This is a genomic window from Pseudoalteromonas sp. M58, from assembly GCF_042604605.1.
GTDB classification, from domain to species: domain Bacteria; phylum Pseudomonadota; class Gammaproteobacteria; order Enterobacterales; family Alteromonadaceae; genus Pseudoalteromonas; species Pseudoalteromonas tetraodonis.
In genome coordinates this window covers 461374-519044 of record NZ_CP152391.1, presented here as the reverse complement: position 1 = coordinate 519044, position 57671 = coordinate 461374, and the positions used below count along the sequence as shown (strand labels likewise).

At 39.5% G+C, this 57671-nt stretch carries 51 protein-coding genes (2 of these 51 only partly in view); 19 read left to right on the top strand and 32 right to left on the bottom strand.

Going from position 1 to position 57671, the window contains the following annotated elements; all coding sequences use genetic code 11:
* Positions 1-903 carry the 5' portion of a M61 family metallopeptidase gene (locus AAGD16_RS17590; RefSeq protein WP_377115497.1) on the bottom strand. 888 nt of this gene lie to the left of the window's left edge, so only the first 903 of its 1791 coding nucleotides appear in the window; the start codon lies at positions 901-903; its stop codon lies beyond the left edge, outside the window.
* 225 nt (positions 904-1128) lie between these two features.
* Here AAGD16_RS17590 and AAGD16_RS17585 point away from each other — a divergent pair, with 225 nt between their 5' ends.
* From AAGD16_RS17585 to ilvN, 8 genes are all read left to right on the top strand, one after another.
* Entirely contained in the window at positions 1129-2637 is a 1509-nt protein-coding gene (locus AAGD16_RS17585; protein ID WP_013463272.1) for a GGDEF domain-containing protein, read from the top strand.
* 77 nt (positions 2638-2714) lie between these two features.
* On the top strand, positions 2715-4058 hold the full coding sequence (ppnN, locus tag AAGD16_RS17580; protein ID WP_013463271.1) for a nucleotide 5'-monophosphate nucleosidase PpnN: 1344 nt from the start codon (positions 2715-2717) through the stop codon (positions 4056-4058).
* A gap of 8 nt (positions 4059-4066) precedes the next feature.
* On the top strand, positions 4067-4840 hold the full coding sequence (gene xni / locus AAGD16_RS17575) for a flap endonuclease Xni (protein WP_013463270.1): 774 nt from the start codon (positions 4067-4069) through the stop codon (positions 4838-4840).
* A 69-nt stretch (positions 4841-4909) separates the two neighbouring features.
* Positions 4910-5305 carry a DUF3192 domain-containing protein gene (locus AAGD16_RS17570; RefSeq protein ID WP_024600863.1) on the top strand — a complete coding sequence of 132 codons (396 nt, stop codon included), beginning with the start codon at positions 4910-4912 and terminating at the stop codon, positions 5303-5305.
* Positions 5305-6987, top strand: a complete 1683-nt coding sequence (locus AAGD16_RS17565) for a hypothetical protein (protein WP_064663384.1) — start codon at positions 5305-5307, stop codon at positions 6985-6987. The genes AAGD16_RS17570 and AAGD16_RS17565 overlap by 1 nt, the downstream gene beginning before the upstream one ends.
* A 179-nt stretch (positions 6988-7166) precedes the next feature.
* A complete protein-coding gene (locus AAGD16_RS17560) occupies positions 7167-8174 on the top strand; it encodes an isocitrate dehydrogenase (RefSeq protein ID WP_013463267.1) in 1008 nt (335 codons plus the stop codon).
* Positions 8175-8635: 461 nt separating this feature from the next.
* Entirely contained in the window at positions 8636-10360 is a 1725-nt protein-coding gene (locus AAGD16_RS17555; RefSeq protein ID WP_377115490.1) for an acetolactate synthase 3 large subunit, read from the top strand.
* Positions 10360-10860, top strand: a complete 501-nt coding sequence (ilvN, locus tag AAGD16_RS17550) for an acetolactate synthase small subunit (protein ID WP_013463265.1) — start codon at positions 10360-10362, stop codon at positions 10858-10860. The genes AAGD16_RS17555 and ilvN overlap by 1 nt, the downstream gene beginning before the upstream one ends.
* A gap of 64 nt (positions 10861-10924) precedes the next feature.
* On the opposite strand, the gene AAGD16_RS17545 is transcribed toward ilvN, so the two are convergent.
* From AAGD16_RS17545 to AAGD16_RS17475, 15 genes are all read right to left on the bottom strand, one after another.
* The gene (locus AAGD16_RS17545) at positions 10925-11200 is read right to left on the bottom strand and encodes an HU family DNA-binding protein (RefSeq protein WP_008112559.1); all 276 of its coding nucleotides are present in this window, start codon (positions 11198-11200) and stop codon (positions 10925-10927) included.
* 208 nt (positions 11201-11408) lie between these two features.
* Complete coding sequence (locus AAGD16_RS17540; RefSeq protein WP_013463264.1) at positions 11409-11948, bottom strand: DUF3833 domain-containing protein; 540 nt, start codon at positions 11946-11948, stop codon at positions 11409-11411.
* 1 nt (position 11949) lies between these two features.
* Positions 11950-12438 carry a chalcone isomerase family protein gene (locus AAGD16_RS17535; protein WP_377115485.1) on the bottom strand — a complete coding sequence of 163 codons (489 nt, stop codon included), beginning with the start codon at positions 12436-12438 and terminating at the stop codon, positions 11950-11952.
* Between the two features lie 30 nt (positions 12439-12468).
* Positions 12469-12969, bottom strand: a complete 501-nt coding sequence (locus AAGD16_RS17530) for a DUF2878 domain-containing protein (protein WP_013463262.1) — start codon at positions 12967-12969, stop codon at positions 12469-12471.
* Positions 12947-14209: a class I SAM-dependent methyltransferase gene (locus AAGD16_RS17525; protein WP_377115482.1), complete on the bottom strand. Its 1263-nt coding sequence runs from the start codon at positions 14207-14209 to the stop codon at positions 12947-12949. Before AAGD16_RS17525 ends, AAGD16_RS17530 begins: the two co-directional genes overlap by 23 nt.
* A gap of 54 nt (positions 14210-14263) precedes the next feature.
* Positions 14264-15001, bottom strand: a complete 738-nt coding sequence (locus AAGD16_RS17520; RefSeq protein WP_036954815.1) for a DUF1365 domain-containing protein — start codon at positions 14999-15001, stop codon at positions 14264-14266.
* Positions 14994-16247: an NAD(P)/FAD-dependent oxidoreductase gene (locus AAGD16_RS17515; protein ID WP_138765366.1), complete on the bottom strand. Its 1254-nt coding sequence runs from the start codon at positions 16245-16247 to the stop codon at positions 14994-14996. Before AAGD16_RS17515 ends, AAGD16_RS17520 begins: the two co-directional genes overlap by 8 nt.
* Entirely contained in the window at positions 16244-16954 is a 711-nt protein-coding gene (locus tag AAGD16_RS17510; RefSeq protein ID WP_377115477.1) for an SDR family NAD(P)-dependent oxidoreductase, read from the bottom strand. The genes AAGD16_RS17515 and AAGD16_RS17510 overlap by 4 nt, the downstream gene beginning before the upstream one ends.
* A gap of 2 nt (positions 16955-16956) precedes the next feature.
* Positions 16957-17385, bottom strand: a complete 429-nt coding sequence (locus tag AAGD16_RS17505; protein WP_013463257.1) for a nuclear transport factor 2 family protein — start codon at positions 17383-17385, stop codon at positions 16957-16959.
* 1 nt (position 17386) lies between these two features.
* Positions 17387-18781: a deoxyribodipyrimidine photo-lyase gene (gene phrB, locus AAGD16_RS17500; protein ID WP_036954823.1), complete on the bottom strand. Its 1395-nt coding sequence runs from the start codon at positions 18779-18781 to the stop codon at positions 17387-17389.
* Positions 18781-19734: a DUF523 and DUF1722 domain-containing protein gene (locus AAGD16_RS17495; protein WP_013463255.1), complete on the bottom strand. Its 954-nt coding sequence runs from the start codon at positions 19732-19734 to the stop codon at positions 18781-18783. Before AAGD16_RS17495 ends, phrB begins: the two co-directional genes overlap by 1 nt.
* 8 nt (positions 19735-19742) lie before the next feature.
* Positions 19743-20408: a ChrR family anti-sigma-E factor gene (locus AAGD16_RS17490; RefSeq protein WP_013463254.1), complete on the bottom strand. Its 666-nt coding sequence runs from the start codon at positions 20406-20408 to the stop codon at positions 19743-19745.
* Complete coding sequence (locus tag AAGD16_RS17485; RefSeq protein ID WP_013463253.1) at positions 20401-21024, bottom strand: sigma-70 family RNA polymerase sigma factor; 624 nt, start codon at positions 21022-21024, stop codon at positions 20401-20403. Before AAGD16_RS17485 ends, AAGD16_RS17490 begins: the two co-directional genes overlap by 8 nt.
* Positions 21025-21094: 70 nt before the next feature.
* Positions 21095-21673, bottom strand: coding sequence for an LON peptidase substrate-binding domain-containing protein (locus AAGD16_RS17480; RefSeq protein ID WP_377115471.1), 579 nt, complete (start codon positions 21671-21673; stop codon positions 21095-21097).
* A gap of 228 nt (positions 21674-21901) precedes the next feature.
* Positions 21902-22180 (bottom strand): hypothetical protein, encoded by a 279-nt coding sequence (locus AAGD16_RS17475; RefSeq protein ID WP_013463251.1) that lies wholly within the window; start codon positions 22178-22180, stop codon positions 21902-21904.
* A gap of 297 nt (positions 22181-22477) precedes the next feature.
* Here AAGD16_RS17475 and AAGD16_RS17470 point away from each other — a divergent pair, with 297 nt between their 5' ends.
* Positions 22478-23107, top strand: coding sequence for a hemolysin III family protein (locus tag AAGD16_RS17470; protein ID WP_036954828.1), 630 nt, complete (start codon positions 22478-22480; stop codon positions 23105-23107).
* Positions 23108-23310: 203 nt separating this feature from the next.
* Positions 23311-26340, top strand: a complete 3030-nt coding sequence (locus AAGD16_RS17465) for an EAL domain-containing protein (RefSeq protein WP_377115467.1) — start codon at positions 23311-23313, stop codon at positions 26338-26340.
* 1 nt (position 26341) lies between these two features.
* On the opposite strand, the gene AAGD16_RS17460 is transcribed toward AAGD16_RS17465, so the two are convergent.
* Both AAGD16_RS17460 and AAGD16_RS17455 read right to left on the bottom strand, forming a co-directional pair.
* A complete protein-coding gene (locus AAGD16_RS17460) occupies positions 26342-26647 on the bottom strand; it encodes an MGMT family protein (protein WP_058156002.1) in 306 nt (101 codons plus the stop codon).
* On the bottom strand, positions 26637-27539 hold the full coding sequence (locus AAGD16_RS17455; RefSeq protein WP_013463247.1) for a LysR family transcriptional regulator: 903 nt from the start codon (positions 27537-27539) through the stop codon (positions 26637-26639). Before AAGD16_RS17455 ends, AAGD16_RS17460 begins: the two co-directional genes overlap by 11 nt.
* A 122-nt stretch (positions 27540-27661) precedes the next feature.
* Here AAGD16_RS17455 and AAGD16_RS17450 point away from each other — a divergent pair, with 122 nt between their 5' ends.
* The gene (locus tag AAGD16_RS17450; RefSeq protein WP_013463246.1) at positions 27662-28744 is read left to right on the top strand and encodes an efflux RND transporter periplasmic adaptor subunit; all 1083 of its coding nucleotides are present in this window, start codon (positions 27662-27664) and stop codon (positions 28742-28744) included.
* Positions 28745-28746: 2 nt separating this feature from the next.
* A complete protein-coding gene (locus AAGD16_RS17445) occupies positions 28747-31812 on the top strand; it encodes an efflux RND transporter permease subunit (protein WP_013463245.1) in 3066 nt (1021 codons plus the stop codon).
* A 57-nt stretch (positions 31813-31869) separates the two neighbouring features.
* Here the strand turns inward: AAGD16_RS17445 and rluF are convergent, their stop codons facing one another.
* The 10 genes from rluF to AAGD16_RS17395 form a co-directional block, all read right to left on the bottom strand.
* On the bottom strand, positions 31870-32859 hold the full coding sequence (gene rluF, locus AAGD16_RS17440) for a 23S rRNA pseudouridine(2604) synthase RluF (protein ID WP_024600878.1): 990 nt from the start codon (positions 32857-32859) through the stop codon (positions 31870-31872).
* Positions 32860-32902: 43 nt separating this feature from the next.
* On the bottom strand, positions 32903-33988 hold the full coding sequence (locus AAGD16_RS17435; RefSeq protein ID WP_024600879.1) for a DUF418 domain-containing protein: 1086 nt from the start codon (positions 33986-33988) through the stop codon (positions 32903-32905).
* A gap of 27 nt (positions 33989-34015) precedes the next feature.
* A complete protein-coding gene (locus AAGD16_RS17430) occupies positions 34016-35230 on the bottom strand; it encodes an EAL and HDOD domain-containing protein (RefSeq protein WP_024600880.1) in 1215 nt (404 codons plus the stop codon).
* An 83-nt stretch (positions 35231-35313) separates the two neighbouring features.
* Complete coding sequence (locus AAGD16_RS17425; RefSeq protein WP_377115459.1) at positions 35314-36846, bottom strand: glycogen synthase; 1533 nt, start codon at positions 36844-36846, stop codon at positions 35314-35316.
* 58 nt (positions 36847-36904) lie between these two features.
* Positions 36905-38179 (bottom strand): glucose-1-phosphate adenylyltransferase, encoded by a 1275-nt coding sequence (glgC, locus tag AAGD16_RS17420; protein WP_013463240.1) that lies wholly within the window; start codon positions 38177-38179, stop codon positions 36905-36907.
* Between the two features lie 20 nt (positions 38180-38199).
* Positions 38200-40725, bottom strand: coding sequence for a glycogen/starch/alpha-glucan phosphorylase (locus tag AAGD16_RS17415; RefSeq protein ID WP_377115454.1), 2526 nt, complete (start codon positions 40723-40725; stop codon positions 38200-38202).
* Complete coding sequence (gene glgX, locus AAGD16_RS17410) at positions 40718-42781, bottom strand: glycogen debranching protein GlgX (RefSeq protein WP_377115451.1); 2064 nt, start codon at positions 42779-42781, stop codon at positions 40718-40720. The genes AAGD16_RS17415 and glgX overlap by 8 nt, the downstream gene beginning before the upstream one ends.
* Positions 42774-44996: a 1,4-alpha-glucan branching protein GlgB gene (glgB, locus tag AAGD16_RS17405; protein WP_058155994.1), complete on the bottom strand. Its 2223-nt coding sequence runs from the start codon at positions 44994-44996 to the stop codon at positions 42774-42776. Before glgB ends, glgX begins: the two co-directional genes overlap by 8 nt.
* The gene (gene malQ / locus AAGD16_RS17400; protein ID WP_377115447.1) at positions 44997-46985 is read right to left on the bottom strand and encodes a 4-alpha-glucanotransferase; all 1989 of its coding nucleotides are present in this window, start codon (positions 46983-46985) and stop codon (positions 44997-44999) included.
* A 9-nt stretch (positions 46986-46994) separates the two neighbouring features.
* Positions 46995-47297 carry an isoamylase early set domain-containing protein gene (locus AAGD16_RS17395; RefSeq protein WP_377115444.1) on the bottom strand — a complete coding sequence of 101 codons (303 nt, stop codon included), beginning with the start codon at positions 47295-47297 and terminating at the stop codon, positions 46995-46997.
* A gap of 384 nt (positions 47298-47681) precedes the next feature.
* On the opposite strand from AAGD16_RS17395, the gene AAGD16_RS17390 reads away from it, so the two are divergent.
* A complete protein-coding gene (locus AAGD16_RS17390) occupies positions 47682-48605 on the top strand; it encodes a hypothetical protein (protein ID WP_058155990.1) in 924 nt (307 codons plus the stop codon).
* A gap of 1 nt (position 48606) precedes the next feature.
* Here the strand turns inward: AAGD16_RS17390 and AAGD16_RS17385 are convergent, their stop codons facing one another.
* From AAGD16_RS17385 to AAGD16_RS17375, 3 genes are all read right to left on the bottom strand, one after another.
* A complete protein-coding gene (locus AAGD16_RS17385) occupies positions 48607-49632 on the bottom strand; it encodes a GGDEF domain-containing protein (protein WP_013463232.1) in 1026 nt (341 codons plus the stop codon).
* Between the two features lie 149 nt (positions 49633-49781).
* Positions 49782-50156: a hypothetical protein gene (locus tag AAGD16_RS17380; protein WP_008112502.1), complete on the bottom strand. Its 375-nt coding sequence runs from the start codon at positions 50154-50156 to the stop codon at positions 49782-49784.
* A gap of 256 nt (positions 50157-50412) precedes the next feature.
* Positions 50413-50841 (bottom strand): Lrp/AsnC family transcriptional regulator, encoded by a 429-nt coding sequence (locus AAGD16_RS17375; RefSeq protein WP_013463231.1) that lies wholly within the window; start codon positions 50839-50841, stop codon positions 50413-50415.
* Positions 50842-51032: 191 nt separating this feature from the next.
* Between AAGD16_RS17375 and AAGD16_RS17370 the strand changes: the two genes are divergently transcribed.
* The 4 genes from AAGD16_RS17370 to AAGD16_RS17355 all read left to right on the top strand — a co-directional run bounded on the left by AAGD16_RS17370 (position 51033) and on the right by AAGD16_RS17355 (position 55660).
* Complete coding sequence (locus AAGD16_RS17370; RefSeq protein ID WP_033104201.1) at positions 51033-52238, top strand: aspartate aminotransferase family protein; 1206 nt, start codon at positions 51033-51035, stop codon at positions 52236-52238.
* Positions 52239-52319: 81 nt separating this feature from the next.
* Positions 52320-53354 carry an arginine N-succinyltransferase gene (gene astA / locus AAGD16_RS17365; protein ID WP_013463229.1) on the top strand — a complete coding sequence of 345 codons (1035 nt, stop codon included), beginning with the start codon at positions 52320-52322 and terminating at the stop codon, positions 53352-53354.
* An 8-nt stretch (positions 53355-53362) separates the two neighbouring features.
* Positions 53363-54829: a succinylglutamate-semialdehyde dehydrogenase gene (gene astD / locus AAGD16_RS17360; RefSeq protein WP_377115437.1), complete on the top strand. Its 1467-nt coding sequence runs from the start codon at positions 53363-53365 to the stop codon at positions 54827-54829.
* A gap of 27 nt (positions 54830-54856) precedes the next feature.
* The gene (locus tag AAGD16_RS17355) at positions 54857-55660 is read left to right on the top strand and encodes a DUF1338 domain-containing protein (RefSeq protein WP_013463227.1); all 804 of its coding nucleotides are present in this window, start codon (positions 54857-54859) and stop codon (positions 55658-55660) included.
* Between the two features lie 213 nt (positions 55661-55873).
* Here the strand turns inward: AAGD16_RS17355 and AAGD16_RS17350 are convergent, their stop codons facing one another.
* Positions 55874-57154 (bottom strand): flavohemoglobin expression-modulating QEGLA motif protein, encoded by a 1281-nt coding sequence (locus AAGD16_RS17350; protein WP_064663025.1) that lies wholly within the window; start codon positions 57152-57154, stop codon positions 55874-55876.
* 146 nt (positions 57155-57300) lie between these two features.
* On the opposite strand from AAGD16_RS17350, the gene AAGD16_RS17345 reads away from it, so the two are divergent.
* Together AAGD16_RS17345 and AAGD16_RS17340 are read left to right on the top strand one after the other, a co-directional pair.
* On the top strand, positions 57301-57558 hold the full coding sequence (locus AAGD16_RS17345) for a DUF3081 domain-containing protein (RefSeq protein WP_013463225.1): 258 nt from the start codon (positions 57301-57303) through the stop codon (positions 57556-57558).
* Positions 57558-57671, top strand: the beginning of a protein-coding gene (locus AAGD16_RS17340; protein ID WP_024600891.1) for a hypothetical protein. The gene runs 189 nt beyond the window's last position; the window shows 114 of its 303 coding nt (coding positions 1-114); its start codon is at positions 57558-57560; its stop codon lies beyond the right edge, outside the window. Before AAGD16_RS17345 ends, AAGD16_RS17340 begins: the two co-directional genes overlap by 1 nt.

Sequence of the window (57671 nt, the reverse complement as noted above, 5' to 3'; positions counted from 1 at the left end):
ATATGGCGCAAGCCCTTTAGGACGGTACGCTTTTACATTCCAAGTATGAATAAACTCATGAGCTGCAGTACTTATAAAACCTAAATAGTCTTCACGTTTAGCAAAGCGGTCGCGTGGGCGCTGAATAATCGTTGAGTTTAAGTGCTCAGTTGCCCCGCTTGCGCCTGATGTAGCATGTACCATAAATACATAACGTTCATAAGGGTAGCTGTCCCAAATCACATTGCCGGTAGCCACTAGCTTTTTCAAATCGGTTAGCATCAGTTCAATATCGTAATTGCCCTCACCCCATACCACCAGTTCGTACTCACGACCATCAACTTCAAAAGTGCGTAGCTCGTTAATACCGGTTTCGATTGGCGAATCAACTAATACATCGTAGTCACTGGCTTTAAAGCTGTGCTTATTTTTATAATTTTCCATGCCTGACACAGAGCGCCATGCTTTAGGGACGTTTAATTCAACCGTTACTGGCTCTTGGCGAAATGATTCGCTAAACATAAAAAAGCCTGACGCATCAATAAAGGCATGGCTGTCGTCAATATGGCGGGCGCGCTTACCTAGCTCATTGGCATACACTTGGTAATCTATATTTACTTCAGTGGGTTCATTTAAATGAACGCGCCATGTGCTGTGGTCAATCTTTTCCCACTTTAATGCATTACCTTCATCATCACTGGCTTTAAAGTAGCGAACGCCATTGGCAAGATTTAAAATTTCATAACGACCAGTGCGCCATGCTGGAAGTTTCACATCTAAGAAAGACTGCGCCGTTTTAGGAAATTCTACGTTCACATCACCTAAATGATGCTCTGGCTGAGAAATGTTTAAAGCGTAATTAACGTCGGCAAATACCGGTGCTGAACAGGCAGCTAAAATTGATAAGGCAAGTAGCTTTTTCATAAAGGCTCTTTTTTATATAACGTATTGTTGTGCCAAGGTTAACAAGACCCATTTTAAAAGTGAATTAAAAGCGATAAATACACTTATATTTAAGATCGTTCGTATTTTGTTGCTAAAAACATTAAGTTTTTGATCTCATACCTACTATTAATATGTTTTTGTTGTAAACTAAACCAATAAAGGTATTAAAATAATGGTGTGTAGGTGTCTAGGAGCTCCAATACGGTGGAACAAAAACTAAAACAAGCAATTGACAGTAGAAAAGTAATAGAAAGCGCTCGTAAACATCAAGTTGACACCCTTTCTAACTTTGCGGCTAAGTTATCTTTAAGCTGTAAAGGACTTGATATTGAGCTTGATAACCGCCTAGCAAAGTTCCGTAGCGCATTAAACAAAGGAATGGATTTTGAAGACTTCTCTCCTTTGGTAGATGATATTTTGGCCTTGCTAAAAAATCAGGAAGCGATTCAACTAGCGCATCAACGTGATCTTCTCACCAGCGTACAAAATGCAGGAAAACAGTTACAACAAACGAAAGGCCTGCCTGACGAAACCCGCAGAACGCTGCGTCATTTATTAGATAACCAACTTGACGATATACAATCGGTGCATGGGTTTATCCCAATATTAAACCAATTGATCACCTTTTATCATCAAGCTTTAATTGCTAAAAGCAATAATACCTTTGAACCACCCAATCTAAGTGTGCTCACTGAAAAGCTGTTTAAATTAGTTAGTGAGCTCGTACTAGAAGAAGAAGCCAACGAATCACTGTATTTAATAAAAAAACGCATTGCTAAAAATAAAGCCGTTGACCAGCTACTTGATGCCGCAATAGATGTGATTACTTTAATTGTTAAAAGTATTCACGTTGAACGTGAATCAGCGCAAAGCTTTTTAGCTTCATTAAACCAAACACTTGAAGAGCTGCATCGGTCATTGGTATCAACCAGTGAACACTCTGAATCAATGAATGTTGAATTTGACTCAATAAATCAACGCATTGGTGAAAAGCTAGAAAGTTTAAATACACAAACAAAAAATGCGACCTCAATCACAGCGTTAAAGCAGCTAGTTGAAAACGAGTTACGCTCACTCAGTGCAGATATTTTAGAAAAAGAGCAACTCGAACAAAAAGATCGCAGAATTTTAGTTGCCAGCTTTACGCAAATAAATGAAAGAATTAATAGCTTAGAAAACAAAGTCAGTAACTATAAAAAACGTTTAAATGAGCAACGATTTAAAAGCTTACTCGACAGCCTGACAAAACTGCCTAATCGCGCGGCATTTGATGAGCGTTACAACCACGAAATTAATTTATTTAACGAACAACCGTCAGACATAACGCTAGTTGTTATAGACGTCGACCATTTTAAATCAATCAACGATCGATTTGGCCATACTGCGGGCGATATTACTTTACAAGTTATTGCCAAAGCGCTGCAAAAGTCGATTAGGCAATCAGATTTTATTGCACGCTATGGCGGCGAAGAGTTTGTGCTATTAATGCCACGCACTTCACTTGAAAACGCGACAGCGCACCTCAATAAATTAAGACAGTCTATTAAAAAGATACCGTTTAAATTTAAAGACAAACAAATTGAAATTACTGTTTCGCTAGGCGCAACCCAATTTAAAGAGGGTGATACCCCTCTAAAAGCATTTGATAGAGCCGATCAAGCTTTATACGATGCTAAAAATTCAGGCCGGGATCGTCTGTGCATTAGTAAATAGTGTTATGCATTTCTACCTTTGAGTACAAGGCATAATTACGCAGTAAATTTACCCAAGAAGTATCAAGGAGAATGCCGATGCTAATACAGTTAAACCCAACAGGGGTATTAGATTTATTATCGCAGCTAGAAGTAGACCTACTAGAACAGTCATCAACAAGCGAACGCTACAGGTTATTCAGAAATTGTGTTTTAGCTGTGCTTAATGTAGGCAGCCATACCGATGTAAGTAACGATATATACGAAAAACATAAAGACTTTGATATTCGTTTAGTAAGCCGTGAACGCGGTATTAAAATTGAATTAGAGAACCCGCCGCAAACGGCCTTCGTTGACGGCCACATAGTCACCGGCATACATGAGCACATATTTTCGGTTATTCGCGATATCTTATTTATTTGCCAAAAGTATGAAAAAAATCTCCAAGAAACTAAAGCCATTACCCACATGGTTTTTGACATGCTTAGAAATGCCGACGCTCTTAAAGTAAATAGTGAACCTAACATGATTGTATGTTGGGGCGGCCACTCTATTAACGAAATAGAATATAAATACACTAAACAAGTAGGTTACGAATTAGGCTTACGCGGGTTAAATATTTGTACTGGCTGTGGGCCTGGTGCAATGAAAGGCCCGATGAAAGGCGCCACTATTGGTCATGCCAAACAACGTATAACTAACAACCGTTATTTAGGTTTAACTGAGCCCAGCATTATTGCAGCTGAGCCACCTAACCCGATTGTGAATGAACTGGTTATTTTACCCGATATTGAAAAGCGACTTGAGGCCTTTGTTCGCACCGCTCATGCCATTATTATTTTTCCTGGTGGTGCAGGCACAGCTGAAGAACTATTGTATCTATTAGGCATTTTGTTGCACCCTGAAAACGAAAAGCAATGTTTACCTGTTATTCTTACCGGTCCAAAACAAAGTGAAGCTTACTTTGAGGAGCTGTGTCAATTCATTCAAATGACTTTAGGCGATGCAGCCCTAGATAAATTTGAAGTGATTATTGATGATCCTCAATTAGTAAGCCAAAAGTTAAAGTCGGCAATGAATGGTGTACGCGAATACCGTAAAAGCCAAGGGGATGCATATTACTTTAACTGGACCTTGAAAATAGACAGTGATTTTCAGCAACCTTTTTACCCCTCTCATGAGGCCATGGCTTCGCTTGATTTACACCTTGATCAACCCAAACAACAGTTAGCGGCTAATTTACGCCGTGCGTTTTCGGGAATAGTGGCGGGAAATGTAAAAGAAGAAGGTTTAAATGCGATTAAAAAAGACGGCCCATATGTCCTCAGTGGCGAGCCTGATTTAATGAAAGCAATGGACACACTTTTACAAGCGTTTGTAGAACAAGGTAGAATGAAGCTCCCTGGCAGTAAGTATATTCCTTGTTATACAATAAAAGCGTGAGTTTATAATTGAATCCCCATTTACTTCTTATTGATGCGCTTAATTTAATTAGGCGCATCTATGCTGTTGATGCTAACCAAACGCATCACAGCGACGAACATATGTTAAAAGCATGCTGCGCTCGAGTAGCACATGCCTGCAAAAAACTCATAACAACCACTAATGCAACCCATGCAATTGCTGTATTTGATGGCGATAAAAGTTGGCGCTATCACTTTTACAAAGATTACAAACATTCGCGCGCCCCGATGCCACAAACGTTAAAAGAAGCCTTGCCACATTTTAAAGCGGCCATTGAAGAAACCGGCATTGTGGTATTTGAGCCGACTAACGATGAAGCCGATGATATTATTGCAACATTAGCCCATAAAGCCGCCAACAATCAGATAAATAACACTATTGTCTCTACCGATAAAGGGTTTTTACCGCATTTAAATGAGCAAATTGAAGTTTATGATTACTTTAAAAAACAACAGCTCACACAGCAGCATATCCAAGAACGTTTTGGCGTGGCACAACACAAACTCATAGACTTTTGGGCCCTGGCAGGAGACAAAACCAATGACATTCCAGGTGTTAAAGGCATTGGTGTTAAATCGGCACAACAATTGGTGAATCAGTACAACACTCTCGAAGAGGCATTAAGCGATGAATCATTAAGTGCGCGCTTACAAAAAAAGCTTGCTGATGATATGGATATGTTTGTTATTTCTAAACAACTGGTGAGTTTGCGTACTGATATCCACTTAGGCTTTAGTTTAAAGCAGTTAAGGCTTAATTAGTCGCAAGTTAATGGCACTGAACGATCGCAATACGTATACTAGTAATAGTTATATTGGTCTGGGTAGGCAATGTTTAAAAAGTTTTTTAGGTATTTGATATTGGGATTAGGTTTATATGCACTGATAGCCACGTCGGTTATTATGTTTTATAAAGACGATCCACAAGCAATGATTTGGCAAGACCGCGAAGCATTCAATAAACGCTATATTGAAAAACTGCGCTTAGAAGATGCTTTTACGCTAAACGCTGTGCTTGAATATTTAGGCAGCCCAGATTTAACCTACGCCAAGCGCGATGGTGAACAGGTGTGGCAAGTTATATTTTATCGTACACAACATAAAACCTCGGATGGCATTACCACCATGGATGAATGTACCGGGTTATTATTTAAAAACGGCCAACTAATAATGTGGGGCCCAAGTGCTTATGAAAAATACCTTGAGCAAAATGATGGAACAATTTAATGGAAGCACCACTGTCGGGTAACCTAAAAAAGCTACTCGAAAGCACACAGTTGCTTTTAGGTTCACATAATAATAAAAACCAGTGGCATACTTTTTACCCGATTGTTTGTAAACTTGCAGAACAATACGCAGCGTTATATAAACAAAACCCAGCGGCGTTACAAGCTCAGCTCAATTTGTATAAAACACACTATAGCTTTGCAACCAATTTAGTGGTTAATCAATGTGTTTTAACTTGTGCATTAAGTGCTAGCCAAAATTACGATAAACACTTAACAGAGCTTTATATCAGTGCCTCATTGGTGGAACACCTTTGTGTTGCTAATCAGTTGAATAAACTAGCCCAGCAGCAAGCATTTACTAATACCGACACTAAAATGTGGCAGTTACGCCATAAACTCGCTGCCAAAGTGATATTGACATCACAACAACCAGCACATCAAATTGCCCATATTTTAGCTAAACTAGCCAAATACAAACACGCATTATTAAACACGCCTAAAGTCATGCTTTATGACGGAGCCAGTGTATTGGTTGCTTTGGCAAATATTTTGGCGCTTAACGTAACCTGCAACGCAAAACAGCAGCATATTAGTTTTTATAAAGCAGTAGCTGATTTGTACATAAGAACCCCCAACTCATTTGCACAGGGACTATTAAAAGACTTAGTGGCACACGTTGGACAATATGTACCAGGTAGCCAAGTGGTTTATGCTGACCAAACAATGATTTATTTGGCTACAGATTCGGCAGGCCGTCATATTATCGTTAATAATGCCAATACAAAAATGGCCTGGTATCGAATAAAAGCATCATTAGAGGATGGCTCAAAGGCATGGCCGTGTAATGACGATCGCTTGTTTTTAAAAGTTTGGGACAGTGAATACCTGCATATTGTTCATAAGAGTGACAATACACAGTCCTCTTTGTACGAATTAGTTAAACAAATAAAAAACCAACAAGAGTACAGTTACAAAGCATTAAATACATTACTTACCCCTTATCCTAATGTTATAAAATCAGTGTGCCATGCAGTAAAACAGTATAATAAAGAGCTGCAACCGGCAAAAGATTTAAGGCATAGCTTGTCTATGGTCGGTTACGATAAGGCCCCTGCGATTATTCAAGGCATGGTTTTCGAGCAGTTAGTAAATAGTATTGCCCATCCTTTACATACATTTTTGTGTACCCGCATGGGTTGTTTAGTCAACATTGTAGAGCTGTTAGTAAAACACGATAAAAATTTGCAAAGTGAACGCATTAGTTTGAGCCTATATGCCTATTTATATTATCTATTAATTAATTACAGCCCAGAAGTTTCTAGAAAAATCACCCTAGACCAAACACCGAATAAATCCTTAGATACGCCAATATGCACATTTTTTGGCATAAACAATGTTGATACCCCTCATTTAACTAATGAGCTTAATGAATTACTTAGTAGCGACCCTTGGGCAATAGCGTTATTAAAAGCTGAAACATTGCCTAAAAAGCAGCTCGATGATAGCGCTAAGTTGTGGGCAGCTTTGAAAGTTGTAGCCCAGCGCGTACTTAAACCTAACCAGCCATTAACAGCATGGCAACAGCAGATATTAAATCAACAACTCACCCGCCATGGCTGGAAAAGTGAGGCCATTTTTTATCAATCCCTGCAGCAATTAGGTCTGCACAATAGTATTTAGCTAACTTATTATCACTATAAATTAAAGTTATACCCTGTATTTGCAGTATAAACTGGCAAAATGTTCAATAAATTGGTATAAATGCCGGCTTAAATTTAGCACCCCTGTCATATAAGTAGTCTAAACTCTGTGAGTATTTTTTATTTATGTGTGTATCCAAATCTTTAAAGGAAAAGTTCATGGCCAAACAAACCATAACAGTGATCAAAGGCGACGGCATCGGCCCAAGCATTATCGACTCAGCACTTGAAATACTAAAAGCCGCAGGATGCGATTTTGATTATGAATTTGTTGACGCTGGCCTCGCTGCGCTTGAAAAAACGGGCGAATTGCTTCCACAAGAAACAATTGACACGATTGCTAAAAATAAAATCACTTTAAAAGGTCCATTAACGACCCCTGTAGGCGAAGGCTTTACATCAATCAATGTAACACTTCGTAAGCAGTTTGGTTTATACGCTAATGTTCGTCCTGTGAAGTCGTTCGCAGGTACTAAAGCACGTTACGATGACATTGATATTATTACTGTTCGTGAAAATACCCAAGGTATGTATTCAGGTGCAGGTCAAGTAGTGAGTGCTGATGGCAACGAAGCTGAGGCAATGTCTGTGATCACGCGTGAAGGCGCTGAAAAAATCGTTACTTTTGCATACGAGCTAGCTGTACGCGAAGGCCGCAAAAAAGTAACCGCTGTTCATAAAGCAAATATTTTAAAATCAACATCGGGTTTGTTCTTAAAAGTTGCTCGTGAAGTGGCTGAACGTTACCCTGAGATTGAATCAACTGAAATGATTGTTGATGCAACCTGTATGAAACTAGTAATGACACCGGAAGAGTTTGACGTAATTGTAACGACTAACCTATTCGGCGATATTTTATCTGATTTATGTGCTGGTTTAGTTGGTGGTTTAGGCATGGCGCCTGGTGCTAACATTGGTGAAGATGCGGCTATCTTTGAAGCTGTTCACGGTAGCGCACCTGATATTGCAGGTAAAAACCTAGCAAACCCTACGTCAGTTATTTTAGCGTCTATTCAAATGCTAGAGCATTTAAATATGGGCGATACGGCAGAGCGCATTCGTAGCGCAGTGGCAGATGTAATTAAATCAGGCGACCGTACTACTCGCGATTTAGGCGGCAGCCATGGTACAACTGACTTCACTCAGTCGGTAATCGACCGTCTGTAACAGTATAATTGAATTATAAAGCCAACATCTGTTGGCTTTTTTTATGCCTGCTCAAAACCGCTTGTATCACTTTAATGTAATTAATGTGTATTTAAGCTCCCTACTCCTTAAAATTAAAAATGCATAATTTCTGCTTTTAAAGTGAGAATATTTCATAACAATTAGAATTTAAGATTAAAAAAGATATAAAAGTGAATTTTTAATCCAAAAACTTTAGTTTTGGGTTGACATGAGCGCGCAAAAGCCTTAAAAATAACCACATACAAAAATTGTAATTTAAACAGCATTTTATTTTAAAGAGCAAAACATCATGAACACACAATTTCGTCTTTTAGTCTTACTCGTACTGGTCTTAGTGATAAGCCCAGCGGGGATGTATTAAAAGGTGAAATATGCTTTTTAAAACCCTCGCACTACGCGGGGGTTTTTTTTTGCATAAATCAGTCAACAGAGGAATGAGGATGAGTAAACAAGAATATAATGGCTCTGAATTGGTTGTTAAGTCATTAAAAGAGTTAAACGTTAAGTATATATTCGGTTACCCCGGTGGCTCAGTATTAGACTTATATGATGCGCTATTTCAGCAAGATGATATTGAACATATTTTAGTCCGTCACGAACAGGCCGCCACACACATGGCCGATGGTTACGCAAGAGCAACCGGTGAAGTCGGTGTTGTACTTGCCACTTCTGGACCAGGGGCAACAAACTGTGTAACAGGCATAGCAACTGCGTATATGGATTCTATTCCGATGGTGGTGTTATCAGGTCAAGTGCCAACCAACTTAATTGGCGATGACGCGTTTCAAGAAACGGATATTGTTGGCTGCTCTCGTCCGATTGTAAAGCATAGCTTTAATTGTAGAAGCGCTAGTGAAATTCCCAATATTCTTGCTAAAGCCTTTTATATTGCCAGCTCAGGTCGCCCAGGCCCAGTTGTCGTTGAACTTCCTAAAGACATGCTTAACCCTGAGCTAACCTTTGCTTACAACTTTCCAGCGGCAACAGAACTCAGAACCTACAACCCTAATACCAAGGGTCACTCTAAACAAATTCGTAAGGCCGTTACTACTATTTTAGAAGCGAAAAAGCTGGTTATTTATTCTGGTGGCGGAATTGTGCTTTCAAATACATCAGAGCAACTAACCCACTTAGTCGAATCGCTTAATGCCCCTATTACCAATACCCTAATGGGACTAGGCGGTATATCAGGCATTCACCCTAACTTTATTGGTATGTTGGGTATGCACGGTACATTAGAAGCAAATAAAGCCATGGCCAATGCTGATGTTATTTTAGCCCTTGGCGCACGATTCGATGATCGAGTTACCAATAACGTACAAAAGTTTTGCCCTAATGCCACTATCGTGCATGTAGATGTCGATCCGACTTCAATTTCCAAAACCATAAAAGCACATATTCCGGTTGTTGGCTGTTTAGCCACGGTACTTGAACAGTTACAAACTGCTATAGATAAAAGCCCAGTAAAAATAGACCGCAGTGCACAAGAAGATTGGTGGCGACAAGTGATCAGTTGGCGCGAACAAAAATGCTTAAACTACAATACCGATGGCGATAAAATTAAACCTCAAGCAGTTATAGAGGCTATTTATAAAGCGACTAATGGTGATGCTTATGTCAGTTCAGATGTGGGCCAGCACCAAATGTTTGCGGCGCAGTATTATCCATTTAAGCACCCTCGTCAGTGGATCAACTCAGGCGGCTTAGGCACCATGGGCTTTGGTTTACCGGCTGCAATGGGGGTTAAGCTCGCCTTTCCTGATAAAGAGTCTTTATGTGTGACTGGCGATGGCTCTATTCAAATGAACATTCAAGAGCTTTCTACCTGTTTACAATACAACTTAGCGGTAAAAGTGATCTCGTTAAATAACCGTTCACTAGGTATGGTTAGACAATGGCAAGATATGATTTATGGCGGCAGACACTCCTCTTCCTATATGGAATCACTTCCTGACTTTGTAAAACTTGTAGAAAGCTACGGCCATGTAGGAATACGAGTCAATACACTGGATGAATTACAGCCAGCAATAGATAAAGCCATGTCGATAACCGATAGGTTAGTGTTTTTAGATATTTTAGTAGACGAAAAAGAACATGTTTACCCGATGCAAATTAAGCACGGTGGCATAGATGAAATGTGGTTAAGAAAAGGAGTAAAGGCATAATGCGTCGTATATTATCTATATTATTAGAAAATGAACCCGGTGCGTTATCACGTATAGTGGGGCTTTTTTCTCAACGAGCTTACAACATTGATAGTTTAACTGTTGGAACCACTGATGATGAATCACTCTCGCGTATTACTGTCACCACTAAAGGCGATGATAGAATTGTTGAGCAAATCACCAAACAGGTAAATAAACTGGTCGATGTACTTAAGGTGATTGATTTAACCGAAATGAGCCACATAGAGCGCGAACTGTTACTAGTAAAAGTATTTGCTCAAGATGAAGCTACGCGAGCTGCTGTAACACGGGTTGTAGACGTATTTCAGGGCGCTATTTTAGATATGGGGCGTCAAAGTTACAGCCTACAATTGGTAAGCAGTACCGATAAAATAGAATCGTTTCTAGATACCTTACGTCATGAAACAGACATTATAGAAGTGGTACGCTCTGGCGCGGTCGGTATTGGGCGAGGAGATAAGGCGCTTAAAGCTAAATAAGCGTTAAATTACGGCAAAAAAAAAGGGCTTAATAGCCCTTTTATTATTTTTATAAACCTAAACCTTATAGGTTTACTTGGTCTTTAAGACCTTTACCTGGTTTAAAGCTTGGAATAGTCGCTGCTGAAATTTGGATTTCTGCACCTGTTTGTGGGTTACGACCTGTGCGAGCAGCACGTTCTTTAACTGAAAAAGTACCAAAACCAACTAATGCAACAGAGTTGCCTTCTTTTAGTGAAGAAGTTACAGCGCCTGTGAATGCATCAAGTGCACGTGTAGCGGCTGCTTTAGAGATTTCTGCGTCAGTAGAGATTTTTTCAACTAGTTGAGCTTTGTTCATTATTAGATTCCTATTCGTTATTATTTTGCCTTCGCAAATCCTATCTTTATGCATTTTCGAAGAGTTAGCAACAGCAAATTACGTTTTTTATCTAAAATACTAAAAAATTAGTAAAATTATAATAATTCACTGTAAAATACAGCGAGTTGGGTTAACAAAAACTTAATTTAAGCACAAATATAGTGCAGCTATGCACTGTGATGAGTCGCTATATTTTTTCTATTACTAAGGTCACTTCCCCGACCTCAACACCAAACTTAACAATAGATGTGCGGTTTATCAAGCGCGTGTTGGTGACTAAATACATCCAATCATCAAAGTTAACTTCAAAAGTGCTGCCATCGTAAGGAATTTCTACATTGTAGTTCCAATGAAAAACACTGCCTTCACTTTTGCCTGTGGCCGTGCCTAAAACATCAGAAGCAGTACCGGTTAACGTGTTGTCGTCGTTTAAGGTTATTTTCCAAATACGTTTTTGGGTTTCGCCGTCATCATAAACGAAGTCTTCCTCAATAACGCCTTGGTTGCCATCCCACGTAGCGCTCAAGTCTACAACAAGCTTTCGGGTTAATTCGCCTTTAAAGTCTTGTACAACACCGTAGGCTTTTAAATCGCCGCTAAAAAAAGTCTTAAAATCGAAATTAGGTTCTGAGCCTTTGTAATGCTCTACACTCGGCGCAGAACAACTTGCAATAAAGAAGCTTACTACCAGTAGCAAAGTTACTTTGATACGTTTTAGATTAATCATATTAAATCCCTAAAAGTTGATTTCTAATCGATGGTTCTGAGGTGTTCTCACTTAACCAAATAGCTAAGAAGTCATCTGCAAAAGTGGTGTCTTCTATGCGGCCTATTTCATTGTCATTGTGAAAGAAAATACTGTGTCCTTGCTGATCGGTCAGTAAGGTTAACGATTCACCCTTTTTAATGTCTGGCCATATGGCTAATAATTTATCTGCATAGCGAGCTGATAATTGTGATTTACCTAAATGTTGCCATTGCTCTTTAGTGGCTTTTACAATGTCTTTAGCATCAAAGTCGCGCAGGTAAGTTAAAGTAAATTTAACCGGCGTTTGCTTGGGACTATAAGATCCAGAGGGAGTTAAAAGCGTTGCATCATAAACATCCCAAAAAAGGTATTCCATACGTGCCTCGCCCACTTTGTTAAACTGGGTATCAGCATAAGCAGCATGGTTAAACAGGGCATAAATTAGTACTAAATTTAAAAGCGTTTTCATAATCAGCTCCAAGCAGTAAATACAATTGTTTTATTGCTTAATAAACGCGCCAATTTTACCGTTAATAAATAAAATAACGCTAAACGTTGCAGCCCATAAAGCACCGTATAAAGGCCAAAATTGCCATAACGGCAAGCCGAGTTCTAACACATCGAATCGCGCCCCTGCCCAGTAACTTCCTGGTGCAAACACTAAGCATACAATAAACGCTTGCCAAGGTTTGATGGTTGTTAAAAACGACATAGAGGTGTTAATACATAGCAATAAAGCAGCCCATAAAAACACTAACCAAAGTGGAAATGGCGCTACTTTAAATTCAATCAGACCGAACTTAACCGCGATAAACTCACTTAGTAAGGCTAGTGGTAAGCACTTTAGAAGCAAAAAAGCATCCTGTTTTTTTTGCGCTGACAAATAAAACATTAATGCAATGACTACTGTTGAATAGACAATTGAATGCTGTTCAAGCAGTAGGCATAAAAACCACACTACTTGAAACAGTACAAAATTAATAAGCGAGTGCAATCTCATCATTACTACTCGTAAAACGGGGTTTGCGTGCCATTAAATGCACGGTGCTTGTTGCGCGAGTTCTAAATGCGCCCTCGCAATAAGCAAAATAAAATAGCCAAAGACGATAAAATCGCTCATCAAATTTATTACTATCGAGGTTTGGCCAACTTGCAATGAAACGATCTCGCCAATCAGCAAGGGTTCTTGCGTAGTGAGCACCAATATCGCTAACTGTGTGGATATTCATATCGGTATGATTTTTTATTTGCTCACTCATTTCGTTGAGCGAAGGCAAACACCCACCAGGGAAAATATATTGCTGAATAAAGTCAGAATTTTTTAAATAATGCTGGTAACGCTGGTCGCTAATTGTAATTGCTTGAATAAGCATAGCACCATCGTCTTTTAATAGCTGACCGCACTGAGTGAAAAAACTAGGCAAGTACTCATGACCAACCGCTTCTATCATCTCAATTGATACTAGCTTATCGTATTTACTGGTTAGTAAACGGTAATCTTGTTTGAGTAAAGTTATTTTGTTTTCAAGCCCAAGCTCTTTAATTTTATTTTCAACATAATCGTGCTGTTCATCAGAGATGGTAGTGGTTGTTACATGGCAGTCGTAGTGAGTAGCCGCATATATTGCAAATGCTCCCCAACCTGTACCAATTTCAATGACGGTGTCGCCTTGTTGTAACTCGACTTGTTCACAAATACGCTGAAGTTTGTATTGCTGTGCTTGCTCGAGGGTGGCGTCTTTACTTGGGTATACGCCACTTGAATAAAGCATTTCTTTGCTTAAAAAAGACTCGTATAAGTCATTGCCTAAGTCGTAGTGTGCAACAATATTCTTTTTAGAGCCCGAGTGAGAGTTTTTATTTTTAATGTGGTTTATACGATGAGCAATGTTACTAAAAAAAGCGAATTTCTTTTCAAATGCGTCTAGTTGGTCTTGGTTAATTGCAAAAATTTCTATCAACCGAGTTAAGTTATCACACTGCCACTGCCCTAATATGTAAGATTCTCCCGCGCCAATACTTCCCGAGAGCGCAAATGCTTTATACATAGCAGTATCATTAACGGTTACCGTTACTTTAAGCTCTGATGACGTATCGCCAAATACAGACTGCTGATTATTGTCTACAAGCACTATTTGGCCTGTTTCAATAGACGAGAACGCTTTGAATACTAACTTCTTGTATAAGTTAGTAAACCAACTTGTGCGTTCTTGAACGCGTAAGCTCGATACCTTTTCCATACACTTACCTATATTATTGTTATTACTTGTTAAACAACATAAATTAATAAAAAATTATGATCTACCTGAATGACCTAAAAATGGGACTTTTTTTACAAACAGTTTAAATGCCTGATAGTAAATACCTTTGAAAATAGACCATGTCATTGCTGGAAAACGCTTAAGCAATTTACTCATTTGTGCTGTGCAGAGTGTTTGACGCTGTAACCTTAGTGATGCGTCAAAAAGTAATTCGTCATCGCGCTTATTTTCTATACGTATCAGTATATTGTCTTGCTTTTGTCGAACAGTCCAATGGTAGTTCATATCTAAGTTCATGAAAGGTGATACGGAAAAAACTTTCTTAAAGTTCACTTTTTTTTGTAGTGGAACCAAGTAGTAATGTCGTTCATTCCATGGGGTATTACTCACCTCAGCGACCATGTAGCTAAATTGATTATCATCATGGCCAAAAAAATAAAAATTAACGGGGCTAAAGTAAATACCCAAGCAGCGTAACTGCCCTAACATATAAACATGACTGAACTTTTCTGTAACCCCTAGCGCAGCTAACTGAGCGTGAGCACGCTCTACAATGGGGTTATTGTCAGTATTCGGCAATCCTTTCAAATAATCAGACTGTTTAAATTTTAAAGCCTTAAATCCTGTGGTACCAAGTTGTTTATGTACCCCGTTAAGTGCTTCGATGTTATTTAAGTCAACCCACATCATATAAAGCGGGTAATTAAACGCGTGGTGTTTAACAGCAAAACGGCGATGTTTAACATCGCCTAAATACACTGCATTAGTCAAACTCTACTCCAAGTTGCTTGGCCACATCAACGGCGCTGCGCACACCATCCTCATGAAAACCGTTGTACCAATACGCTCCGCAAAAGTACGTGTTATTTTGTCCATCAACGGTATGTTTTTGCTGTTGGGCGGCAATAGACTCTTGGTTAAATACAGGATGATGATAGGTAAATTCACGTAAAATTTTACTCTGATTAATACCTTCTAAGTGGTTCAAGGTAACGCAGAACTGTGTATCTGATTTGATCCCTTGAAGTATATTCATTTGATACGTAACCACCGCCGCTTTATCGGTATTATTATTGAGCAAATAATTCCAACTTGCCCATGCGGCTTTTCTATCCGGTAATAATGATTCATCAGTGTGAAGTACTACTGAATTTTCTGTGTACGGGATAGCACCCAAAACAGTGGTTTCTTGCTCACAAGGATCGCCAAGCAAAGCTAAAGCTTGATCAGAGTGACAGGCAAAAATGACTTTATCAAACTGTGCTTGCTGATCATCTGCAAAGGTAATTGTTACGCCTTCTGCGTTTCTAGTGACAGACTTAATGTGACTGTTAAGTTTTATGTTGTCGGCAAAACCGGCAATTAAAGGCTTAATGTATTCTCGCGAGCCACCGGGAATAACGTACCATTGAGGTCTATTGGTAATGTCTAGCAAACCATGGTTGAAGAAAAACTTTACAAAAAACTCAACCCCTACATTTTCCATTTCTTTAATGCTAGTAGACCAAATGGCAGCACCCATAGGTAAAATGTAGTGGTATTTAAAGAAATCATTAAAGCGATGTTGTTGTAATAATTGACCTAGTGATTGCTCTGTGTAGTGACCTTTTGCGTGCAAAGCCTTACATAACTTATTAAAACGCACGATGTCATACAATAAACGCCAAAATTTAGGTCTAACTATATTTCTGCGCTGAGCAAATAAACTACTAAATGTATGCCCATTGTATTCAAAGCCGGTTGCTTCGTTATGCACACTAAAACTCATTTGTGTCGGTTTACGTTTTACACCAATGCGTTCAAGCAACTTTTCAAAATAAGGGTACGTTCTATCATTAAATACAATAAACCCCGTATCTACCGCGTAATTAATACCGCTGTGCTCTACATCTACAGTTGCGGTGTGACCACCAATATAATCATTTTTTTCAAATAATGTGACATCGTAATGCTTGTGCAGTAAATGTCCGCAGGTTAAACCTGATACGCCAGTCCCAATTATTGCTATTTTTTTCAACGGGTTAATCCTTTTGCAATTTTAAGCCAAAGCGAAAGTGGCAATATTCGCAATGCTTTAAGTATAAGTGTAAAACGATAGGGGAAATGAACTTCTTTGCGGCGTTTAGCGACGCCTTTTATTATATAGTCAGCTGCTTTTTCGGCTGTAACAGCCATCGGCATAGGGAAATCATTTTTATCAGTTAAAGGGGTTTTTACAAAACCAGGGTGTACTAATGTCACATCAACATCAGTTAAATCTACCGCTAGGCTCTTAGCTAAATAGCTAACGCCTGCCTTTGATGCACCGTAGGCTTCTGAACGTGGTAATGGTAAATAAGTAACACTTGAACTAACCATTACTAATTGCCCGCCAGAGACTATTTTTGGTAAAAGCGCCTCTAAGCAGTAACCCATTGATAACAAATTAACATTAATAACGCGCTCAAATAAGGCGCTATCAAAATTACGTGCATCGTCAACATACTCGCAATTACCAGCATTGAGAATTACACGGTCGAATTGAGTGTGCCCTAACGTTGCCGCTTTTATATCTTGTAAATTAGTGGCGTCAAATTGGCAGGTTTCTATGTTGTTATGTTTGGCAAGTTCAGCGAGCTTTTGCGTATTTCGTCCACACGCAATGACTGTATCACCCTGCTCAGCATACTTAATAGCAAGTTTCTCACCAATACCCGACGTTGCACCTGTAATAAGGGTAATCATAGTTAACCAGCCCTTTTATCAATAAAATTAATGATATTACCTAGTAATGGGATATGCTTGTATAACAGCTCACCAGCATTAAAGTAATCTCGATGTTTTACAATCTTGTCGCCTTCAAATACCAACTTGCTGTGCCCTTGCACTGTGATGGTTTTACCGGCATTCAGTTTTGGGTGAGAGTAATACATTGTCCAATACACAAATGCGTTATTATCGTTGGTAAATGAATCGGTTATGTCAAATCGACAATCCTTAACATTACTGTATAAACCACAAAAATAACGCCTTAAATCTTCTAGACCATTAATTTCGTGCAGCGGATCTATAAATTGTATATTTTTTGCATAAATTTCGGTTAATAACTCAAGGTTATTTTTATCAAGCTTTTGATATATTTCTACAAATTTATCGACTGATAATTGGTTATCCATATCACACCTTAAATGCATCTAAAGCCCTAGCTCGTGCTGCTTTATGATCAACAATTGCCGGCCAGTAACAGTGTTCACTTTGCCCCGTTGCTGCTAAATAGGTATGAGGAAAATGAATGTGTTTATCTGGGACTTTTTCTAATTCAGGCAGATATTTACGAATAAATTGACCACTTGGATCAAAGCGTTCACTTTGAGTAATAGGGTTAAACACTCTAAAATAAGGCTGTGCATCACAGCCTGTACTTGCCGCCCATTGCCAGCCGCCATTATTCGAGGCTAAATCACCATCAATAAGGTGCTGCATAAAAAACTGCTCGCCCTTACGCCAGTCGATTAAAAGATGTTTAGTTAAGAAACTTGCCACTACCATTCGCAAACGGTTGTGCATCCAACCAGTTTGCAATAGCTGTTGCATGGCAGCATCAACAAGTGGATAGCCAGTGCGGCCTTCACACCAAAGCTTAAACTCAGCCTCATTATCACGCCAAACAACACTATCGTACTTTTCGTTGAAATTAGCACCGCGCGATAATTTAGGAAATTCGGCAATGAGGTGTTTATAAAATTCACGCCAAATCAGCTCGTTCACCCACGTAAAGGTTTTACTTTTTGAGGTAGTCAAAATATCTGGATACTGCTGTTGTATGTTGACCATTAACTGCTTACTGCTAACAACCCCTAATGCTAAATATGGGCTTAAACCCGATGTTCCTTTTACACTAGGTATATCGCGTACATCATCATAACTTGCTAATTTATCATGGATAAAATTATCGACCACACTCGCTAAGGTGTCGTCATCAACCGGCCATTTCTTTGAACTGTCATCACTGCTGAGTAATTCACACGATTCAATATCAATAGGGTTTGAAGATAATGGCCACGACACCAAGCTAAAGTGAGTATCTTGATACTGTTTTAACCACGCCCGCTTAAAAGGCGTAAACACTTTATACATTTCATTGTTTTGAGTGCGTACACTGCCAACAGGTGCAATGATGTCACCTTCGTATAAAGTAAATGTTATTTGCTGTTGATCGCATTGCGCTTGAATCGCTTTATCTCTATTAAACTCATTAAGCTCATATTCTTTATTGGCTATTATGTGTTTAATCTCATACTGCTGACAAAAATCGAGAAGCTTAGTTTGGCAGTCTGTGAAATAAGGAGCCTCTATCACGTGTAAATTAATGCCATACTCAGCTAATTTTTCACGTATGTAACTGACTCTGCGTTTTAGTAAATCAATTTGAATTGGGGCAGTGTTATGCTGTGCCCATTGTTTTTCGCACACAAAAAAAATGGTGTGTTTAGCACCATTATTTAACGCTTCAATAAGCGCTTCGTTTGAAAAAAGGCGCAAATCACGCCTAAACCAAAATAGTGTATTCATTACAAACCGTAACGTAACTTTAATTCATTAGGATAAGGGTTAAAGTATATTTGCTTGCTTAAATATTCATTAGGATGAACCTTTAAATGATGCTTAAGTAAGGTTAGTGGTACATAAAGCGGTACCAACCCTTGGCGATATTCGTCTATTGCATCTCGCATTTCTTCTTTTTCGATTTTCGATAAATCTCTTTTGAAGTAACCTTGCAAGTGCATTAAAGTATTTGAATTGTTTTTTCTTGACGCAGGACGTTTCAACGCGGTCATTAAACCGAGAATATACTCATCGGCTAATGCGTTTATATCATCACCTAAATAAGTACCAAGCAAGTGGCCTAAGTCACGGTAAGCTTGATAGTTATGAGCCATCAACAAGTATTTGTATTGCGCGTGAAACTGAGTTAACCGATGAACTGTAATAGGTTCTTTCACCAACTGCTGCCAGTTATATAATGTATAAACACGCATAACAAAATTTTCGCGTAAATGAACGTCGTTCAAGCGACCGTTTTCTTCACAGGGCAGTAATGGGTTGTGTTTCATGATTTGTTCTGCAAAAAAACCAATCCCTTCAGAGGTGTTACCGGTTCCTGCTTCATTGTAAATTTTAACGCGCTCCATGCCGCAACTCGGGCTTTTAGCACAAAAAACAAACCCACTTAAATGACCAGCTTGCTCTGTGGCTATTTTTTTGCCGTATTCTGTTAGCTGAGGGCCAACATCACCTGTACCATCTGGACGACACACTTTAATAGTATCAGCAGTTCTTACTTGACGAATTGTCGGGCGCGGTATAGGTAAGCCAACCGCAACCTCAGGACAATACATTTTATATTCAACATGTTTTGCCAGCTCTTCCATACAAAAGTTAGATTTTTTGTGGCCGCTGTCAAATCTTACCTTTTCGCCTGCTAAGCAGGCGCTAATACCTATTTTTATTGTATCTGTTTGCATAGATTCTCTTAATAAATCAAGCTGCCAATTGGATTAAGCAACTTGCTAAGTCCTTTATTGAAATGTAGCGCACTACTGACTACAGTAAAGCACAAACATCCCTCTTTTGTTAAAGGAGTATGTTGATGACGGCCATCTTGCCAAATAAAATCACCTGGTACATAACTGCCTTCTTCATCTGTAAATTCGCCATCAAGAAGTAGCGTAACTTCAAAACCTGTATGTGTATGCTCAGGAATTTCACCGCCTGCGTCTATGTGCAATAAACTCGAGCGCAAATGCCCATCGTCAAGCGCTATACGTGAACGAGCAAGCTTACCTACTTGTGTAAATTTGCTATGAGAAATACGTGTTAATGCTCTTGGTAAGCTGTAATTATAGTCATTCACTTCAATAGTGACAGGTTCAACGGCATAAACTTCATCAATCGAATCGTCTGACGTGATTAATTCAAGCAACCCTGAGTCCGCTATATCGTCGCTTTGCTCATCGTTATTAACATTCATGTTGTCACTAAACACTGCTTTTGCATTACTTGCCTCGAGTTTTTCAACCTCAGCTTGGCATATTGGGCACATATCTACATGAATAGATACGGCTAAGCTTAGTGATGCGGGAAGTGTTGCTGCACAGTATTGTGTCAGTAGTGTTTCACTCGGGTGATGTTTAATCATGCTGATCTCCCATTTCATTACGTAATTTCTGCAAGGCTAAACGTAATCGTGATTTTACCGTGCCTACTGGAATGTTTAATTGTTGAGCAAGCTGCTCTTGCGACATATCTTGAAAGTAAACACCGCGTACCACTTCTCTTTGTGCTTGTGGCAGTTTATCTAGGTAGCGCTTAATTTGTTTATCTTCAAGGTGGTCACTGTATTCGTGATGTGTATCTTCTGATTCATTCAATAACGGCCAGATGTCTTCACTGATATTTTCTTCTTTGTTGCTTTTCATTTTTCGAAGCATATCAAAGGACGCATTACGCATTACCGTGTAAACCCACGTAGTGGCTGCGCCTTTGTCGCTGTTGTACAAATGCGCTTTTCGCCACACTGAAGTGAGCGTTTCTTGCACCAACTCCATTGCTTGGGCCTCTACACCAAACTGCTTAATGCCAAAGCGTTTGATCTTTGGTGCAAAATATTCAAACAAGTACGCGAAAGATTTTTTATCGCGAGATTGGGCTACATTAACTAATGCTTCCCTGAGTTCCGTACTTGGCGTTTCTGGCATGGCAGTATACTTACCTGTGTTAGGTTCACAACGTAATGTTTGTTGTTGACTTACCATAGTAAAATGTCCCGTTATAGCTTTTGTAAGTACCATTACGAGCTAAGAATGTAAGCGGATCAAAATTATTTTAGGCAAATTCGTTATTAATCACAGTATGGAGGAAATTCAGCAAGTTATCAAAATTAGTTTCAAATGCAAGTTGTTGTTTTTTCTCAATAGAAATAGGGAGAATCTCAAGCCATCTGGCAACAACCCAAGTAAGTTGATTAAACTGGGTATGTTTGTAAAGAGACTGTAGCTGTGGGTTATTAGAGAATACTTCTTCTAGTGCCACTTGAAGTAGTTGATGTTCACCAATGTCATGGTTACTGCTGTTGTACCAATAAGGTGTATTGCACGCAGAGAGCTCGCCATGGCGTAACTCCTGTTCGTCTTGGTACACGTTATCTAGTTGCACACTTTTTGATGCAAAAACATCAATCAACAGCATACCGCTTTCGTCTTGGTCGAAATCAATAATATCCATTAAACACCCTTGGGCGCTTATATTAAATGGTGTGTCGTGTTCGAAGGTGCAAAGTACAAAACCGCTGTTTGTTTTTAATGCGTTTTTAACCATCGTCAAATAACGAGGCTCAAATATACGTAATCGCGTATAGCCTTCAGGTAATATAAAAATCGGTAATGGGAAAATCGCACGTTTCATAAAGTCTACTTCTTTCAAACACTCTGCCTTTATTTACGTGCGCTCTATTGAAGTCGATCAGCTTTAGTTACATCGATTGTTTTACCGTGTAAGTGCATTCGCTAATTAAACCTCGTTCCCACATTTTTTATCATGTAAGCGATGTAATATACACTCAGTACACTTGCCACTGGCGCCAACATCAGGGCTAACAATTCGAACTCGCTGTTCATCACTTATTCCCTATTTTTATTGCTTTTGTTGTGTTTTTACTACAAGTTGCTTTTCATCAATGCCACTATTATCAACAACTGGGTTGGTTTGTAGTAAACCATCTAAAATAGCTTGGGCATCAAAAGAAACGGCTTCTTTTACTGACTGTTCAAGTTCATGGGTTGCTTGTGATACATAAGTTGTCACCGTTTTAGTCAACATATCTGTAATATCTAAATCGACCTCTGTTGCATGTACTTGAGATGAACCTAATAAAAGTAAACTAGCCAGTGTCATGTTAATTGAAGTTTTCATAATGTTATTCCTTGTTTGTTTATTGGTTAATACACCTAGATACAATCAAGGGCTGTGCCATAAAGAAAAAAATCAATAAACCTTTGTTTTATAAGGATATAAAATAAAAATGTTAAGATTTGCAAAATATGTGTTAGTTAATTTAACTAACAATTTAAAAAATATAACCAAATAGTAGTGTATTTTTTAACATGCCGTAATCCATAAACTGGCAGCACCATGTCTATCAATTCTCAATTGATAATTTCAGCGTACACTTGTACACTAAACGTTAAATTGTAAGTGGTAGGATCTGTTATGTCTTTTGAAGCGCCCTATTCTAAAAAAGAAGAGCTATTAAATGTTGTTAGCCATGCTTTAGGTATTTTATTTGCTGCATTTGTAATTTGGGATTTATTTAAACAAGCTAACTCTGTAAAAGGTTACGCCAGCACAGTCGTTTATGGCAGCAGCTTATTTATTTTATTTTTGTCCTCTACACTTTATCACGCCAGTGTTCGTCCTAAATTAAGAGCGTTTTATAAAAAATGTGACCACTGTGCTATTTACATGCTTATTGCTGGCACATATACCCCTTTTTTATTACTCTCTTTATCTGGGATTTGGTCTTGGGCTACCTTGGTATTTATTTGGACAGTAGCTTTAGCCGGTGTTGCTTATAAACTGCTTGTTAAAAATGGCAATAAAAAAGTGTCACTCGCTACCTATTTATTAATGGGCTGGTTTGCACTGGCAATTATATACCCACTTTACTCAAACTTACCTATCAACGCACTATACTGGCTACTTACTGGCGGTTTATTTTATAGCGTGGGTACATTGTTTTACAGCGCTAAAAACACTCAATATAGCCACGCTATTTGGCATCTTTTTGTCATTGGCGGTTGTGTAAGTCATTATATTGCCATTACTCACTATGTGTATTAACTAAATACACATAGTGCCTTCCTAGCTAATCTCACAATGTAGCCTATTATTTTACTCAAGCTTTAGTAAATCACGGTGGTTATTTTAAAGTATAATTAAATCTCCCTAATGCTTTAGATGACTGTTTGCTATACTGTTTCAGGAACTTAAAACGCCATTGTTCTAAATGGACGCGGCTTAAACAACGCTAGGTGTTATTTACATTGTCACCATCTAATACTCGACCACAGATACTGAGCTTGTTTATAAAAGCAAGACTGGTGTTGATCACATTGTTAATCTCAACGCTTGCATCTGTGTATTCAATTTATCTACTCGATCAATACATTTATCAGCAAAAGCAAAACTCTATCAGAAAGGTGGCGGGTAGCTACGTTAACCATATTAGAAATAATCTTAACCAAGCACTTTCTGCAGCCTATCCTATTGCGGCATTAATTCGTACTCAAAATGGCGAGACTAAAGGCTTTGAAGAACTCGCTTCTGAAATGTTAAGTCTTTATCCTGGTCTTGACGCCTTACAACTTCATAAAAACGGTATTCTTACACACGTTGTTCCACTTAAGGGCAATGAAAGTGCTATCGGTAATAATGTTTTAGAGAACCCACTGCGAACGCAAGAGGCATTTTTAGCCAAAAAAACAGGTAAATTAACCCTTGCTGGCCCTTTTGAATTATTTCAAGGTGGTATGGGTGCAGCGGCTAGGCTGCCTGTGTATCTAGATACCTCACAGGGAAACCAGTTTTGGGGATTTGCCACTGCGCTTATTCGTTTTCCTGATATTCTTCAAAGCGTTAATTTAGCTCAACTGCCACAGGCAGGCATTGGTTATGAGCTTTCAAAAGTCATGCCCGATACAAATGATGTGCAAATCATTGCTACCTCAGACAACCAAATAACAAAAAACACGGTCGACTTTAACATACAAGTGCCAAACGGCGTTTGGGTATTTAAAGCCTACCCTATCAGGGGCTGGCAAGACAATAGTATGCTGTTACTTGGTATTGCTATTGCGGTTGTGTTTACTTTCTTAACTTCACTTTCATCTTATCTGATAACCCGATTAAGAGCGAGCCACCTAAAATTAGAAAAAAAAGTAGAGCAACGTACTCATGCATTACAAAATAACATTAAAGCATTAACTGATACCGAAAGACGACTTCTTTTAAGCCAAAAAGTGGGGGGAATTGCGACTTGGGAATGGGACATAAAAACCAATATAATCCGCTTTTCTGAACATGGTATAAGACTAATTACTGGCAATGTTAAACAATTAGAAATGACTAAAAATGAATACCTAGCCAGTATTCACCCAGATGATCGCGCCAATATAGTAAGCGATATAAATCAATGTATTGACGCGGCGAAAGAATATAATGTTGATCACCGTATTATTACTAAACGGGGTAACGTTCGTTGGTTTAATACTAAAGGGACTCTTGTTAGAGACAGCTCTGGCAGCGCAATTACCATGTTGGGTGTCTCGGTTGATATTACTGAACGTAAATTAATTGAAGAAAAACTGCATTTATCCTCTCGGGTTTTTAGAGATACCCATGAAGGGATTATTATTACAAATGCTGATAAAGTTATTGTTGATGTCAATCCTGCCTTTTGTCATATAACCGGTTATAGCCACGATGAAGTTATAGGCCGCAATCCATCATTTTTAAATTCGGGCAAACAAACAGAGTCATTTTATAAAAACATATGGAAACAGCTCAGCCTATATGGTCATTGGCAAGGTGAAGTGTGGAACTGTAAAAAAGACGGTGAACTTTATGCTGAGCTACTTAATATTTCAGTTTTAAAAGACGACAACAACGTTACTTTTTACTTAGGAATATTTACCGATATCACCCAAGCTAAACGCCAACAAGAGCAACTTAGCCGTATTGCACATTATGATTTATTAACTAACTTGCCAAACCGCGTATTGCTTGCCGATAGGCTCAGCCAAACCATGTTGCAATGCCGTCGCCATAACAATTCTCTGGCGGTGGTGTTTCTTGATTTAGATGGATTTAAGCATGTTAATGATTCTCATGGCCATGATATTGGCGATAAGTTATTAATTGCACTTTCAATCCGTTTAAAAGATGCACTTCGTGAAGGTGATAGCTTGGCCCGTATTGGTGGCGATGAATTCGTTGCTGTATTAACTAATTTAGGATCAGTTGCCGATTGCGTACCTGTACTTGAGAGGCTACTGGCTGCAGCAGCAAAACCTGTCACTGTTAACGATATTGTTTTGAATGTCTCTGCCAGTATTGGGGTAACAATATACCCAGAAGATAATTTAGATGCTGAACAACTGATGCGCCATGCCGATCAAGCCATGTATATTGCCAAACAAATGGGCAAAAATCGTTATCATTTATTCGATACAAGTCAAGGAGATACAGTTAAAGCACAGCAAACCGGCATTACACTTATCCGTGAAGCCTTAGCTAATGATTGGTTTGTACTTTATTATCAACCAAAAGTAGATATGCGAACGGGTAGTATGATTGGCGTTGAGGCATTAATACGCTTGCAACACCCAGAGCGCGGGTTGCTTAGCCCTATTGAATTTTTACCTGTAATTGAAAACAATGCGCTAATGATAGACGTTGGCGAATGGGTTATTAACGCTGCATTATCTCAAATTAACCACTGGCAAATTTTAACACCTAGTTTAAACATAAAAGTGAGCGTTAATGTTGCCGCAGTTCAATTACAGCAGCCTGAATTTACAGCGCGGCTAACTGAATTACTATTGGCACATCCACAGGTCGATGCTAGAAACCTAGAGCTAGAAGTACTGGAAACCAGTGCGCTTAACGATGTAGCCCACGTATCTAAAACCATGCAAGATTGTAAAGCTTTGGGCGTTGAGTTTTCATTAGATGACTTTGGTACGGGTTACTCATCACTCACTTATTTGAGGCGTTTACCTGCAAGCCTAATAAAGATAGATCAAAGCTTTGTTAGGGATATGCTTGAAGACTCTAACGATTTAGCAATTGTAAAAGGCGTTATTGCACTGGCCAAATCGTTTAAACGAAGCGTTATAGCTGAAGGCGTAGAAACCCCGGAACATGCAGCAACACTAATGCTACTTGGCTGTTATTTAGCACAGGGCTATGGTATTGCTAAACCAATGAAAGCCGCAGATATTCCTATTTGGCTAGACGAATGGACCGCAGATGAAATTTGGGCTTTAACTGACTTACAAAAAATGGATTATTAATTTATTGCCAGCGGTGTTTTGCCATATTAATTCGTTGATTATTAAAAGTAACGCCCTCAGCAAGTAACTTTTCTCGTTGTATTTGATACTGCGCACAGCCCTGTGCAAACGCTATTTTACCTTGGCTGTTAACCACTCTATGCCATGGGATAGTAGAATCTTTAGGCATCTCTTTTAATAATCGACCAACTAGCCTTGCATTATTAGGATACCCTGCAAGCGCCGCTACTTGGCCATAACTGGCAACACACCCTGAGGGTATACTCGCAATAATAGTGTAAATAACCGTTTCTTTATTAACGTCCATTATTGTTTAAATACTCCTGACTGAGTAATTCAAATTGCTGCCAAATTTTACGGGCAACAGGACCATGGTGCATAGCATGTTGACGAAAAGCACGAATTTGCGCGCTAAACTGATGCTCTCTGTCTGTTACTATTATTTGCTGTAATGAGCCCGCGGTAATTTCTTTTTTACAGTGGCCTAAGCTCATCATTGCCCATCCTGCACCTGACAATAAAAACGACTTTAGGGTAGATATGTCATCTATTTTCATTACCGCAGCCCCTTTAGAATAAGACAACCTGTCGCTGTCTATGCTCAAGCCACTTTCAAACATCGCTAAACACGGGTAAAGTTGTAACTCATCGTAGGTAAGCTGCTTAGGTAAAATCCCTTTTGCGCCAACAATGCCTATATCTAGCTTGCCTATCGGTAAGCTTTCTAAATCGCCGGTGGCATGAAATAAATCAAACCATGGGCCAATCCCAAGCTCGGCTTGGCCGGTATTCACTTGCTCTAAAGATACAAACCGTTTACCACTGGTTAAACGAAATTCTGTACTAGAAAAATGCTTAAAAGTATTACTTATGATCTCGTTATAACTTTGCACATGACAAATTTGCTCATAGCAAACTCTATATTGCGCTTCATTCCCCAGCGCCAGCTCGGTTGCAAGCTGTGTAAGCTGCTCATTCGCGTTTAAAAGCTGTTTAGCTTCACGATGAAAAATACGTCCTTTTTCGGTAAGTTGTAATCGGTATTTAGAACGGTCGAGTAGATCAAAACCTAATTTCGCTTCTAAGTTTTTAATCGCCAGTGTCAATGCAGGCTGAGTTTTATGTAGCTTTAATGCAGCGCCACTTAAGCTCGCACTTTGCACAATAGCATCTAAAATTTGTAATTGATTAAGTTTCATAGTCAGCCCAGCACATTATAAGTAAAACTTATTGAGTTTCTAAAATTTAATGAATTTTATTTTATATGTTTGCAGCGTATGCTGCACTGACTTATTTAGCCTTTTTTTATCATGGAGATATCATGCCACTGTTTCGCTTATGTTTACTATCTGCGACATTACTAAGTTTAATAGGCTGCTCGGAGCCAGAGAAAATAGTTAAAGAAGAGCCGATTCGCCCTGTTAAATTATTTAGTATTGGTCATGATTCGCAAACAAACATACGCAGTTTTCCTGCGGAAGTCGTTGCAAACCAGGGCTCGTACCTGGCTTTTAGGGTCAATGGTGAGTTGGTTGAATTTCCTGTATTAGCCGGTGAGCAGGTAAAAAAAGGGCAACTATTGGCGAAATTAGACCCTGAAGATTTTCAATTACAATATAATGAGCGCAAAGCGCGCTATGAACTGGCTAAGTCGCAGCTAAAACGTATTAAACAACTATTTGATAAAAATATCACCAGTCAATCCGAGCTTGATCAAGCGGTTGCCAATGAACAAGTCGCTGAGTCAGCGTTTAAAATTGCAGAAACAAATTTAGAGTACAGTGAACTTCGTGCTCCTTTTGCTGGCATAGTAGCCAAAGTGTTTGTAAAAAACTTTGAAAGTATTCAAGCAAAACAAAATGTTTTGCGCTTAGAAACCCGTGATTTTATGGATGTAGCAATACAGGTTCCTGAAAAAATCGTGGCACGTATTCAAAAAGATACCCAATATCAACCTATGGTTGAATTTGATGGCTATCACGACAAGCAATACAAACTCACGCTTAAAGAATGGGATACCCAAGCCGATCCTGCAACACTCACCTATAAAGTGGTGTTTTCATTACCGGTGCCAGAAGATTTTAACTTACTTGCGGGTATGTCGGGACAAGTGATGATAGATTTGAGCAAAGTTACACGCTCACAAACCCCCTACACTATTTTACCTATTGAGTCGGTATTTTCAGATCCTAATAAAAGCCTAAGCGATAATGCCTATGTGTGGGTTTTTAATCAGCAAACTGGCACTGTGCATAAACAAGCAGTACAAGTGGGCCAATTGCATCACGACACTATTGAAGTTCTTAGCGGCGTAAAAGAAGGCCAACAAATTGTCTCTGCTGGTGTTCACTCTTTACAAGAGGGCATGTCTGTTCGCCCTTGGAATAAAGAGCGAGGCTTATAATTATGGGCTTTGCGCAACTATCTATTGAGAAAAAGGTCATTAGCTGGATGTTTACGCTGTTGCTGTTAATTGGCGGCAGTGTGTCTTATTTTGATTTAGGCCAGCTGGAAGACCCTGAATTCACTTTAAAAAAAGCCATGGTGATCACTTTATACCCGGGCGCCTCTCCACAGCAAGTAGAAGAAGAAGTCACATTTCCGATTGAAAATGCCATTCAACAGCTCCCTTATGTTGATTATGTCACCTCTATTTCATCCAATGGTAAATCACAAATTACCGTAGAAATGAAAAGCACCTATCGTAAACAAGAGCTTAGACAAATATGGGATGAAATGCGTCGTAAAATTAACGACCTTAGCCCGTCGCTGCCAAGTGGTGTTTACCCCAGTAATGTGATTGATGATTTTGCCGATGTTTACGGCGTTATGTTTGCCGTCACGGGCGATGGCTACTCGTATGATGAATTAAAAGACTATGTTGATTATTTAAAACGAGAACTTGTTTTAGTCAAAGGAGTGAGTAAAGTTACAATTGCGGGACAACAGCAGCCACAAGTAATGGTTGAGGTATCGACGCAAAAGCTTGCCCAACTCGGTATTGCGCCTAGTCATATTTATGATTTACTGCAATCACAAAACACCGTATCTAACGCTGGACGTATTCGCGTGGGTGATGAGTCTATTCGCTTGCACCCTACTGGTGAATTTAAAGATGTAAAAGAACTTGAAACCTTACTAATTTCAAAATCAGGTGCCAGCGAACTCATTTATCTAGGCGATGTTGCAAAGGTTTACCGTGAATATGCTGAAGTACCGACCAATGTGATTCATTACAATCAACAACAGGCTCTGCTTATTGGTGTGTCGTTTATGTCTGGGGTCAATGTTGTTGATGTGGGTAAACACATAGATGAGCACTTAGCATCTCTTGAGTATCAACGCCCGCATGGTATTGATATTAGCTCAGTGTATAACCAACCTAAAGAAGTAGAGCAGTCGGTAGATGGCTTTATTGTTAGTTTAATAGAGGCCATTGCAATAGTTATTGTAGTACTACTTATTTTTATGGGCTTTAAAAGTGGGGTTTTAATCGGCGGTATATTATTACTGACCGTATTAGGCACATTTATATTTATGAAGCTGTTTGCGATTGACTTACAACGTATATCATTAGGTGCGCTAATTATTGCACTAGGTATGCTGGTCGATAACGCCATTGTTGTGACCGAAGGTATTCTCATCAACCTCAAGCGCGGACAAACAAAGCTTAAAGCGGCAGTTAATATTGTCGATCAAACTAAGTGGCCACTACTTGGCGCAACAGTTATTGCCATAACCGCTTTCGCACCGATTGGTTTAAGCTCAGATGCCAGTGGTGAATTTGCTGGTAGCTTATTTTGGGTGCTGTTTATTTCTTTGCTCTTGAGCTGGATCACCGCAATTACGCTCACGCCGTTTTTTGCCCACTTGATGTTTAAAGAAACCGAATTTAAACACGAACATAATCAAGAGCATGAAGACCCTTACCAAGGCATCATATTCAATGGTTATAAAGCGATATTAAATTTAGCTATGCGCTTTAGAAAAACAACCTTAGTCCTTATGGTTGCTCTTTTATGCAGCGCTGTAGTGGGGTTTGGTGCTGTGAAGCAATCATTTTTTCCAGCCTCGAATACCCCGATGTTTTATGTCGATTACTGGCAAGATCAAGGCGCTGATATTCGCGCAACCCTTGAGGGCATTAAGCAGCTAGAAGCTTATTTACAAAAGAATGAACTGGTCACAGAAATCACCAGTACGGTTGGCCAAGGTGCGCCGCGTTTTATGCTGACTTACGCGCCTGAAAAATCCTACCCTGCTTATGGACAGTTAATTATTCGTGTCACCAATCGTGAAGCCGTCGCAAAAGTCATGCAAAAAGTGCGCGATTACGCAAAGCAACATCCACTGTCAGCAAAGTTAAAAGTAAAACCAATGGAGATTGGCCCCTCAACTGATGCCAAAATAGAAGCGCGGTTCTCAGGCCCCGATCCGGTTGTTTTAAGACAGCTTTCATCACAGGCTAAAGAGATTATCGCTAAAGACGACGGTGCCTTTAACATTCGAGATGATTGGCGTGCACGCACTAAAATGATTCGTCCGCAATTTAATGAACAAAAAGCGCGCCGTTTAGGGATCACCAAATTTGATCTTGACCAAGTTCTGTTAACGAGCCTGTCGGGTAAGCAAGTAGGTGTATATCGTGATGGTACGCAATTATTGCCTATTATTGCCCGTTCACCGGCAAGCGAGCGTTTAAATGTAGACAGTGTTCACGATTTACAAATTTATAGCCCTGTTTTACGCGTGTTTGTGCCGGTTACCCAAGTGGTTGATGAATTTATTGTTGAGTGGGAAGACAGCTTAATTATGCGTCGCGATCGTAAACGCACCATTACTGTGATGGCAGATCATGATGTTTTGGGTGATGAAACGCCTGCAAAATTATTTGCTCGGGTTCGCGCTGAGGTTGAAGCAATTGATTTACCCCGTGGCTATGAAATGCAATGGGGCGGCGAGTTCGAATCATCAAGCAAAGCGAAAAAGGCTATTTTTGGCTCGTTACCACTGGGCTATTTAGCAATGTTTGCAGTAACAGTATTACTGTTTAACTCAGTGAAAAAACCTTTGGTTATTTGGGCAACTGTACCGCTGGCTATTATTGGTGTTAGTGCAGGCTTATTAGTGATGAATGCGCCGTTTAGCTTTATGGCGCTACTGGGCTTATTAAGCTTAAGCGGCATGCTAATTAAAAACGGCATTGTACTGGTTGATCAAATAAACTTAGAACTGAGTGAAGGTAAATCGCCATATCAAGCAGTGTTTGACTCAGGCGTAAGCCGTGTGCGCCCTGTAGCCATGGCCGCTATCACGACAATACTTGGCATGATCCCATTACTATTCGATGTATTTTTTCAGTCGATGGCGGTCACCATTATGTTTGGCTTAGGGTTTGCCACCATACTGACGCTAATTGTAGTGCCGGTTTTATACACTGTGGTATTTAGGATTGATTACCCTAAACAGTAGGCTAACAAAAAACGCAGCTAAGGCTGCGTTTTTATTTGCTTTTTTACACAAGCTTAATTACTTTTTTAAGCTTAACGTGCCACTGCTGCGGGTTTTGTTTCCTGTGGCAGTATTTGCTTTGTGAGTATTTGATTTACCCACATAAGTAGTAGAGCGTTTTTGATAAGGCGTATTTCGACTACTTTTTTTAGCTTGCTTTTGTTGCTCGTCATTATTTTCACGACGTAGTTTCCCGCCCTGAAAGTCACGCTTATGAGCAGATTTAGCGCCACTATTTTTAGCTTGTTCAGTGTAATTGCGCTGTTCAGTATCATCATAAAGTGAGTGTTCTTGCGTTTTACCTGAATCAGCAATTGAGTCGTTAATGACCGCCATTTCAGCGTCGCTTAAATGTCGCCACTGCCCTACTTTTAAGCCTTTGAGAGTTACGTTCATAATACGCACACGTTTTAGTGTAACCACTTCGTAACCTAAGTATTCACACATACGGCGAATTTGACGGTTTAAACCTTGGGTTAAAATAATGCTAAATTGCTGCGCACCAGTCTGAGTAACTTTACATTTTTTAGTCACGGTATCTAAAATAGGAATACCGTTCGCCATTTTATTTACAAACTGACGATTAAGTGGTTTGTCTACAGTAACCACATATTCTTTTTCGTGGTTATTGCCAGCTCGTAAGATTTTATTAACGATATCGCCTTCATTGGTTAAAAAAATCAGCCCTTCTGAGGGTCTGTCTAAACGACCAATCGGAAATATACGTTCAGGATAATTAACGGCTTTAACTATATTACTTTGAATTTTACGCTCTGTGGTACAGGTAATGCCCACAGGTTTATTATAAGCAATATACACACGTTTAGGTGGTGCTTTTAATGGTTTACCATCAACCAAAACTACATCTGATTGGGCAACTTTAACACCCATTTCTGGTAATTCGCCATTAACGGTAACACGACCTTGCTCAATATATTTATCGGCTTCGCGGCGAGAGCAAAACCCGGTTTCACTAATAAATTTATTTAAACGCTTCAAGTCTGTCATTAGGCAAATCTTCTTAAATATAAAGGCGCATAGTTTAAACTACTCAAGCTATTTTTTCGCGGTTAATTTTCGCTAATTTACGCCATAGGTATTCAAGCGGGCCTTGCTTAAAATACCGGCAATAAATAGCTGTAAATATAAGCTGTACAATCACTAAGCTAATAGCGACGAGCCAATAATCGAGTCGGTTAAATTTGAGCGTCCACTGCGGAAAAAACACTTTAAACAATAATAACTGCATAATGGTTTGGCTTATGTATAAAGTAAACGCTAAGCGTCCAACTTGTTGGATAAGCCCCCCTATGTGGGCGCTGTTGTCACAAAGTTTAACGATTAAATGAATATAAAGCAGTGCAACACATAAGGCAGCAAGTTCATTAACAGGCTCTTGTAAGGCATAACCAATACCTTGATTGTATGGCACTAACATTAACCTTAAGCTAATAAATAACGCACTTAATAGAATAAGCTTAATAAGCAGCGCCTTACTAAGCCCTTTACTAAACACACCGTATTTGTAAGCCAAAATACCAATTAGCATAAACCCAGCACTAGCCCACAATAATAAAATAGGCACAGCCAACAACATATAGGCGCTCATTGCTATATTTTGGCTAAAGTGAGCACCGATGCTTTGGTAGTAACTAGTGTATATTTCGTAGTACTCGGGGGAATCTCTGTATAATGGCGCCTCATTAAGTCCTAACATAAATATGGCAATAGTCATTAAAGAAATAAAAGTAAAAAGCGCAGCTTTGTTTTTAAGCTCTTCATTCGTGTAATCTAAATAGCGCAATATAAATAAACCTGACACCCCATATAAAAACAAAATGTCGCCCGCCCACAATAAAAAACCATGTATTAAGCCAAACACAATTAGCCAATGTAATCGTTTTTTTAGTGGCTCAGTGCATTGGTATCGCTGATACTGAATATAAAGACCCGCACCAAACAGTAAAGTGAATAAAGTGCGAAACCGCCCTTCAACAAATATAAGGCTTAGTATGTTTAGAAACTGATCACTAGGTGGTGGTGTTGTGAGTGGCGTATAATTAAGCTCGAAAATAGCGAAGGAAAAACAGTTAATAAATACCAGACCAAGTACGGCTATGCCCCTTATAAAGTCCATATTATAATTGCGCAAAGCATGAATTCCCTAAATATTATCTTTATAGCTATCGGCCCATTGTACCGCTTGTTTGTATAATTTTGGTAAAAAAGCACTGTCTAAATTAATCAGTAATACTGCATTCTCAAGCGCCCACCAGCTTCCTGTTTCGTAGGCTTTTACTGTTTCAAGGATATAATATAAGTTATTTTTTTCACCAGTTAACGCTGCTTTTATATCTTCCGGGAATGGAAGTTTATCAACCAGCAAGTCCATTGGCTTGTCTAAAATAGCATCGAGCAGTGAAAAAAGCCCCGTTAAAAATGCTTCACCTTGAACCTGCTTAGCAACTTTAGCGGCTATTAATTCACAAAACCGTGCGCGAATAACGCACATCTGCATGAGCTCTATAGGCTTAGAGCGTGCTGTATGGGCAGTGACAATTAAACTAACAAACTTTTTTAAACGTGCTTGGCCGAGGTAAACTAACGCTTGTTTTAACGACGAAATTTGGCTTTGTAGCGGAAACACACCGCTATTTAATAAACGCAGTAACTTGTAGGCCAATGCCGCATCAAGCTCAAATAAACCGGTGATCACTTTAACATCAGGATCTGGCTTCATTACTTCTGAGTAAATAGCGATCACTAGGCCGTAATTATAGTGAATATCTTTTTGTTCTATCATCACTGGGCGCGCAAAATAATAACCTTGAAAATAATCAAAGCCCATTTTACGGGCCAATTTATATTCTTCATCGGTTTCTATTTTTTCGGCTAGTAGTTTAATATTTTTGTACTTTTTAAGCTTATTAACCACCAGCGGAATTTCAGCAAGTGGAGTAAGGCGAATATCAAATTTAATTAAGTTGACCAGCTTTAAAAAGCGCTCCCACTGCGGCGTATAAACAAAATCATCCAGGGCTAATTTGTAGTTACTGTGAAATAGCTTGCGACATAGCTCGTAGGTATCGTCGGTGGGCTCTATGGTTTCAAGTAATTCAATTACAACATCTTTACAAGGTAAAAAATCACACAAATCAAGTTTTAACGACTCAGGGCCAATATTGATCAATGCTTTTTTACCCGAGGTAATGTGACGAGTACCTAGGTTAAGCTGGTTTTCCATGATAAGCCTCGCCGTTGCTTGACCATCAGATACACCAGGAAAGCAATTTTCAGGACTATCGCGAAATAGCAGTTCATAAGCAACTACATTTTGATTCCGATTTAGTATTGCTTGCCTTGCCACAAATACAGACACATTACCTACTTTATATTATTTCCACCAGACTAAGTAATTAAAGCGTAAATAAGAACGGATGTCACTGAACTTTATAAAATTTTTTAATATAAGTATGTTATATAATCAGTTACCACACTATCCCAACTAAATCGTGCATCAGCAGCTCGCCTTTTTATTGCTTGCCATTGCTTAGGGTTTGTTTGATATAGGCTAAGTGCCTCAGTTAAACTCTGCAAGAGTGCATCAGCTTGTGTACTTAGCGTATCGCCGTTAAAACAAAATCCACTGACATTATGCTCTACGGTATCTTTTAAACCTCCGACACTGTGCACTAAGCAAGGTTGGCCGGCTCGCATTGCGAGCATCTGGCTAATCCCACAGGGCTCAAAAGAACTCGGCATTAAAAATAAATCACCTAATTGATACATTAAATCGCCAACATCTTGCCCATAGCCTTTTAAAAACAAAAAGTTGTTATTACGTGCCATGGCGCAGGTAAAAAGGTGTTCAAGTTTACTATCGCCTGAGCCCAGCACAAGTAAACGCCCCTTAAATTGATTAATGATCTGACACACTGAATCAATAGTCAGGTCTTTGCTTTGTTGCTGGCAAAGTAACAATACTTTTTGCTCAGTGAGCCGCCCTACACTTGTTACAAGTGGCCCTTGCTTATCACACGCCATAAATTGTAAAACACGCTGATGGGCGATGTAGTGGCTGCTGTGTAATTGCGCGCTTTTTGCCATCCAACTAAACAAAGTCGATTCTATTTGCTCTAATAGCTGACTATAGGTTGCTTCATGTTCGTCTTGAATTGCGTAATCACAGCCGTTGAGTATGCCAATTAATTTGCCTTGCTCAGCCGCTTGTTGTAAATCTCGTTCAAGTCCTTCGCCACCAAAGAATCCGTGGGCGTCATTACTTGCTATTTGCACTTCTTGGCTATAACTCGGTGAAACCACATGTACTTTGTCGGCTAAATTAATGGCACTGCGCATAGGGTTAAAGCAATGCGGATAACGAGGGTCGCATAATCGTTGCCCGTCGTAACTTAACGAGGGAAACCATGCTTCTAAGCTGGAATCATCCCCTTTAAAAGGACGAATTCCCTGCAAAGCTAAATTGTGCACCGTATATACCAAGCGCAGCTTAGCAAGCTTGCCATAACGAGGGTTAAATTTAAGTAACACGGCCACACAGGCACTGTGCCAATCATGCAAATGTAAAGTGTTGGGTTGTGTTAATACGCCCTGTATCAGGGCCTCACAAATAGCGGCATTAAACAGTGCAAACTTGGTTGCATCGGTAGCAAATGGTCTATTATCGTTGTCGTTACAATACACACTCAATGATTGACTAAAAAGAGGATGACTTATAACTATTTGCCTCACTCCTTTTTGATTCTGTGTAATTTCAAACAAAGATAAAACGTGGGTCTCTGACTTAAATGCCACACCCACTTCACCAATAAAACAGCGCTCACCTAGTTCAAAACCATAATCAGGAATAACCACATCCACCGTCGGCCCCTGCGCCACTAACGCCTTTGGTACATCACGAATAACATCAGCAACACCACCAACTTTGGCATTAGGTAACGCATCATTCTCTGCAGCAACCATTAATACATGCATTAATTTACTCTTATAGTTTGCTGCAAGGCTTTCGCCTTGCTCTTTTAATTATTATTTATTAACGATGTGACTTATTGTCTAACTTCATCAGCATATCGCGGGTGACCAGTACAATCCCTTTTTTTGATACCCGAAATCCATTGGCTTCATCGGTTTTACGATCAAAACCAATCTCTAATCCAGGTGGGATCTCACAGCTTCTATCTATAATTGCTCGCTTAATTTTACACCCTCGATTTACAATAGCACCGGGTAAAATGACCGATTCCTCAATGGTACAATATGAACGAATATGTACATTAGAAAATAATAATGATTTTCTCACTAAAGAGCCGGAAACAATACACCCACCCGACACCGTTGAGTCAACCGCCATCCCTCGGCGATCATCATCATCAAAAATAAATTTGGCAGGAGGAAGTTGCTCTTGGTAAGTCCAAATTGGCCAAGTAGGATCGTACAAATCCAGTTGAGGCTCCGGCATAACCAGTTCCATATTTGCTTCCCAAAACGAATCTAGAGTTCCCACATCGCGCCAATAGGGTTGTCCTACTTGTGCGGGATCTCTAAACGGGTAGGCAAACACATTATGTTCTTCAATAATGGCAGGAATTATATCATGGCCAAAATCACGCCCTGAGCCCTCTGTTTGCGCATCTTTTTGTAGCTGCTCAAATAAAAACTCAGTATTAAATACATAATTTCCCATTGATGCTAAACAGGTGCCTGGTTTACCAGGCACTGAGCTGGGCTCGGCAGGTTTTTCGTCAAAACGACGTACACGACTTTCTTCATCAACCGTCATCACACCAAAGGTACCCGCAGCTTCTTCAACCGGTACTTCTAAACAGCATACCGTCATGTCAGCGCCATTTTCTACATGCTTTGCCAACAGCCCGCCATAATCCATACGATACACATGGTCGCCAGATAAAATCATCACATATTTAGGTAACTCATGGCGAATAATATCCATATTTTGAAATACCGCATCGGCAGTACCGCAATACCATTCATCACCATGGCGCTGTGACGCAGGTAATATTTCAACTGACTCACCTAATTCCTTTTTAAAATGCCCCCACGCTCGATTTACATGACGAATCAGTGAGTGTGATTTATATTGCGTTGCAATTCCGACACGTCTTACACCTGAGTTAATGCAATTTGATAGTGGAAAATCAATAATACGATGTTTACCACCAAAATAAACGGCGGGTTTAGCACGCCAGTCGGTTAGCTCATGCAAGCGAGAACCGCGACCTCCGGCAAGAATTAAAGCGTAGGTTTCTCTTGTTAAATTACTTATATAACGATTTGCATAACTGGGCATATTACTCTCTCCGTTTAGTGTCAGCTGTTAGTGTCAGTGTTTGTTTTTACTGTTTGGTGTGTGGTATCTAGTGGAGTTAAATGCCATATATCATCACAATATTGACTAATTGTTCTGTCACTAGAAAATGAGCCACTGGCGGCAGTATTTAAAATACTCATTTGAGTCCAGTAGGTTTGATCTGCATAGGCTTTATCAACATCACGTTGCGCAGCTATATAGCTGGCAAAGTCATGGGCGGTTAACCAAGGATCGTTGTTACTTTTAATGCCATTAATCACATCGTCAAATAAGCCAGGTTCAAATAGATTGAAATGGCCACTTTCGAGTAAGTGCATCACACTATTCAAATCAGGGTTATTCGCAATTATTTCACTGGGGTTATAATGTGCTTTTATGTCGTCAATGTGCTCAGCTTGTGCGCCAAATAAGAAGAAGTTCTCAGCCCCAACAGCGTCACGTATTTCGATATTAGCGCCATCTAGGGTGCCTATTGTTAGCGCGCCATTCATCATAAACTTCATGTTGCCGGTACCTGAAGCCTCTTTGCCAGCGGTTGATACTTGCTCCGATAAGTCCGTTGCAGGGCAAATGGTTTCCATGGCGGTGACATTATAATTAGGTAAAAACGCGACTCTTAGAAAAGCAGATACCTGTGGGTCTTTATTGATCACCTCAGCAACATTATTAATGAGTTTAATGATTTTTTTAGCCATCATGTAACCCGGTGCTGCTTTACCACCTAATAAAACGCAACGAGGCACCATGCCTTGTGTGTCGCCACGGCGTATGCGGTCATATAAATGAATAACGTGTAAAATGTTAAGTAACTGGCGCTTATATTCGTGAATACGTTTTACCTGCACATCAAATAGCATATTGATATCAAACTCTACGCCACATCTTTGTTTTACTAAATCAACTAAGCGTTGTTTGTTTTGCTGTTTTGCTTGCTGCCACTTTATATGAAACTGCGGGTCATCGTAGTAACGACGTAATTGGCCAATTTGTGCAAAATCACCTATCCAGTCTTTGCCTATTTTTTCGCTAATGATCTGGCTTAAACTCGGATTGCAGTATGCAAGCCAGCGCCGTGGAGTAACACCATTGGTTTTGTTGTTAAATTTATCAGGCCATAGCGCGTAAAAATCTTTAAACAAACCCGCGGTTAATAACTGCGTATGTAGCGCTGCCACACCATTGACAGAGTAACTGCCGACAATGGCTAAAAAGGCCATACGTATTTGCGGCTCGCCCCCTTCTTCAATTAATGATAAATCCCGTTGTTTTTGCACATCACCTGGCCAATGCATGGCCACCTCGGCTAAAAAGCGGGCATTAATTTCATAAATAATCTCTAAAATACGCGGTAATAATTTAGCAAATAACGATACCGACCACTTCTCTAATGCCTCTGGTAGTAAGGTATGATTTGTGTAAGCCATGGTTTTGGTGGTGATATTCCATGCCTGATCCCAATCCAGTTCATGGTCATCAACTAAAATTCGCATCAGCTCGGCAACCGCAATACTTGGGTGGGTATCGTTAAGCTGAAACACATGATGCTGAGCAAATTCAGTAAAATCATTACCGTATTGTTCAATCCATTGTGTAAGTACATCTTGAATACTTGCCGATGATAAAAAGTATTGTTGACGTAATCTCAGCTCTTTACCATTTTCACTGCTGTCGTTAGGGTACAACACCATGGTTATTTGCTCAGCGAGATTTTTTTGTGCTACTGCTTCAGAATAACTTCCGGCATTAAATTCTGTTAAATTAAATTCGTCCGTTGCTTCAGACTTCCAAAGTCTAAGGGTATTAACAATATTATTTTTATAGCCCGGAATAGGTACATCATAAGGCACTGCTAATACATCTTGAGAACTGATCCATTGGCGATGCTCACGGCCAAATTTATCGGTGTAGCTTTGTACATAACCAGAAAACTTAACCCGTTTAGCTTGCTCCGGTGCGCTTAATTCCCAAGGATGACCTTCTCGTAACCAGTTATCTGGTTGCTCAACCTGATTACCCTCTTTTATTGACTGATTAAACATGCCATATTCATAACGAATACCGTAACCGACTACTGGCAGCGCTAAACTGGCACAGCTATCTAAAAAACAGGCCGCTAGTCGCCCTAAGCCGCCATTGCCTAAACCGGCATCATGCTCAGCTTGTTCAACACTTTCAAGCTCAGTACAGTAAGCTTGCAGTGCCTTTGTAACTTGTGATTCTAAATCTAGATTTAATACTGCATTACCCAGCGCTCTGCCCATTAAAAACTCTAACGATAAATAGGCTGTTTTACGGCGTTTTTGTTGTTTTATTTGTTGATTGGTTTCCCTGCAGCGTGCCACTAACCGGTCTCTGATCGTCAGTGCTAATGCATGATACAAATACAGCTGTGACTCGCCCACCATATCACGCCCTAAGGTGTAATAAAAGTGTCGTGTTAAATCATCACTTAAAGTACTTTCGTCTATCACTGGGCCTGCTTGCCAGCCTTTTACTACACACACTTGCTCGTCTTGCTTAGTCATAATCATCGCCTTCTAAATTGGCACTAAAAACCCAACTACTTTGTGCTGAAATATTCACGGTTGCATCTTCTTGAATAACAGATGATGCGTTATTTACACTTGATAATACTAACGTCCATGGCGCGATAATGGGCGATTGTGGTAATTGGCAGACCACAGGCAGTTTACTAGCATTAAGAATAATTAATAACGCATGCTTATTTTGCTTATCAAGTAAGCTATACATTAAAAATTGCCGTGTATCTTCATGCCAATGTGTTTCATCCATTTTTTTACCTTGCTCGGTAAACCACTTAACGGTGAAGCGCTCATCAATATCATCCAAAAACACACTGTGTTTAAATGCACTGTGACCACGCCTGATTTTTAGCGCATCATCAATAAACTGAATCAATGAATGATTCAGTTGTGAGTCTTTCCAGGCAAGCCAGCTGGTGCGATTATTTTGACAATAAGCGTTATTATTACCGCCTTGCGAGTGCGCCATCTCACTGCCAGCGGCTATCATTGGCACGCCTTTGGAGAGTAATAAGGTGAGTAGAAAGTTTTTTTGTTGTTGTAAGCGCAAACTCATTACTTCTGGGTCGCTGGTAAATCCCTCAACCCCGCAGTTAAACGAATAATTAGCGCTATGGCCATCCTGGTTGTTTTCACCATTGGCCTGGTTATGTTTTTGCTCATAACTGACTAAGTCGGCTAACGTAAACCCATCATGGCTGGTAATAAAGTTAATGCTATTTAGCGGGCCTCGGTTACTGTGTTCAAAAATATCAAACGAGCCATGTAAACGCTTTGCCACATCACTAATAATGCCTTTTTCACTTTGCCAAAAGCGTTTAATCACATCACGATATTGATCGTTCCACTCTCGCCAAGGTGAAGGAAATGCACCAAGCTGATAACCACCAGGGCCTATATCCCACGGCTCACTGATCAGTTTAACTTTATTTAACACAGGATCTTGGGCAATTGCTTGTAAAAAGGTGTGAGACGCACTAAAGCCCGTATTTGAACGCGCTAAAATGGTGGCTAAATCAAATCGAAAGCCATCAACGCCCATAACTTCAACCCAGTAACGTAAGCTGTCGAGTACCAATTGTAAGGTTTTAGGGTGATCGATATTTAACGTATTGCCACACCCTGTATCATTAATATAAACATTGGGTTGCCGCTCAATGGTGCGATAATATGTCAGGTTGTCGAGCCCTCGCAGAGATAAAATAGGGCCATCATTTCCTCCCTCTGCGGTGTGGTTGTATACCACATCCAAAATAACTTCAATATTGGCGCGATGTAACTCACTCACCATTTGTTTAAATTCGTTTATATCGTCATTAACCAAATAGTCTTTATGAGGAGTAAAAAAATTAAGACTATTATAGCCCCAGTAATTTTGCAGTCCTTTAGCGGTTAAAAACTGTTCGCTTATAAAAGCATGCACAGGCAAAAGCTCAATAGCCGTTACCCCTAAACTTTTTAAATGCTCAATAAAACTGGGATGACTCAAACCTAAAAATGTCCCTTGTAGCGCTTTAGGGATATCAGGATGGCGACAGGTAGCACCTTTAACATGGCACTCATAAATAACGGTATTGGCCCAACTATGCTGTGGCTTATTATTTGAATAAGCAACCGGCGCAGTCACTTTTGATTTAGGCATATCTATCGCATTATTAACCACGCTTTTAGTGCCAATGGGCATTTGCCCGTAATGACGTTCGCTCCAAGTAAATTCGTTAAACAAGTCTTTTGCATACGGATCAATCAGTAATTTATGCTCATTAAATAACATGCCTTTTTCTGGGATGTATTCGCCATCAACCCTAAAGCCATACAATGCGCCTGTGCTTAATGGGGCTATATGAATGCTCCATACGCCGCCTTCATTAATATTCATGGCTATTTTTAATATTTCTGTATGACCACTTTTATCAAATAAGCACACAAAAGCTTGGCTTGCATTAGGGGCATACAAGGCAAAGTTGACGCCTTGGTTTTGTACACTCGAACCCAGTGGCAAAGGCGCACCCTGAGTAACCTCAAAGCAATTACTCATCATTCACCTTTTCTAAGTAAAGTGTGGTTAAGCCACCAATATTAACTGTAATACTGTGATCAAACCCATGACTTGGCTGAACGACTGAATGGATAAGCTGGTTTTTATCCTCTGTGACACGATAACCTGAGCCAAAAAAGCAAACTTCATCGGTATTTAATACCACTTTATATGTGCCCTTCGCTGGCACACCTAAGGTGTAGTGTTGATAAGCCGTTGGTGTAAAGTTAGCGACAATAACCATAAACTGGTCAGCATTTTTAGCATAACGAATAAAGCTAAACATACTCTGCTGGCTGTTATTATTATCTATCCATGAAAAGCCCGTTGCACAGCTATCGAGCTCATATAAAGATGGATGCGCTTGATACACTTGATTAAGACGTTTAACCGTATGCTGAATCCCTTGATGGCTTTGATGCTCAAGCAAGTGCCAGTCTAGTGAATGGTCATGATCCCACTCTTTACGCTGTGCTATTTCGGCGCCCATAAACAGTAATTTTTTGCCTGGATGTGCCCACATAAACGCATAATAAGCACGTAAGTTTGCAAACTGCTGCCAATCGTCACCGGGCATTTTGTTTAGTAGTGATCCCTTGCCATGCACCACTTCATCATGACTGAGCGGTAAAATATAATTTTCACTAAATGCATACACCATAGAAAATGTCATTTTATGATGGTGATATTTTCTAAATAACGGATCTTGCTGCATATAATCTAAGCTGTCATTCATCCAGCCCATATTCCATTTATAACCAAAACCTAAGCCATTGTGTTCAACACTTTGCGTGACCCCAGGCCAAGCCGTTGACTCCTCGGCAACCATCATAATGCCGGGGTTATTTTTATAACTGCGTAAGTTCACTTGTTTTAGGCACTCTATTGCCCCTAAGTTTTCTCGACCGCCATAACAATTAGCTACCCACTGTCCTTCTTTACGACTGTAATCAAGGTAAAGCATTGACGCCACCGCATCTACACGCAGTCCGTCTATGCCAAATTGGCTAAGCCAATACATCGCATTAGAAATTAAAAAGCTTTTTACTTCAGGGCGGTCATAATTATAAATATAAGTGTTCCAATCAGGATGAAACCCTTGGCGCATATCAGCGTGTTCGTATAAATGGGTGCCATCAAAGCAATGTAAGCCATGTGGGTCGCTTGGAAAGTGCCCAGGAACCCAATCAAGTAATATGCCTATGTTAGCTTTATGACATTGCTCAACTAAGTATTTAAAGCTGTTGTAATCACCAAAGCGGCTCGTAGGTGCAAACAGCCCTACTGGCTGATAACCCCAAGAGCCATCAAACGGGTATTCACTGATCGGCATAAGTTGTAAATGCGTGAACCCCATTTCAATCACGTAGCCTACAAGCTTATCTGCAAGCTCGGTGTAGCTTAAGTAACGGTTATGCTCAGCGCGTTGCCAAGAGCCTAAGTGCACTTCATAAATACTAATAGCGGCATCAATATGATTACGCTTTTGGCGATTTATAATCGCTTGTTCACTTAGCAAAATAGGCGCTGGTTTGTACTGTAATATACTGGCAGTGCCCGGTGCTTGCTGCATTTTAAATGCAAAAGGATCGGCTTTATCTAAAACTTCGCCACTGAGCGTAGTAATAGCAAATTTGTAGCACATGTCTGCACTTAAACCCGGGATAAATAATTCCCATACCCCACTTGCCGGATGAAATCGCATAAAATGGCGATTCGCTTGCCAAAAATTAAACTCACCAATAACCGATACACTGGCGGCATTAGGCGCCCACACACAAAAACGAACACCATCTACCCCTTGTTGTGTAGTAAATTGCGCACCTAGGTGAGTATAAGCATGCTCAAGGCTACCTTCGTTAAACAAGTACATAGCCTGTTCATCCAATGTACTGCTGAAGCTGTATTCATCATAAAATGTAACATCGCTATTTTCATAACTAACCTGGCATTGGTAAACACTGCTAGGCATGCTTGATAACTCAGCGATAAATAAATCACTGTGTTTATAGCGTAACGTGCTAATAACTTGACCATCAATTAACAGTTCGACGCGTAATGCCGCTGGCAAATAGACGCGTATTTCAGTGCCACTTTGGGTGTTGTGCGCGCCTAAAAAACTAAACGGGTCTTTAAATCGCCCTGCAGTTAATGCGTTTACCTGTGCGTCATAATCAACTAATTGCGTTGATACCCTATTTTTAGTACTGCCCATTTACGCATTCCTTATTGAATGTATTGCAGCCAAAAGAGCAGCATTATCTTTAAAAATATCGTCGCATGTATGTGTGAGTACCCGTCGCCAATTAGGATACTCTTTATCGGTGCCAGGAATATTGACTGGGTAGTGTTGCTTGTCTAAATCATCAAGCTGTAATGCAAATAAACGAGACGGCGATTTAGCTAAACATACAGCCAAAGCGCTATAAACATCAAAAGCATCCGTGTTAAGTGAAAAGGAAGTGTTTTGTGGATTTAAAAAGCGTAATAACCGGTGTTGCTCTTGCTCTCGCTGCTGAACTAACTGCTGATACTCATCAGTATCAATCAGCCCATACTGCTGTTTAATTTTTAAATCGCTATGCTGCCACCAGCCCACAAATGGCGGTACATCATGATTGGCTATCATTAGCAGGCATTGATCGCTAAGGTCATCGCTATTTACAAATTCATCATTTTGTTGTTTTTCAAAATAAAATAAGCTGTTTGAGAAAATGCCACTATCAACCAGTGCCTCTTTTACCTCAGGTGGTACAACCCCTAAATCTTCGCCTATTACTATGGCCTGATTAAGATGAGATTCAATTTTTAAAATTGCTAATAAATGCTCAAATGGGTAGTACACATAACAGCCATCTTGGGTATTATTGTTTATGAAACACCACCACAAACGCCTAATCGCCATTACATGGTCGATTCGTAACCCGCCTACTGCATCCATATTAGCGCGTATGAGTGAACGATAAAACTGATAGTTATTGTCAGCAAGGCGCTGCGGGTTTATTGCTGGTAGCCCCCAATTTTGGCCGTTAGGTGCCCAAGGATCTGGTGGTGCACCAAGGGTTGCATCTTGACTAAATAATCCCTGCTGATATTTAAATTCAGTGCCCTCATTAGCACAGCCCACCGCTAAATCATTAATTAAACCAATCGCCATCCCTTGGACAATACAATGCTGTTGGCATTGCGTAAGTTGGCTGTGTGCTTGCCATTGGAGGTAATATTCAAATGTGGGCTCTGTAGTTTCTAACATAGCCAGCACATCATTGTACTGTTTACAAAACGCACTAAATTCGTTTTGCCGTGCTTGACTGCCCTGTTGTTGAAAATGCTTAAAAAGCAGCTTAAAAGCAGCATATTTACACTCAGTAACCGTTTTATAATCAATAAAGGCTACATCTTGGTCGCTGTATTTACTTGAGGTATAAGCAGATAACAACTCAGTTAAATCCGGATTGTTAAAGCTGTCTGGCGATAAATTAATTGCGATATATAGCGGATTGAGTAAGGCACGATTGTTTGGGTTGTAGGGGCTGGCGCACTCAGGGTTATCTGCAAACAATAAGTGCAATGGGTTAAGTAAAATATAATCCATATTTTGCTTTGCACATAAGGTTGCCAACTCAAGTAAATCACTAAAATCGCCAATCCCGAGTCCGGCTTTATTTTTTAATGTATATAACTGAATTGATAAGCCAAAGCGTTTTTTATCCGCTATTTGGTAGGCTTGTTCAGGGGTAGACCAAATTTGTGTTTTAGCTGATTGCTCACCCATCGTTAATAACGCATCATAATAACCGGTTGGTAAATGCGTCAGTGGTAGCGCTATTTCTATATAACGACACCCATTTACAAAGTACTCACCTAATGCTGCATACTGAGCAATGTGTTCAAATTGCAGCTTTATATTTAATGCTGCCACAGTTAATGTAATTTTGTGATGCGTATCAGCTTCATTAACACGCACCTTTAGCACATTACTAGCCTGATCTATTATGCTAACAGCAGGTGCGAGTGTTAACCATGTAGCCGCATCCAATTGATAATTTAACTGGGTTATTTGCGACGTATCACGCGTGTCAACGCCACAGCAGTGCAAAGCAGATATACGGGTGTCTTCGCTAAATATAACGTGTTCACCCGTATACTTAGTGTATTCGTAACCAATACCATGCAAATAAAACAATTGCGATAGTGCGTCCATTCAGCGACCTTAATTAATGCGTTGTGTATTTACTATACTATTTTCTGTACCAAAATTATTAGCAATATACCCATCAGCCTGATGATCGTTATCCCACTGTTTACCATTTATTAAATAGCGAAAATGAAACTCTTTATCAACGGGAAGACGTTGCTTGCATTTAAATACGCCAAGCTTTTTGTTGTGCTTCATTGGCACCGGCTGCCAATCATTAAATTCTCCAAGTAAACTGACATCATCTGCATCTGGGTGAGAAAATTCAAAGGTTACTTCTGCTTCATTTTTTGTTTTAAAAAAGCGTTTATTCAACATAATAGGCTCCAACTAAACCATAAGGGTTATTCATCTTTGCCACAGGCCAAACAGCTTAAAAAGGCGATGTGGAATCCATTCATTCACATAAAAACAGCTTTAAAGTTAATCAAAACTTTATTTACGCATTATTACAGTGCGTTATTTATTTTACCGCACTGGTTTGGTGCAATTTTAACCATTAAAACTGATTTTTAAGTAAGCACTGCAACTGAGCAACTTTTAAACCAACTACACCATAACAGCTAATTAATTTGCTTTTGTCCTTATACACACACTTATTAATTTTTATTACTACATTAAAACTATAAAAACCTTTAGCTTAACAACATCATCAGCGATAATAACTATCTACTCAGCCAACCCGATGAACACTTAAATACAATGTTGAAAAAAAGCATCCTTATTACTTCTGTTATCGTCTTTAGCATCATTACGGCTGTTGTAGGCAGTTCAATTTATACACTATATAGTAAAAAGGTGGTCTCTGTAGACCCAAAACTAAAAGAAATTTCAGGCATTGAGTTTGATAAACATAAACGGCTTTGGGCTATTAACGACAGTGGCGACGAGCCTAAGCTTTATAGGCTCAATGACGATGGTTCAATTGCAAAAGAAGTACTCGTCACGAATGCAAAAAATATAGATTGGGAAGATATGACGCAAAATAAGTTTGGTCATTTCTTTTTAGGCGACTTTGGTAATAATAAAAATGATCGTAAATGGCTAACAATTTATAAAATAGAAAACCCTATAGATATAAAAACCAATACAACAGAAGCTGAAATTATAAAGTTTACCTACCCAGAATTAGATGGCAGCCCAATACAACCTGATCAACGTAATTATGACTTAGAAGCGTTTGTGGCTTTTGGTCGACATTTATACTTGTTTACTAAAAATCGCACAGAGCCATTCGATGGAATTACTAACGTTTACAAAGTAGGTGACCATGCAGCGAATTTTGATGCCCAGCTGATAGATTCATTTAAAACGTGCACCACCATGGAAAAGCTTTGCTGGATCACATCCGCAGCACTTAGCCCAGATAGAAAAAAGCTCGCGCTATTAGATTCAACCAGTATTTGGCTGTTTGAAAACTTTAAAGGCGATAAGTTTTTCTCTGGCGATGTATTTAAAATTGACTTAGGTATTGTAACCCAAAAAGAGGCAATCACCTTTTATGATGACAATACAATCGCCTTTACCGATGAGGAGTTTAAAGGCATTGGCGGCAATGTTTATTTTATAAAGCTCGACCAAGTAACCAAAGTGAAAGTGCAGCGAAGCCATCCTCAGCCGCAGTAGTTTAAAATAAATCTATTTCTGAGGAGTTAACTTGTACACTGATTAAGTTCTCGGCAAGTAAATCTTCATAGATACAAAATTTATCTCGGCCATTATTTTTTGCATAATAAAGCGCTTTATCTGCGCTTTCTAGCACTGCAATTGGAAAATCATAAGGACTAATACGCGCTAAACCAGCACTGATCGTCATATTTTCAACAAAAGGAAACGATGTATCTCTAATGAGCTGTATAAATTCAGCCATTTTATTACTGATTGAGTCAGCATCTGTGGGCTCAAAAACAATCACGAATTCTTCCCCACCAAAACGAAAAATTAAATCTGTTGAGCGAAAAAAGTGACGCATTTTTTGCGCTAATACGAGTAACACTTCATCTCCACAGATATGACCGTATTGATCATTTATATTTTTAAAATGATCAATATCTAAAATAGCCAGCCAAGATGTTGATGCCTGCTTTTGTTGCCTTTTATCTTTATCTCGGGATGAGCCGTGCATTTTTAATACTTGTTTTTCAATTAGCTGTTTTATTTTTTTCTCAAAGGTCTGTCTATTTAACAGACCCGTTAATTTGTCTCTTTCGTTTTCATGGAGTATCACTAAATAGTTTTCAAATATGCGGCAAAAAGCATTTAGCATCACTTGAGCCGAACTATCTAAACTTTTTGAAACCACAGAAATGGCAGCAACTGTTTTTTCTTGGCGGGTAATGGGGAGCCAACGGCGTTCAATTCCATCGGCAGACTGAACAGTAATAATACAGGCAGAACGTAAACACGATAGAAGTTCATCCTCAGGCTGTGCAACAATTTGTCGTTGTACCCACTCGAATTGCTTTTCACCCGTCACTTTTAAGCAAAGACTTTGCTCAATAGTCAGTTGGCCTTGAACTTCTATATCTTTATAAACTGAGACTTCTTTACAGCCTATAAATTCTTGGATGGTCGATATCAAACTATATTCAAGAGAATCTACATCTCTATTTTTTGTTATTTTGATGACTGAATTCAGTAAATTTTCTTGCATTGTACTCCCTAAAGCAAACTGGGCGTTTGAGCATTAATAAAATTTAGCATAGACCACGCAGTGGAATATGCTAAATAAAAATTAAAGCATCAATGCTCATCCAGTTTAGGAGCCGCATTTTTAATAAATTAAGAACTGTAAGCGCTATTTTAGCTATTGGTCATGCAATTAATAAACTTCTCAGAGAGCTGTGTTATTGCCACTTTATCAGTGTACATAGGCTCGTTATTTTTTATTATAAACTCAGCACATTGTGCTTGAGATTGTTTGAATTTTTGCTTACATGAGTTTACCGATTCGCCAATTACTTCTTGGTAGATGCTTTCATCACACAAGCTATCGGCAAATTGACTCGCCCCGGTAATAATTTCATTAATGCTGACAGGAGAGGATTCTAATTTGAAGAATATATCGCTGTAAGTTTCAACCGTTATGCTCTGTGCAGGGTCAAATAAAGTCGCTTTTGCACTTAAATATGAGCCACCTATTAATAATGCCACAGCAGCCATTGTTGTGTATTTCATGACATTTCCTTGTAAAGTCTTAGCCCAGTGGTGCCAAAAACGTCCTATTTCACTCACACCTTATTAGCCAATGCTAATAAGATTAATAACTGTATTGATGAGATTTTTTAAGTACTGGAGGATTGCAACAAATGCAGGGCAATAAGCCTATTGATTTGGTTAAAAACATTCCTTGTTCCTAATATCAAGTAGACTACAATCAAGTTAGCTTAAATGCAAATAATTAATGCTCACTGAATGTACTAAATAAATCGAATTAACGCTTAAATTTAGTCTCTAAAATAACCGATGAACGGGTACGCTCTACCCCATCTAAGTTACCAATATCATCAAGTAAGTGGCTTAACTGCTCAAGGTTCTGTGCTTCTACAATAGCAATTAAATCAAACTCTCCACTGATTGCATACAACTGAGAAATCGCATCAATTTGCTTTAATTCAATATTAGTTTTTGTTGTTAGCTTCTGTTTTACTTTTATTGAAACATGCGCAGAGACCAAGCTATTTAAAAAGTCATCTCCAAAGTCAACGCTATAACCCTTAATGATCCCACTTTGCTCTAATTTTAGCATTCGGCTTTGCACCGTTGAACGAGATAAACTCAAATGCCTTGCTAAGTCAGAAATGCTAGCGCGGGCGTTCGTTTTTAATACTGAGAGTAGTTTTTCATCTTGGGGAGTTATCATAATGCTAATTAAATTCGTTAATTTGACTATTATTCTAATCATTTTTCACAAAATAGCACTGCAAATTTCATTCATAACCTTTGATAATGACATTTTTAATAAGTAAAACACATTGTATTGCTGAATCATCCTGACCTTATCGTTATTTTTTCAGCAACGTATTTTTTTATGTGAATAATTTAGGTGTAAAAATGCAAGTAACCAGAGATTTATTTAACGACGTAATGGTCCCTAATTACAACCCTTCGGCTGTTGTTCCTGTTCGCGGTGAAGGCTCACGTGTGTGGGATCAGAACAATAACGAATTTATCGATTTTGCCGGTGGTATTGCAGTTAATTGTTTAGGGCATTGCCATCCTGCATTAGTCGGTGCACTTAAAGAGCAAGGCGAAAAAATTTGGCACTTATCAAATGTAATGACCAATGAGCCAGCTCTTCGTCTAGCTAAAAAAATGGTTGATGCCACGTTTGCTGAAAAAGTTTACTTTGCAAACTCAGGGGCTGAAGCAAACGAAGCAGCATTAAAATTAGCACGTCGCTTTGCACTAGATAAATTTGGTGCTGAAAAAACTAAAATTATTGCTTTCAATAAAGGTTTTCATGGTCGTACATTTTTCACTGTAACAGTGGGTGGCCAAGCTGCTTATTCTGACGGTTTTGGTCCAAAACCTGCTGATATTGTTCATTGTGACTACAATGATATTGCCGCTTTTGAAGCCTTAATTGGTGATGATACCTGTGCGGTAATGATGGAGCCATTACAAGGTGAAGGCGGCATTGTGCCACCAACTAATGAATTTGCACAAAAAGTACGTGAACTGTGCACTAAACACAACGCACTACTTATTTTTGATGAAGTGCAAACCGGCGTTGGCCGTACAGGTCACTTATACGCATACGAAGGGTTAGATGTTGTTCCTGATATCTTAACGACGGCTAAAGCCTTAGGTGGCGGTTTTCCAATTGGCGCTATGATCACCACCACTGAAATTGCAGCACACCTAAAAGTAGGCACGCATGGTTCTACATATGGTGGTAACCCGTTGGCTTGTGCTGTTGCAGAAGCGGCATTTGATACCGTTAATACGCCTGCTGTATTAGATGGCGTAAAAGAGCGTGAACAAATGTTCCGTGATGGCTTAAATGCAATTAATGAAAAATACCATGTATTTAGCGAAGTCCGTGGTAAAGGCTTACTAATCGGTGCAGTATTAAATGAGAAATTTGAAGGCCGTGCTCGTGACTTTTTAGTAGCAAGTGCAAATAACGGCTTAATGAACTTAGTAGCCGGTATGAACGTTATTCGTTTTACACCTTCATTAGTGATCCCATTTGAGGACATTAAAGAAGGCTTAGCTCGCTTTGAAAAAGCAGTTAGCGATGTAGTAAACGGTTAATAACTAAGTAAAACATAACTAAGTCCTGAGGCAAACACACGTTTACCTCAGGATTTTATATGTTGTTGGAGCAAGTAGTTAATGCAAGTATTACGTCCTATTACTGTCAATGATTTTGCAGCACTTAAAGAGATTGCTATTGAGTCTGGCCATGGCTTTACCTCTTTACCTGTCGATGATGGGCAACTACAAGAAAAAATTGATCGTGCGCAAAATAGTTTTACTAAAAACGTAGATAAGCCCATCGACGAAAGCTATCTATTTGTTTTAGAAGACAGTGAAACCGGCAAGGTAATTGGTACTACCGCCATAGAAGCGGCCGTCGGGTTATCTGTACCTTTGTATCATTATCATCTAGGTAAAACCGTTCACCATTCACCCACTTTAAACGTTTACAATACCGTAGATATTTTGAGTATGTGTAATGACTACACTGGCTGCTCAGAAATATGTACTTTATTTTTACGTGAAGACAGTAGAAAAGGCTTAACGGGACGTTTTTTATCACGTTCACGTTTTTTATTTATGGCGCAACACAGTGAGCGCTTTGCCGACACAGTAATTGCTGAGATGCGTGGTGTTAGCGATGAAGACGGTCACTCGCCATTTTGGCAATGGTTGCAGGAACACTTTTTTAGCATTGAATTCCCACAAGCCGACCATTTAGTGGGGTTAGGCGATAAAGTGTTTATTAGCGAACTCATGCCTAAATACCCTATCTATGTGAATTTGCTGAGCAAAAAAGCACAAGCGGTGATTGGCCATGTGCATGATAAAACCAAACCAGCACTTAAACTGCTTGAAAAAGAAGGTTTTGAACACCGCGGATATGTTGATTTATTTGACGCAGGCCCCACAGTAGAAGCAAAGCTCGGTAATATTCGCAGTATTCGTGATTCACAAGTGTGCCCTATTACTATTGGCGAGCTTGAACATATCAATGAGCAAAGCTCAGACACCCTTGCTATTTGTAATCAAGGGGTTAGCGATTTCAGAGCCACATTTACTAAACATGCTCATTACAATCAGGCAAAGCACACCTTAATCATCAGCCAAGAAGTAGCTGATGCACTTCATTTAAAACAAGGAGATGCAGCGCGATTTTTCCGCCTGTAACATTATTTATGAACACACAACTAATTAATAATCAATGGCTTGTAGGCAAAGGCCCAGCGTTTGATTCTATTAACCCAAGTAATGGTGAAATTGTATGGCAAGGTAATGGCGCCAACGCAGAGCAAGTTGACAGTGCCATTAAAGCGGCAAGAACCGCGCAAGTTCAATGGGCTGATATGCCAATTGAGCAACGTATTACCATTTTAGAAAACTTCGTAGCCCAACTAAAAGAACACAGCGAAGAGTTTGCCACTATTATTGCTCGTGAAACAGGTAAACCGCTATGGGAAACACGCACAGAAGTGGGCGCGATGACAGGCAAAGTGGCCATTGCGATCCGTGCTTACAATGAACGTACTGGTACAACCGAAAACCCAATGCCTGGTGCAAAAGCCTTTATTCGCCACAAACCTCACGGTGTGGTCGCTATTTTTGGTCCGTATAATTTCCCTGGGCATTTACCAAACGGCCATATTGTACCAGCCATACTAGCCGGTAATACCGTGATATTTAAACCATCAGAATTAACTCCTCATGTAGCGCAGTTTACCTTAGAACTATGGTTAAAAGCAGGCTTACCTGCTGGGGTTATAAACCTTGTTCAAGGTGAGTTAGAAACAGGTAAAGCGCTGGCCTCACATCAAGATATAGATGGCCTATTTTTTACTGGTAGCTCAAACACAGGTCATTTATTGCATAAACAATTTGCCGGCCACCCAGGTAAAATTTTAGCGCTTGAAATGGGCGGTAATAACCCGCTAGTGGTTAAAGATGTTGCTGATGTTAGCGCCGCCGTGCACGATATTATTCAATCTGGTTTTATCACCTCTGGTCAACGCTGTACTTGTGCACGCCGTTTATTTATTGAAAAGTCGCCCAATGGCGATGCTATTTTAGAAAGGCTGATCAGCGCCACCAAAAATATCTTAGTAGACGATAGCTTTGCGGACGAGCAACCTTTTATGGGTGCCATGATCAGTGAAAAAGCCGCATTAGGCATGGTTGCAGCGCAAGCTGAGCTAGTTAAACAAGGTGCTGAGATTCTTGTTGAGCTTAAACAGTTAAAATCAGGCACTGGGTTTGTAAGCCCAGGCATTATTGATGTCACTAATATAAGCGAAATTGCCGATGAAGAACACTTTGGCCCGCTTATAAAAGTATATCGTTTCACTGATTTCAATAGCGCTATAACAGAAGCAAACAACACCAGCTTTGGTTTATCTGCTGGTTTACTTGCTGATAGCGAAGATGATTACAGTCACTTTTTAAAACGTATTCGTGCCGGCATTGTTAACTGGAACCGCCCTATTACAGGCGCATCAAGCGCAGCGCCATTTGGTGGTATAGGTGCCAGTGGCAACCACAGAGCCAGTGCATACTACGCTGCAGATTATTGCGCATACCCAGTGGCCTCTGTAGAGTCAGAAAAAGTTAACTTACCGCAAACCCTCGCGCCGGGCTTAATAATTGAATAACAATTTAAATAGATTTAAGGATTTACCATGCATACTGATGTAAACACATTATTTGATAACCTGTGGCAAAACTACCTAAGCGTAACGCCATCGGCTGACAAAATTCATGACCTATTAGGCTCAACGCAAAAAGACGACATAATCAACGATCATATTGCGCTGCGTACTTTTAATATTGAAAAAGTAGGCCTTGAAAAACTAGCTGCACACTTTTTAGCCATTGGCTACAAAGAATGTGGTGAGTACCATTTTGAAGCAAAAAAACTCTACGCTAAGCACTACGAGCACAGCGATCCAACGCAACCTAAAGTGTTTATTTCTGAGTTATTAGTTGAAAAATGTTCACCTGAGCTTCAAGCAATTGTTACTGATATGGTTGCACAAATTGACGAAAGTGCGGTGACTGCCGATAACTTTTTATATTCAGGTACACATTGGCAAGTAAGCACTGATACTTACAAAAAGCTATTAGCAGAGAGCGAATATGCGGCGTGGATGTCTGCGTGGGGTTACCGTGCAAATCACTTTACTGTGAACATTAATACCTTAGCTAAGTTTGATAACATCCATGATGTAAACCAAGCTCTTAAAGATGCAGGTTTTTCACTTAATACTTCAGGAGGCGAAGTAAAAGGCTCACCAGAGGTGCTATTAGAGCAATCATCAACATTAGCTGATGAGTACGCCGTAACCTTTAGCGATGGCGATATGCGCATTCCTAGCTGTTTTTACGAGTTTGCTATTCGTTATCCAAAACCTGATGGTGAAATTTACACCGGTTTTGTCGCTGCCTCTGCAGACAAAATATTTGAAAGCACCAACGCACGATAACCAAAGTGTGTTGAATTTAAAAAGCCCACTTTTGGGCTTTTTTTATGCCTAATGAATGGTTTAAAACAATTTTATGTATCGATAAAACAATAAAAAATGAGAACAATTAATTGCCCCCTTATGGGCATGCAGGCTTATGTGTGTAAACTTAAACGCAGTTGCTTATTCCCACTGCGTTTTTTGCTAAAAAAGGAGCAGCTTTCCTCTTTAATATTATAAAAACAACGGTTTATAGTCATTTTCTAATTGTTCAAAAGACAAATCGCCAATAAATCGACCAAAGCTGAGCCACGTAGCAAGGCCTCTTAAATCTTTAAAATGAGGCGGCACAAATTGCGGATTTTCAATGACACCTAAGTCATGCAATTGCGATATTAATCTAAAGTCATCAATTGATATTTTACCCACCAGCAATAATGGCAACTGATCAATTCGACCAAGCTGTATCGCCACCCTAATTAAGTTGTAAACTAAAACAAAGCCTTTTATGTAAGCAATATCTTTGGTAAAGGGTAAGCCGGTTGCGGTACTGCCTCTAAAAACGCGCTGTGCAAGAGTATAGCTGTCGTCTTTTGATAAACCTTGAGCAACGTAATCTCGGTAAATATCGATAAACTCAGCACCATCAATCACTTTCGTCACCGCTTGAATACGGTTTACTAATTTTGATAAACGACGTGGTGTTGATTTAAGAGTAATAATTTCCGTCAGTACTGCAAGCCCCTCTTGGGTAACCGTAGAGCTTGGTGTGCCTTTACTCAAGCAAGTTAAATAAGGTTGCGCTAAGCCATTTTGAGTGGTGCCTACATGGATCCAGCCCTCGTGCACTTCTAAAATATCTAATTCGCGCTGAGAAAACTTAACATCTTGATTGAGCTTAATATTATTAGCACCTGCTGCCGCATCGCTGACAATACCATCACTTAGCATCACTTCTACGTTTATTCCCGGCATGCTGGCATTGACCTGTTCAGATAAAATCCGCACCGCGTCGCTGGCATCAATATTTTTAGGATCTTCAGGCAAAATATCCGCTGCAAGTAAATTTTTTAAAGGCTGTTCGAGCATATTAGCCAGTTCTGATAGCGATGGCTCACCAGCATGAAACAAATCTTTAGGATGACCAAATAGCTCCACTGATAAGTCATGAAACTCTGGCGTACCGCGGTATTCAAGCATGCTCAGAACCGTTTTATACTCGGTACACATTTTACCCATATATTGTGCAATTGGGTTTAATTGCCCCAACTGGTTAATGATATTGCGGTGCAGTGTTGAAAATGCTTGGCGCAACTCGCTAGGAACAAATCCTAAATCGCGCTGTTGATAATAAGCACGATCAATAAGTGGATTTTTTTGACATTTTTGTCTAAAAAATTCCTCTTTAATTTGTTTATCCCAATTTATTGCATCGAGTATTCTAATGGGTGTTTGCAATGCAATGAGTTGGTCGGATAATTCACGAGTTTTTAAAAGTAACGCCTTGTCTATCATGGTAAAAGCTCAACAAAAAGTGAACTTTGAGCATAATTTATAAATGAAAAATAACAAAGCAATATCATACTTTTTAGACTATTGTTTTTATGATGATCGACCCTCACTTCTATAGCGTATGAGTGATTAAATAAAAGGGACAAACAATGAAAAATGAAATCGACAATAAACAGATTCTAGCGGTTTACGAACGCATTCAACAACGCGGAGAAGTCACAGAAGAAGGTAAATTTTATCAAGGGATCACTGCATATTCTGATATAGATGGCTATACCGTCTATTTACAAGGCAGTGGTGTTTTACTTCGCTTTGGGTTTCATAATACTTATCACCTTGATTATGAACATGACAAACACAAAGACGACTTTTTGAAAAAACTTTACAACATAGCTAATGAAGAGTGATGCGATCAACAAATAGAAGAAACAGACCAACCAGTTCGCGCAATTTGCAGTTTATTAACCAAGTTATTGCGCAATTAAAAGCAGAACCTGAAAAACTGCAACTCATCAAAAAC

What these genes read in the sequence shown, in the direction of transcription:
- glgB (WP_058155994.1), bottom strand. Translation starts at nt 44,996, where the DNA reads ATGGGCAGTACTAAAAATAGGGTATCAACGCAATTAGTTGATTATGAC.
- malQ (WP_377115447.1), bottom strand. Translation starts at nt 46,985, where the DNA reads ATGGACGCACTATCGCAATTGTTTTATTTGCATGGTATTGGTTACGAA.
- AAGD16_RS17350 (WP_064663025.1), bottom strand. Translation starts at nt 57,154, where the DNA reads ATGATAGACAAGGCGTTACTTTTAAAAACTCGTGAATTATCCGACCAA.
- AAGD16_RS17490 (WP_013463254.1), bottom strand. Translation starts at nt 20,408, where the DNA reads ATGATTAAACATCACCCGAGTGAAACACTACTGACACAATACTGTGCA.
- AAGD16_RS17425 (WP_377115459.1), bottom strand. Translation starts at nt 36,846, where the DNA reads ATGCATGTATTAATGGTTGCTGCAGAGAATGATGCGTTACCTAATGCC.
- astD (WP_377115437.1), top strand. Translation starts at nt 53,363, where the DNA reads ATGAACACACAACTAATTAATAATCAATGGCTTGTAGGCAAAGGCCCA.
- AAGD16_RS17475 (WP_013463251.1), bottom strand. Translation starts at nt 22,180, where the DNA reads ATGAAAACTTCAATTAACATGACACTGGCTAGTTTACTTTTATTAGGT.
- AAGD16_RS17395 (WP_377115444.1), bottom strand. Translation starts at nt 47,297, where the DNA reads ATGTTGAATAAACGCTTTTTTAAAACAAAAAATGAAGCAGAAGTAACC.
- AAGD16_RS17495 (WP_013463255.1), bottom strand. Translation starts at nt 19,734, where the DNA reads ATGCAAACAGATACAATAAAAATAGGTATTAGCGCCTGCTTAGCAGGC.
- AAGD16_RS17485 (WP_013463253.1), bottom strand. Translation starts at nt 21,024, where the DNA reads ATGGTAAGTCAACAACAAACATTACGTTGTGAACCTAACACAGGTAAG.
- AAGD16_RS17415 (WP_377115454.1), bottom strand. Translation starts at nt 40,725, where the DNA reads ATGACTAAGCAAGACGAGCAAGTGTGTGTAGTAAAAGGCTGGCAAGCA.
- AAGD16_RS17455 (WP_013463247.1), bottom strand. Translation starts at nt 27,539, where the DNA reads ATGAAACTTAATCAATTACAAATTTTAGATGCTATTGTGCAAAGTGCG.
- AAGD16_RS17450 (WP_013463246.1), top strand. Translation starts at nt 27,662, where the DNA reads ATGCCACTGTTTCGCTTATGTTTACTATCTGCGACATTACTAAGTTTA.
- AAGD16_RS17390 (WP_058155990.1), top strand. Translation starts at nt 47,682, where the DNA reads ATGTTGAAAAAAAGCATCCTTATTACTTCTGTTATCGTCTTTAGCATC.
- AAGD16_RS17555 (WP_377115490.1), top strand. Translation starts at nt 8,636, where the DNA reads ATGAGTAAACAAGAATATAATGGCTCTGAATTGGTTGTTAAGTCATTA.
- AAGD16_RS17570 (WP_024600863.1), top strand. Translation starts at nt 4,910, where the DNA reads ATGTTTAAAAAGTTTTTTAGGTATTTGATATTGGGATTAGGTTTATAT.
- AAGD16_RS17345 (WP_013463225.1), top strand. Translation starts at nt 57,301, where the DNA reads ATGAAAAATGAAATCGACAATAAACAGATTCTAGCGGTTTACGAACGC.
- AAGD16_RS17530 (WP_013463262.1), bottom strand. Translation starts at nt 12,969, where the DNA reads ATGAGATTGCACTCGCTTATTAATTTTGTACTGTTTCAAGTAGTGTGG.
- astA (WP_013463229.1), top strand. Translation starts at nt 52,320, where the DNA reads ATGCAAGTATTACGTCCTATTACTGTCAATGATTTTGCAGCACTTAAA.
- AAGD16_RS17510 (WP_377115477.1), bottom strand. Translation starts at nt 16,954, where the DNA reads ATGATTACCCTTATTACAGGTGCAACGTCGGGTATTGGTGAGAAACTT.
- AAGD16_RS17545 (WP_008112559.1), bottom strand. Translation starts at nt 11,200, where the DNA reads ATGAACAAAGCTCAACTAGTTGAAAAAATCTCTACTGACGCAGAAATC.
- AAGD16_RS17470 (WP_036954828.1), top strand. Translation starts at nt 22,478, where the DNA reads ATGTCTTTTGAAGCGCCCTATTCTAAAAAAGAAGAGCTATTAAATGTT.
- AAGD16_RS17505 (WP_013463257.1), bottom strand. Translation starts at nt 17,385, where the DNA reads ATGGATAACCAATTATCAGTCGATAAATTTGTAGAAATATATCAAAAG.
- AAGD16_RS17560 (WP_013463267.1), top strand. Translation starts at nt 7,167, where the DNA reads ATGGCCAAACAAACCATAACAGTGATCAAAGGCGACGGCATCGGCCCA.
- AAGD16_RS17380 (WP_008112502.1), bottom strand. Translation starts at nt 50,156, where the DNA reads ATGAAATACACAACAATGGCTGCTGTGGCATTATTAATAGGTGGCTCA.
- AAGD16_RS17525 (WP_377115482.1), bottom strand. Translation starts at nt 14,209, where the DNA reads ATGGAAAAGGTATCGAGCTTACGCGTTCAAGAACGCACAAGTTGGTTT.
- AAGD16_RS17565 (WP_064663384.1), top strand. Translation starts at nt 5,305, where the DNA reads ATGGAAGCACCACTGTCGGGTAACCTAAAAAAGCTACTCGAAAGCACA.
- AAGD16_RS17460 (WP_058156002.1), bottom strand. Translation starts at nt 26,647, where the DNA reads ATGGACGTTAATAAAGAAACGGTTATTTACACTATTATTGCGAGTATA.
- AAGD16_RS17355 (WP_013463227.1), top strand. Translation starts at nt 54,857, where the DNA reads ATGCATACTGATGTAAACACATTATTTGATAACCTGTGGCAAAACTAC.
- AAGD16_RS17445 (WP_013463245.1), top strand. Translation starts at nt 28,747, where the DNA reads ATGGGCTTTGCGCAACTATCTATTGAGAAAAAGGTCATTAGCTGGATG.
- AAGD16_RS17385 (WP_013463232.1), bottom strand. Translation starts at nt 49,632, where the DNA reads ATGCAAGAAAATTTACTGAATTCAGTCATCAAAATAACAAAAAATAGA.
- AAGD16_RS17535 (WP_377115485.1), bottom strand. Translation starts at nt 12,438, where the DNA reads ATGAAAACGCTTTTAAATTTAGTACTAATTTATGCCCTGTTTAACCAT.
- AAGD16_RS17480 (WP_377115471.1), bottom strand. Translation starts at nt 21,673, where the DNA reads ATGAAACGTGCGATTTTCCCATTACCGATTTTTATATTACCTGAAGGC.
- AAGD16_RS17370 (WP_033104201.1), top strand. Translation starts at nt 51,033, where the DNA reads ATGCAAGTAACCAGAGATTTATTTAACGACGTAATGGTCCCTAATTAC.
- AAGD16_RS17375 (WP_013463231.1), bottom strand. Translation starts at nt 50,841, where the DNA reads ATGATAACTCCCCAAGATGAAAAACTACTCTCAGTATTAAAAACGAAC.
- phrB (WP_036954823.1), bottom strand. Translation starts at nt 18,781, where the DNA reads ATGAATACACTATTTTGGTTTAGGCGTGATTTGCGCCTTTTTTCAAAC.
- rluF (WP_024600878.1), bottom strand. Translation starts at nt 32,859, where the DNA reads ATGACAGACTTGAAGCGTTTAAATAAATTTATTAGTGAAACCGGGTTT.
- ppnN (WP_013463271.1), top strand. Translation starts at nt 2,715, where the DNA reads ATGCTAATACAGTTAAACCCAACAGGGGTATTAGATTTATTATCGCAG.
- ilvN (WP_013463265.1), top strand. Translation starts at nt 10,360, where the DNA reads ATGCGTCGTATATTATCTATATTATTAGAAAATGAACCCGGTGCGTTA.
- glgX (WP_377115451.1), bottom strand. Translation starts at nt 42,781, where the DNA reads ATGAGTAATTGCTTTGAGGTTACTCAGGGTGCGCCTTTGCCACTGGGT.
- AAGD16_RS17540 (WP_013463264.1), bottom strand. Translation starts at nt 11,948, where the DNA reads ATGATTAATCTAAAACGTATCAAAGTAACTTTGCTACTGGTAGTAAGC.
- AAGD16_RS17435 (WP_024600879.1), bottom strand. Translation starts at nt 33,988, where the DNA reads ATGGACTTTATAAGGGGCATAGCCGTACTTGGTCTGGTATTTATTAAC.
- glgC (WP_013463240.1), bottom strand. Translation starts at nt 38,179, where the DNA reads ATGCCCAGTTATGCAAATCGTTATATAAGTAATTTAACAAGAGAAACC.